General features: G+C 71.6%; 55 protein-coding genes and 2 pseudogenes (2 of these 57 only partly in view). 31 read left to right on the forward strand and 26 right to left on the reverse strand.

Features of this window, described 5'->3' with window-relative positions; genetic code table 11:
* The 4 genes in view from AB0K02_RS23620 to AB0K02_RS23635 are tightly spaced (at most 56 nt apart) and all read left to right on the forward strand, a layout consistent with a single transcriptional unit that may run on beyond the window.
* Positions 1-300, forward strand: partial view of an AAA family ATPase gene (locus AB0K02_RS23620; RefSeq protein WP_365994493.1) — the 3' end only. The gene continues 396 nt to the left of window position 1, outside the view; 300 of the gene's 696 nt are visible here — the last part of the coding sequence; its start codon lies beyond the left edge, outside the window; the stop codon is at positions 298-300.
* A 34-nt stretch (positions 301-334) separates the two neighbouring features.
* Entirely contained in the window at positions 335-1,255 is a 921-nt protein-coding gene (locus tag AB0K02_RS23625) for a DUF2797 domain-containing protein (RefSeq protein WP_365994494.1), read from the forward strand.
* Between the two features lie 56 nt (positions 1,256-1,311).
* Entirely contained in the window at positions 1,312-2,154 is an 843-nt protein-coding gene (locus AB0K02_RS23630; RefSeq protein WP_365994495.1) for a class I SAM-dependent methyltransferase, read from the forward strand.
* The gene (locus AB0K02_RS23635; protein ID WP_365994496.1) at positions 2,151-2,687 is read left to right on the forward strand and encodes an NUDIX domain-containing protein; all 537 of its coding nucleotides are present in this window, start codon (positions 2,151-2,153) and stop codon (positions 2,685-2,687) included. The genes AB0K02_RS23630 and AB0K02_RS23635 overlap by 4 nt, the downstream gene beginning before the upstream one ends.
* Positions 2,688-2,707: 20 nt before the next feature.
* Here the strand turns inward: AB0K02_RS23635 and AB0K02_RS23640 are convergent, their stop codons facing one another.
* Entirely contained in the window at positions 2,708-3,238 is a 531-nt protein-coding gene (locus AB0K02_RS23640) for an NUDIX domain-containing protein (protein ID WP_365994497.1), read from the reverse strand.
* A gap of 673 nt (positions 3,239-3,911) precedes the next feature.
* Complete coding sequence (locus AB0K02_RS23645; RefSeq protein WP_365994498.1) at positions 3,912-4,793, reverse strand: LysR substrate-binding domain-containing protein; 882 nt, start codon at positions 4,791-4,793, stop codon at positions 3,912-3,914.
* Between the two features lie 94 nt (positions 4,794-4,887).
* On the opposite strand from AB0K02_RS23645, the gene AB0K02_RS23650 reads away from it, so the two are divergent.
* From AB0K02_RS23650 to AB0K02_RS23660, 3 genes are read left to right on the forward strand one after another with little or no spacing between them, the layout of a single operon-like run.
* Positions 4,888-5,595: a succinate dehydrogenase gene (locus AB0K02_RS23650; protein WP_365994499.1), complete on the forward strand. Its 708-nt coding sequence runs from the start codon at positions 4,888-4,890 to the stop codon at positions 5,593-5,595.
* A 1-nt stretch (position 5,596) separates the two neighbouring features.
* Complete coding sequence (locus AB0K02_RS23655) at positions 5,597-7,555, forward strand: fumarate reductase/succinate dehydrogenase flavoprotein subunit (protein ID WP_365994500.1); 1,959 nt, start codon at positions 5,597-5,599, stop codon at positions 7,553-7,555.
* Positions 7,552-8,298 (forward strand): succinate dehydrogenase/fumarate reductase iron-sulfur subunit, encoded by a 747-nt coding sequence (locus tag AB0K02_RS23660; protein WP_365994501.1) that lies wholly within the window; start codon positions 7,552-7,554, stop codon positions 8,296-8,298. The genes AB0K02_RS23655 and AB0K02_RS23660 overlap by 4 nt, the downstream gene beginning before the upstream one ends.
* Here the strand turns inward: AB0K02_RS23660 and AB0K02_RS23665 are convergent.
* Together AB0K02_RS23665 and AB0K02_RS23670 are read right to left on the reverse strand one after the other, a co-directional pair.
* The gene (locus AB0K02_RS23665; protein ID WP_365994502.1) at positions 8,288-9,319 is read right to left on the reverse strand and encodes an MBL fold metallo-hydrolase; all 1,032 of its coding nucleotides are present in this window, start codon (positions 9,317-9,319) and stop codon (positions 8,288-8,290) included. The genes AB0K02_RS23660 and AB0K02_RS23665 overlap by 11 nt on opposite strands.
* Before the next feature lie 84 nt (positions 9,320-9,403).
* On the reverse strand, positions 9,404-10,246 hold the full coding sequence (locus AB0K02_RS23670) for a serine hydrolase (protein ID WP_365994560.1): 843 nt from the start codon (positions 10,244-10,246) through the stop codon (positions 9,404-9,406).
* A gap of 92 nt (positions 10,247-10,338) precedes the next feature.
* Here AB0K02_RS23670 and AB0K02_RS23675 point away from each other — a divergent pair, with 92 nt between their 5' ends.
* The 5 genes from AB0K02_RS23675 (at position 10,339) to AB0K02_RS23695 (ending at position 15,218) form a co-directional block, all read left to right on the forward strand.
* A complete protein-coding gene (locus AB0K02_RS23675; protein WP_365994503.1) occupies positions 10,339-11,292 on the forward strand; it encodes a LysR family transcriptional regulator in 954 nt (317 codons plus the stop codon).
* A 465-nt stretch (positions 11,293-11,757) separates the two neighbouring features.
* Entirely contained in the window at positions 11,758-11,952 is a 195-nt protein-coding gene (locus tag AB0K02_RS23680; RefSeq protein ID WP_365994504.1) for a hypothetical protein, read from the forward strand.
* A gap of 101 nt (positions 11,953-12,053) precedes the next feature.
* Positions 12,054-13,238, forward strand: a complete 1,185-nt coding sequence (locus AB0K02_RS23685) for an FG-GAP-like repeat-containing protein (RefSeq protein WP_365994505.1) — start codon at positions 12,054-12,056, stop codon at positions 13,236-13,238.
* 332 nt (positions 13,239-13,570) lie between these two features.
* On the forward strand, positions 13,571-14,116 hold the full coding sequence (locus AB0K02_RS23690; protein ID WP_365994507.1) for a GNAT family N-acetyltransferase: 546 nt from the start codon (positions 13,571-13,573) through the stop codon (positions 14,114-14,116).
* A 562-nt stretch (positions 14,117-14,678) separates the two neighbouring features.
* Entirely contained in the window at positions 14,679-15,218 is a 540-nt protein-coding gene (locus AB0K02_RS23695; RefSeq protein WP_365994508.1) for a DUF4760 domain-containing protein, read from the forward strand.
* 45 nt (positions 15,219-15,263) lie between these two features.
* On the opposite strand, the gene AB0K02_RS23700 is transcribed toward AB0K02_RS23695, so the two are convergent.
* Positions 15,264-15,812: a GNAT family N-acetyltransferase gene (locus AB0K02_RS23700; RefSeq protein ID WP_365994509.1), complete on the reverse strand. Its 549-nt coding sequence runs from the start codon at positions 15,810-15,812 to the stop codon at positions 15,264-15,266.
* Positions 15,813-16,095: 283 nt separating this feature from the next.
* On the opposite strand from AB0K02_RS23700, the gene AB0K02_RS23705 reads away from it, so the two are divergent.
* A complete protein-coding gene (locus AB0K02_RS23705; RefSeq protein ID WP_365994510.1) occupies positions 16,096-16,971 on the forward strand; it encodes a potassium channel family protein in 876 nt (291 codons plus the stop codon).
* Between the two features lie 580 nt (positions 16,972-17,551).
* Here AB0K02_RS23705 and AB0K02_RS23710 read toward each other — a convergent pair.
* On the reverse strand, positions 17,552-18,025 hold the full coding sequence (locus AB0K02_RS23710) for a DUF4142 domain-containing protein (RefSeq protein ID WP_365994511.1): 474 nt from the start codon (positions 18,023-18,025) through the stop codon (positions 17,552-17,554).
* Between the two features lie 323 nt (positions 18,026-18,348).
* Positions 18,349-18,855 carry a nitroreductase family deazaflavin-dependent oxidoreductase gene (locus AB0K02_RS23715; RefSeq protein WP_365994512.1) on the reverse strand — a complete coding sequence of 169 codons (507 nt, stop codon included), beginning with the start codon at positions 18,853-18,855 and terminating at the stop codon, positions 18,349-18,351.
* 230 nt (positions 18,856-19,085) lie between these two features.
* Here AB0K02_RS23715 and AB0K02_RS23720 point away from each other — a divergent pair, with 230 nt between their 5' ends.
* Complete coding sequence (locus AB0K02_RS23720; protein WP_365994561.1) at positions 19,086-20,087, forward strand: PP2C family protein-serine/threonine phosphatase; 1,002 nt, start codon at positions 19,086-19,088, stop codon at positions 20,085-20,087.
* A 78-nt stretch (positions 20,088-20,165) separates the two neighbouring features.
* Positions 20,166-20,684: a MarR family transcriptional regulator gene (locus AB0K02_RS23725; RefSeq protein ID WP_365994513.1), complete on the forward strand. Its 519-nt coding sequence runs from the start codon at positions 20,166-20,168 to the stop codon at positions 20,682-20,684.
* 111 nt (positions 20,685-20,795) lie between these two features.
* On the opposite strand, the gene AB0K02_RS23730 is transcribed toward AB0K02_RS23725, so the two are convergent.
* On the reverse strand, positions 20,796-21,056 hold the full coding sequence (locus tag AB0K02_RS23730) for a hypothetical protein (protein ID WP_365994562.1): 261 nt from the start codon (positions 21,054-21,056) through the stop codon (positions 20,796-20,798).
* Between the two features lie 174 nt (positions 21,057-21,230).
* On the opposite strand from AB0K02_RS23730, the gene AB0K02_RS23735 reads away from it, so the two are divergent.
* Positions 21,231-21,773 carry a hypothetical protein gene (locus tag AB0K02_RS23735; RefSeq protein ID WP_365994514.1) on the forward strand — a complete coding sequence of 181 codons (543 nt, stop codon included), beginning with the start codon at positions 21,231-21,233 and terminating at the stop codon, positions 21,771-21,773.
* A gap of 283 nt (positions 21,774-22,056) precedes the next feature.
* Here the strand turns inward: AB0K02_RS23735 and AB0K02_RS23740 are convergent, their stop codons facing one another.
* Entirely contained in the window at positions 22,057-22,605 is a 549-nt protein-coding gene (locus AB0K02_RS23740; protein ID WP_365994515.1) for a hypothetical protein, read from the reverse strand.
* Positions 22,606-23,027: 422 nt separating this feature from the next.
* Between AB0K02_RS23740 and AB0K02_RS23745 the strand changes: the two genes are divergently transcribed.
* A complete protein-coding gene (locus AB0K02_RS23745; protein WP_365994516.1) occupies positions 23,028-23,327 on the forward strand; it encodes a hypothetical protein in 300 nt (99 codons plus the stop codon).
* A gap of 755 nt (positions 23,328-24,082) precedes the next feature.
* Here AB0K02_RS23745 and AB0K02_RS23750 read toward each other — a convergent pair.
* From AB0K02_RS23750 to AB0K02_RS23765, 4 genes are all read right to left on the reverse strand, one after another.
* Positions 24,083-24,310, reverse strand: a complete 228-nt coding sequence (locus tag AB0K02_RS23750) for a hypothetical protein (RefSeq protein WP_365994517.1) — start codon at positions 24,308-24,310, stop codon at positions 24,083-24,085.
* Between the two features lie 53 nt (positions 24,311-24,363).
* Positions 24,364-25,305, reverse strand: a complete 942-nt coding sequence (locus tag AB0K02_RS23755; RefSeq protein ID WP_365994518.1) for a hypothetical protein — start codon at positions 25,303-25,305, stop codon at positions 24,364-24,366.
* 486 nt (positions 25,306-25,791) lie between these two features.
* The gene (locus AB0K02_RS23760) at positions 25,792-27,669 is read right to left on the reverse strand and encodes an AMP-dependent synthetase/ligase (RefSeq protein WP_365994519.1); all 1,878 of its coding nucleotides are present in this window, start codon (positions 27,667-27,669) and stop codon (positions 25,792-25,794) included.
* Between the two features lie 287 nt (positions 27,670-27,956).
* Positions 27,957-28,577: an XRE family transcriptional regulator gene (locus AB0K02_RS23765; protein ID WP_365994520.1), complete on the reverse strand. Its 621-nt coding sequence runs from the start codon at positions 28,575-28,577 to the stop codon at positions 27,957-27,959.
* A 109-nt stretch (positions 28,578-28,686) separates the two neighbouring features.
* Between AB0K02_RS23765 and AB0K02_RS23770 the strand changes: the two genes are divergently transcribed.
* Both AB0K02_RS23770 and AB0K02_RS23775 read left to right on the forward strand, forming a co-directional pair.
* Positions 28,687-30,114, forward strand: a complete 1,428-nt coding sequence (locus AB0K02_RS23770) for an MFS transporter (protein ID WP_365994521.1) — start codon at positions 28,687-28,689, stop codon at positions 30,112-30,114.
* A 703-nt stretch (positions 30,115-30,817) separates the two neighbouring features.
* Positions 30,818-31,228 carry a Rid family hydrolase gene (locus AB0K02_RS23775; protein ID WP_365994522.1) on the forward strand — a complete coding sequence of 137 codons (411 nt, stop codon included), beginning with the start codon at positions 30,818-30,820 and terminating at the stop codon, positions 31,226-31,228.
* Between the two features lie 111 nt (positions 31,229-31,339).
* Here AB0K02_RS23775 and AB0K02_RS23780 read toward each other — a convergent pair.
* From AB0K02_RS23780 to AB0K02_RS23790, 3 genes and pseudogenes are all read right to left on the reverse strand, one after another.
* Positions 31,340-31,441, reverse strand: a pseudogene (locus tag AB0K02_RS23780) (AAA family ATPase); the annotation flags it as partial.
* A complete protein-coding gene (locus tag AB0K02_RS23785) occupies positions 31,432-32,376 on the reverse strand; it encodes an alpha/beta hydrolase (protein ID WP_365994523.1) in 945 nt (314 codons plus the stop codon). The gene AB0K02_RS23785 and the pseudogene AB0K02_RS23780, both read right to left, overlap by 10 nt.
* Complete coding sequence (locus AB0K02_RS23790; protein WP_365994524.1) at positions 32,373-32,999, reverse strand: dihydrofolate reductase family protein; 627 nt, start codon at positions 32,997-32,999, stop codon at positions 32,373-32,375. Before AB0K02_RS23790 ends, AB0K02_RS23785 begins: the two co-directional genes overlap by 4 nt.
* Before the next feature lie 136 nt (positions 33,000-33,135).
* On the opposite strand from AB0K02_RS23790, the pseudogene AB0K02_RS23795 reads away from it, so the two are divergent.
* A pseudogene (locus AB0K02_RS23795) lies at positions 33,136-33,360 on the forward strand (transposase); the annotation flags it as partial.
* 34 nt (positions 33,361-33,394) lie between these two features.
* On the opposite strand, the gene AB0K02_RS23800 reads toward AB0K02_RS23795, so the two are convergent.
* Complete coding sequence (locus tag AB0K02_RS23800; RefSeq protein WP_365994525.1) at positions 33,395-35,740, reverse strand: excinuclease ABC subunit UvrA; 2,346 nt, start codon at positions 35,738-35,740, stop codon at positions 33,395-33,397.
* A gap of 28 nt (positions 35,741-35,768) precedes the next feature.
* Positions 35,769-36,806, reverse strand: coding sequence for an MsnO8 family LLM class oxidoreductase (locus AB0K02_RS23805; RefSeq protein ID WP_365994526.1), 1,038 nt, complete (start codon positions 36,804-36,806; stop codon positions 35,769-35,771).
* 78 nt (positions 36,807-36,884) lie between these two features.
* On the opposite strand from AB0K02_RS23805, the gene AB0K02_RS23810 reads away from it, so the two are divergent.
* On the forward strand, positions 36,885-37,379 hold the full coding sequence (locus AB0K02_RS23810; RefSeq protein ID WP_365994527.1) for a hypothetical protein: 495 nt from the start codon (positions 36,885-36,887) through the stop codon (positions 37,377-37,379).
* A 25-nt stretch (positions 37,380-37,404) separates the two neighbouring features.
* On the opposite strand, the gene AB0K02_RS23815 is transcribed toward AB0K02_RS23810, so the two are convergent.
* A complete protein-coding gene (locus AB0K02_RS23815; protein ID WP_365994528.1) occupies positions 37,405-37,620 on the reverse strand; it encodes a dodecin in 216 nt (71 codons plus the stop codon).
* 871 nt (positions 37,621-38,491) lie between these two features.
* The gene (locus tag AB0K02_RS23820; protein ID WP_365994530.1) at positions 38,492-39,508 is read right to left on the reverse strand and encodes a tetratricopeptide repeat protein; all 1,017 of its coding nucleotides are present in this window, start codon (positions 39,506-39,508) and stop codon (positions 38,492-38,494) included.
* Between the two features lie 292 nt (positions 39,509-39,800).
* Between AB0K02_RS23820 and AB0K02_RS23825 the strand changes: the two genes are divergently transcribed.
* The 3 genes from AB0K02_RS23825 to AB0K02_RS23835 all read left to right on the forward strand — a co-directional run bounded on the left by AB0K02_RS23825 (position 39,801) and on the right by AB0K02_RS23835 (position 42,906).
* Positions 39,801-41,048: an extracellular solute-binding protein gene (locus AB0K02_RS23825; protein ID WP_365994532.1), complete on the forward strand. Its 1,248-nt coding sequence runs from the start codon at positions 39,801-39,803 to the stop codon at positions 41,046-41,048.
* A gap of 173 nt (positions 41,049-41,221) precedes the next feature.
* Positions 41,222-42,040: a GNAT family N-acyltransferase gene (locus tag AB0K02_RS23830; RefSeq protein WP_365994533.1), complete on the forward strand. Its 819-nt coding sequence runs from the start codon at positions 41,222-41,224 to the stop codon at positions 42,038-42,040.
* On the forward strand, positions 42,037-42,906 hold the full coding sequence (locus AB0K02_RS23835) for a lysophospholipid acyltransferase family protein (RefSeq protein WP_365994534.1): 870 nt from the start codon (positions 42,037-42,039) through the stop codon (positions 42,904-42,906). The genes AB0K02_RS23830 and AB0K02_RS23835 overlap by 4 nt, the downstream gene beginning before the upstream one ends.
* Here the strand turns inward: AB0K02_RS23835 and egtD are convergent.
* The 4 genes from egtD to egtA are packed head-to-tail and all read right to left on the reverse strand — an operon-like array spanning position 42,801 to position 47,102.
* Complete coding sequence (egtD, locus tag AB0K02_RS23840; protein WP_365994535.1) at positions 42,801-43,763, reverse strand: L-histidine N(alpha)-methyltransferase; 963 nt, start codon at positions 43,761-43,763, stop codon at positions 42,801-42,803. The genes AB0K02_RS23835 and egtD overlap by 106 nt on opposite strands.
* Complete coding sequence (gene egtC, locus AB0K02_RS23845) at positions 43,760-44,515, reverse strand: ergothioneine biosynthesis protein EgtC (RefSeq protein ID WP_365994536.1); 756 nt, start codon at positions 44,513-44,515, stop codon at positions 43,760-43,762. Before egtC ends, egtD begins: the two co-directional genes overlap by 4 nt.
* A complete protein-coding gene (gene egtB, locus AB0K02_RS23850; protein WP_365994537.1) occupies positions 44,515-45,831 on the reverse strand; it encodes an ergothioneine biosynthesis protein EgtB in 1,317 nt (438 codons plus the stop codon). Before egtB ends, egtC begins: the two co-directional genes overlap by 1 nt.
* On the reverse strand, positions 45,828-47,102 hold the full coding sequence (gene egtA / locus AB0K02_RS23855; RefSeq protein WP_365994538.1) for an ergothioneine biosynthesis glutamate--cysteine ligase EgtA: 1,275 nt from the start codon (positions 47,100-47,102) through the stop codon (positions 45,828-45,830). The genes egtB and egtA overlap by 4 nt, the downstream gene beginning before the upstream one ends.
* A gap of 139 nt (positions 47,103-47,241) precedes the next feature.
* On the opposite strand from egtA, the gene AB0K02_RS23860 reads away from it, so the two are divergent.
* From AB0K02_RS23860 to AB0K02_RS23875, 4 genes are all read left to right on the forward strand, one after another.
* On the forward strand, positions 47,242-48,072 hold the full coding sequence (locus AB0K02_RS23860; protein WP_365994539.1) for a TIGR02452 family protein: 831 nt from the start codon (positions 47,242-47,244) through the stop codon (positions 48,070-48,072).
* 218 nt (positions 48,073-48,290) lie between these two features.
* Positions 48,291-49,313 carry a LacI family DNA-binding transcriptional regulator gene (locus AB0K02_RS23865; protein WP_365994540.1) on the forward strand — a complete coding sequence of 341 codons (1,023 nt, stop codon included), beginning with the start codon at positions 48,291-48,293 and terminating at the stop codon, positions 49,311-49,313.
* Between the two features lie 68 nt (positions 49,314-49,381).
* Positions 49,382-49,651, forward strand: a complete 270-nt coding sequence (locus AB0K02_RS23870) for a hypothetical protein (RefSeq protein WP_365994541.1) — start codon at positions 49,382-49,384, stop codon at positions 49,649-49,651.
* A gap of 132 nt (positions 49,652-49,783) precedes the next feature.
* Complete coding sequence (locus tag AB0K02_RS23875) at positions 49,784-50,968, forward strand: thiolase family protein (protein ID WP_365994542.1); 1,185 nt, start codon at positions 49,784-49,786, stop codon at positions 50,966-50,968.
* A 276-nt stretch (positions 50,969-51,244) separates the two neighbouring features.
* Here AB0K02_RS23875 and trxA read toward each other — a convergent pair whose 3' ends face one another.
* Complete coding sequence (trxA, locus tag AB0K02_RS23880) at positions 51,245-51,631, reverse strand: thioredoxin (RefSeq protein WP_365994544.1); 387 nt, start codon at positions 51,629-51,631, stop codon at positions 51,245-51,247.
* A gap of 119 nt (positions 51,632-51,750) precedes the next feature.
* On the opposite strand from trxA, the gene AB0K02_RS23885 reads away from it, so the two are divergent.
* Positions 51,751-53,184 (forward strand): NAD(P)/FAD-dependent oxidoreductase, encoded by a 1,434-nt coding sequence (locus AB0K02_RS23885; protein WP_365994545.1) that lies wholly within the window; start codon positions 51,751-51,753, stop codon positions 53,182-53,184.
* A 179-nt stretch (positions 53,185-53,363) separates the two neighbouring features.
* Positions 53,364-54,590 carry a glycoside hydrolase family 64 protein gene (locus AB0K02_RS23890; protein WP_365994546.1) on the forward strand — a complete coding sequence of 409 codons (1,227 nt, stop codon included), beginning with the start codon at positions 53,364-53,366 and terminating at the stop codon, positions 54,588-54,590.
* A 205-nt stretch (positions 54,591-54,795) separates the two neighbouring features.
* Here the strand turns inward: AB0K02_RS23890 and AB0K02_RS23895 are convergent, their stop codons facing one another.
* Positions 54,796-55,140 carry a tetratricopeptide repeat protein gene (locus AB0K02_RS23895; protein ID WP_177147263.1) on the reverse strand — a complete coding sequence of 115 codons (345 nt, stop codon included), beginning with the start codon at positions 55,138-55,140 and terminating at the stop codon, positions 54,796-54,798.
* A gap of 125 nt (positions 55,141-55,265) precedes the next feature.
* On the opposite strand from AB0K02_RS23895, the gene AB0K02_RS23900 reads away from it, so the two are divergent.
* Positions 55,266-55,567 carry the start of a pirin family protein gene (locus tag AB0K02_RS23900; RefSeq protein WP_365994547.1) on the forward strand. It continues 664 nt past the right edge of the window, so the window shows 302 of its 966 coding nt (coding positions 1-302); the start codon lies at positions 55,266-55,268; its stop codon lies beyond the right edge, outside the window.

Here is a 55,567-nt window from a genome sequence, read left to right on the forward strand (position 1 = left end):
TCCACCCGCCTCGCCGAACAGGTCTTCGCCCACCTCACCGAACCCGACCTGGTGATCTTCCTGCGTATCGGCTCCCGAGAAGCTCTCGCCCGCAAGGGCGAGTTCACCTCTTTGGAGACCGGCCACTCCGGCACCGGCGACGAGGACTTCATCCGCTACCAGGACACCGTCCTGGCCCAGCTGCGCGAACAGGAGCAGCGCGGTAACTGGCTGTCCCTGGACGTCACCGACATGGACCGCGACGCGGTCTTCAAGACCGCCGCCGGCGCCCTTGCCGACCGCCTGCAGCTCACCATCTGAACCGACCCGCATCCCACACGACGAGGATCGCACCATGCCACAGACCCTGCCGTCCGGCGGCGAGTACGTGTGCCACGGCATCACCTGGGCCACCGGAGCCCCCCGGCTGCTGCTCGCCCCGCTGCCCGGCGGGCCGCTGGCCTACGCCGAGTTCATGAACCAGAGGCTCGGCTTCCAGGTGAGCGGTACCGGCCGGTGGTGCACCGGCCGGTACCGGTTCGCCGACACCGTCCACGTCGAGCCCCTCGCCTGCCCCGACCGCGCCACGGCCGTACAAAGCGGCCAGTGCGCCCGCTGCTCCGGCCAGGACGACTTCCGCTTCGCCCACCAGGTCCACCAGGGCGGTCACGCCCCCCAGGCCCTCATCCGGTACATGGACCAGCCGCACTGGCTGTACCTGGCGACCTTCGCCGACGGCACCACCAAAGTCGGCACCGCGGCCGAGCCGCGCAAACGCTCCCGCCTCGACGAGCAGGGTGCCCTGTTCGCCACCTACCTGGCCAAGACCGCCGACGGCCGCGCGGTGCGGCACCTCGAGGACGCACTGACCCGCCGCCTGCAGGTGCCGCAGACGGTGCGCGCGGCCGCCAAGCTCCGCGCGCTGGCCGAGCTGCGCGACCTCTCCGCCGCCCGCACCGCCCACCACAAGGACGTCGCCCGCGCCGCCAGGGCGCTGGCGGAGATGAACGTGGCCGCGGTGCAGGAAGCATGGGCCGCGCCCGCAGCAGGCGATCGCCTGCGCACCGCCGCCGGCGAGCGGGTGCTCTACCCGCACGACGTGCGCGAGGGCGAGCACGGCTTCACCACTGTCTCCTGCGTCGGCTCGCAGGCCCTGGCCGTCCTGGACGACGACGACCCGGGCTACCTACTGGACCTCGGCGCCCTCAAAGGCCGCCGCATCACCCTGGGACATTTCACCTCCCCGGACACGGCCGTCCAGGCATCCCTGTTCTGAACAGACCGGCTCCCGCCCCCGCGGCGGGAGCCCTTCCGTCAAGCGAGGCACCCACCATGGCACCCCAGGACGCCGTCCTCGGCTGGGACGAAGACACCACCGCCGAGGCCTACGCCGCCTTCACCCACGACTTCCCCATGTACGGCGACACCAGCCGCGACCTCGCCCACCGCGCCCACCTGACCGACAGTCGCCTGGTGGTCGACCTGTGCGGCGGGACCGGAGCGACCGCCAAGGCGATCCTTGCCCTGGCTCCGCCCGGCGCCCACGTCATCTCCCTCGACAACGCCGCCGCCATGCAGCGCATCGGCCGCCGCACCCTGACCGACCCACGCCTGTCCTGGGTCACCGCCCCCGCCGAGCACGTGGACCATCACGCCCCGGCGGGGCAGGTCGACGCCGTGGTCTGCAACTCTGCGATCTGGAAGACCGACATCGCCGCCGTGTTCGCCGCGGCGCGCCGCGTCCTACGGCCCGGCGGCCGGTTCGTGTTCAACATCGGCGGAGGCTTCGCCGGCGTGACCCACCCCGACGAGCAGACCGGACGCACCGGACCCTCGCTGAACACCCTGATCCACCAAGTCGCCGCCCGGGACCACGGCTACACCCCGCCTGCGGCCGACAGCAAGAGCCCCAAGCTGCCGCTCGCGTCCGTCACCGAGCACCTGGCAGCCGCAGGGCTCGACTTGGTGGACACGGAGGTGACCGCCCAGCACAGCACCATGGCCGAGAAACGGGCCTGGCTGTCCATCCCTGTCTTCGCCCGCCCCGCCGGTGACTTCACCCACGCCCAGCGCATGGAGATTCTGAAGAAGGCCTACGCCCAGACCAGTCCTGACGCGGCGACGGTGACGAGCTGGCTCGTCACCGTGACACAGCGAGCAAGTAGGCAGCCGTGACGCAGCCGCTCCCCTCCGCGGAAACGCGGTGCGATCACACCAGCGTCGGAGTGCTCATCTCCAGCCCGGCCGGGCTCCTCGTCTTCGACCGGGCCACGTTCCCGCTCGGGATGGCGCCCGTCGCCGGTCACATCGACTCCCACGGCAGCCCGCAGCGGGCCGCCGTCGCCGAGGTCGCCGAGGAAGTCGGCCTGACCGTCACCCGCCTCCACCTGCTGCGCAAGGTATGGGCGCCCAATCGGTGCCGACGCCCGAACGACGGGACCGTCGGACACCAGTGGACGATCTTCGAGGCCCAGGCCTCCGGCGAGATCCGCCCATCCGCCCGCGAGGTGCGGACCCCGCGATGGATCCACCCCGACGAGCTCCAGCAGCAGGCGCAGCGCACCGCCGCATACGCCGCCGGGCAGGTCAGCGAGGCCGAGTTCACGGCCCGGCCAGGGCTCGCAGCCGTATGGGTCCGCTTCCTGCACGATCTGCAGCTGGTGACCATGCCGAGCGACATCCTCGACCAGATCGACAGGGTGATCTGACCGTGCTCCAGGACCGTCGGTCAGTGCGCACCGACGGAGTGCTCTGCGGCCAGCCGCCGCACATGCGCTCGGATGCGGTCGCGGTCGTCGGGGAAGACGGACTCCCACTCCTCGTCGAGAGCGAACCAGCGCGGCGGCTGCCCGCTCTCCCCGCCCAGCGGCACATCGCGGCTCACGATCGCGGCGTACGACAGCCCCAGGGTTGGCGACCAATCGGAGTGGTACGACCGCACGGACACTGCCGCCGGCGCAGGCAGCAGTTCAGCCCGCACGCCGGTCTCCTCGGCGAGCTCCCGGGCCGCCGCGGCGCGCGGCGTCTCCCCCGGCTCGACCTTGCCACCTGGCGGCACCCAGCCACGCCAGCGGTGCTTCACCAGCACGACGTGCCCGAAGGCGGGATCGGTCACCCAGACCTCTGCCGCCAGCGGCTCCATCGGTCGATGACGCGCCCCCTCAAGCCACGCCCGCGCGTCATCGAACTCCAAGGCAGCAAGCCCGACATCGGCGACCACCGCATCCAAGATCATCTTTCCCGTCTCACCGTGGATCACCCCGCCCACCCTATGCCGCCCACGCCCACCCAGCGGGAAGCCATCCCAAGTCGCAGAGACGGAAGCACCACCCGCCACGCAAGCAGAGCAGCGGCGCCACCCGCAGACGCAGGGGCGTGCCCGCATTCATTGGCGCGGGCACCGCGCCAGAAAGGGAAACCAGCCATGCACACTGCAGCAGCTGCACGTGGAGCCTGGATTGTCGTGGGTCCCATCCACCTTCTCAACCAGACCGCGCCCCACCGCCCGGACGATCCCATCCTCCTCGTCCGGGTCCCACACCAGGAGGTCACCGCCCCCAGCAACACCGTGGTCGTGCGATGGGACACGCTCGGAGACTGCCCCGTCACCGCCCTCACTTCCGCCGGAAACGAGCTCACGAACAGCCAAGCCGTCGCCGGCAGCGCCCTGTTCCCCGAGGCCATCGCCGGTACAGCACTGCGCGCGATGACCGGCCCCGCAGCAGCCTCAGCCCTCGTACCCCTGTGCTACCTGGCCGAACACTCCGGTGGCTACCACGTGTACGCGCAGATCCGCTTCTATGCCGAGGACGCCTGCTTCGTCCGGACCACGCCCGAGCCCGTAGGCAACGGCCCGGTGGAGTCGCGGGGGGGGGGGGGGGCGGCGCCGCGGGCCCGCGGGGGGCCCGGGCCCCCCCCCAGCCCCCGCCCGCTCAGGCGCGCGAGTCCAGCAGCACCCGCTGCAGCTCGCGGGCCGCACGCGGCGGCGCCACATCGCTGCGGTGGGCGAGCGCGATCGTGCGCCGCAGGCCGGGGCGGGCCAGCGGGGTGACCCGCAGGTCCCCTCCGGCGCCCTCCGCGACCATGCTGGGCACGACGGCGACGCCGAGCCCCGCCCGTACGAACCCCAGCACGGCGTCCATCTCACCGCCCTCCACCGTGAACGACGGCTCGAATCCCTCCGCGCGGCAGGCGGCCACCGTCAGCTCCCGCAGGTCGTAGCCGTGGCGGAACATCACCAGCGGCTCGCCCGCGAGATCAGCGATCCGCACCGGAGAGGGCGGCGCCGCGACCGCCGGCGAGGAGATGACCACCAGATCCTCCCAGAGCAGCTCGACCGTGGTCAGCGCCGGCGAGGGCGAGGGCAGGGGCAGCACGACCAGCGCCAGGTCGAGCGCACCGCGCGCCAGCTCCCGTACGAGGTCGTGCGAGCCGGACTCCTCGATCAGGATCTCGATGCCCGGGTGCAGATCGTGGAAGGTCCGCAGCACCTGCGGCAGCAGACCGGTGCACAGGCTCGGCGTGGCGCCGAGACGGACCCGGCCCCGGCGCAGCTGAGCCAGCTCCTGCACCTCGCGGCGGGCCGTCTCGGTGTCGGCGAGGATGCGGCGCGCCAGCGGGAGCAGCGCCTCACCGGCGTCCGTGAGGGCGATGTTCCCCCGGGCGCGGGCGAAGAGGTCGGCGCCGAGTTCCTGCTCCAGGGCCCGGATCTGCTGGGAGAGGGAGGGCTGGGAGACGTGGACGAGCTCGGCGGCGCGCGTGAAGTGACGGGTTTCCGCGACCGCGACGAAGTAGCGGAGCTGCTGGAGCTGCATGGTGCCACTCTAGAGCCTCCATAGGGAGAGCCTATGGACGTGAGCCGAATCATGTCTTGGACCTCTCGTGCTCTCCGGCCCTAGCGTCGAGGACATGGCTCTGGCAACGCGGACGGAACGGCAACCGTCCAGGACGCGCACCTTCTGGGCATCGACCATCGGCAAGAAGACGGTCATGGCCGTCAGCGGTCTGATCATGCTCGGGTATCTGGTCGCCCACATGTTCGGCAACCTGAAGATCTTCTTCGGGCCGGACGAGTTCAACGCGTACGGCCACTGGCTGCGCACCATGGGCGCACCGGTCCTGCACCACTCCTGGGCCCTGTGGCTCGTCCGCGTGGTGCTGCTCGCCGCCGTGATCGGGCACGCGGTCTCCGCGTACCAGCTCAGCCGGCGCGACATCAAGGCACGTCCCAGCCGCTACGTCCACAAGCGGCCGCGCGCGAGCTACGCCACCCGCACCATGCGCTGGGGCGGTGTCATCCTCGCCCTCTTCATCGTCTGGCACATCCTCGACCTGACGACCGGCACCGCCCACCCCGGCGGGTTCCAGGAGGGCCACCCCTACCAGAACGTCGTGGACACCTTCTCCACCTGGTACGGCAACGTGATCTACATCGTCGCCATGCTCGCCGTCGGACTCCACATCCGGCACGGCTTCTGGAGCGCCGCCCAGACCCTCGGCGTCGGCAACGCCACCCGCGACCGCGTCCTCAAGACCGCCGCGAACGTGCTGGCGCTCGCACTGACCGCCGGATTCCTCTCCGTACCCGTCGCCGTCATGACCGAAGTGGTGAGCTGACATGAACGACTTCGCCGACTACAGGGGCTACGAGACCGGCGCCCCGCTCACCGACGCCAAGGCGCCCGAGGGACCCGTCGCCGAACGCTGGGACAAGCGGCGCTTCGAGGCGAAGCTCGTCAACCCCGCCAACCGCCGCGGCCACACCGTCATCGTCGTCGGCACCGGACTCGCCGGCGGCGCCGCCGGCGCCACCCTCGCCGAACAGGGCTACCACGTCGAGCAGTTCTGCTACCAGGACTCCCCGCGGCGCGCCCACTCCATCGCCGCCCAGGGCGGCATCAACGCGGCCAAGAACTACCGCAACGACGGCGACTCCATCCACCGCCTGTTCTACGACACGGTCAAGGGCGGAGACTTCCGCGCCCGCGAGTCGAACGTCCACCGGCTCGCCCAGATCTCCGTCGAGATCATCGACCAGTGCGTGGCGCAGGGCGTCCCCTTCGCCCGCGAGTACGGCGGACTGCTCGACACCCGCTCCTTCGGCGGCGTCCAGGTCTCCCGCACTTTCTACGCCCGCGGGCAGACGGGCCAGCAGCTCCTCCTCGGCGCCTACCAGGCCCTCTCCCGCCAGATCGCCGCGGGCAACGTCACCCTGCACGCCCGCACCGAGATGCTCGACCTGATCGTGGTGGACGGCCGCGCCCGCGGCATCGTCGCCCGCGACCTGGTCACGGGCGAGATCTCCACGTACTTCGCCGACGCGGTCGTCCTCGCGACCGGCGGCTACGGCAACGTCTTCTACCTGTCGACGAACGCCATGAACTCCAACGCCACCGCGATCTGGCGAGCCCACCGGCGCGGCGCGTACTTCGCCAACCCCTGCTTCACCCAGATCCACCCCACCTGCATCCCGCGCACCGGCGACCACCAGTCCAAGCTGACCCTGATGAGCGAGTCGCTCCGCAACGACGGCCGGATCTGGGTCCCGAAGGCGAAGGGCGACACCCGCCCGGCGAACGAGATCCCCGAGGACGAGCGGGACTACTACCTGGAGCGGATCTACCCCTCCTTCGGCAACCTCGTGCCGCGTGACATCGCCTCGCGCGCCGCCAAGAACGTCTGCGACGAGGGGCGCGGCGTCGGCCCCGGCGGCCAGGGCGTCTACCTCGACTTCGCCGACGCCATCGCCCGCATGGGCCGGGCGAAGGTCGAGGAGAAGTACGGCAACCTCTTCGACATGTACGAGCGGATCACCGCGGAGAACCCGTACGAGGTGCCGATGCGGATCTACCCCGCCGTGCACTACACGATGGGCGGACTGTGGGTCGACTACGACCTCCAGACCACCGTCCCGGGCCTCTTCGCCATCGGCGAGGCCAACTTCTCCGACCACGGGGCCAACCGGCTCGGCGCCTCCGCCCTGATGCAGGGCCTGGCCGACGGCTACTTCGTGCTCCCCTCCACCATCAACGACTACCTGGCCCGCACCCCGCGCAAGGACCCGGTCACCGCCGAGCACCCGGTGGTGCAGGAGGTCGTGGCCGAGACCGAGGACCGGATCAGCCGGCTGCTCTCGGTCGACGGCGACCGCACCCCCGACTCCTTCCACCGCGAGATCGGTGAACTCATGTGGGAGTTCTGCGGCATGGCCCGCAACGAGACCGGGCTGCGCAAGGCACTGGAGCGGATCCCGCAGATCCGCGAGGAGTTCTGGCGCCGCATCAAGGTGCCGGGCAGCGGCGTGGAGTTCAACCAGTCGCTGGAGAAGGCCAACCGCGTCGTCGACTACCTGGAACTCGCCGAGCTGATGTGCCTCGACGCACTGCACCGCACCGAGTCCTGCGGCGGTCACTTCCGCGAGGAGTCCCAGACGCCGGACGGTGAGGCGGCCCGCAAGGACGAGGAGTTCTCCTACGCCGCGGCCTGGGAGTTCACCGACACGGGCCGAGCCCCCGTCCTCCACAAGGAAGACCTCGTCTTCGAGTACGTCCACCCCACCCAGCGGAGCTACGCATGAAGCTCAACCTGCGCGTCTGGCGCCAGAAGAACGCCGACGCCCCCGGTGCCATGGCCACCTACGAGGTGGACGGGATCTCCCCGGACATGTCCTTCCTGGAGATGCTCGACACCCTCAACGAGGACCTCATCCTGCGCGGCGAGGAGCCGGTCGCCTTCGACCACGACTGCCGCGAGGGCATCTGCGGCGCCTGCTCGCTCGTCATCAACGGCGACGCCCACGGCCCCGAGCGCACCACCACGTGCCAGCTCCACATGCGTTCCTTCCAGGACGGCGACACCATCGACGTCGAGCCGTGGCGGGCGGCCGCCTTCCCGGTCGTCAGGGACCTGGTCGTCGACCGCACCGCCTTCGACCGCATCATCCAGGCCGGCGGCTACATCAGCGCCCCCACCGGATCCGCACCCGAGGCCCACGCGACGCCGGTGCCCAAGCCCGACGCCGACCTCGCCTTCGAGCACGCCGAGTGCATCGGCTGCGGTGCCTGCGTGGCGGCCTGCCCCAACGGCTCGGCCATGCTCTTCACCTCGGCGAAGATCAACCACCTCAACGTGCTGCCGCAGGGCGCACCCGAGCGCGAGACCCGCGTGCTCGACATGGTCGCAGCCATGGACGAGGAGGGCTTCGGCGGCTGCACCCTGACCGGCGAGTGCGCGACCGCCTGCCCCAAGGGCATCCCGCTGCCCTCGATCGCCGCGATGAACAGGGAGTGGCTGCGGGCGAACCGCAAGGTCAAGAGGTAGCGGCCGGCCCCGGCCGCATGTCAGCCCCGAAGGCGGTCGCGTAGTCCGGGACGACCACCCGGGACGTGGGGCTGCACCGGCGGACCTCGGCGACGAAACCGTCGAGGTCCATCACCGGATCCCGCAACGGCGGCCCGCTCAGCGGCCTCTCGAAGTGGTCCCAGTGCACCGGGACGACCGTCGCGGGGCCGCCGAGCGCATCCAGCAGCCGCGGGACATAGCGGTGCGTCGCCCGGCTGGAGGGCACCGCCGCCATCAGGACGTCCGGGCGCATCCCGGCCACCGCGCGCTCGTCGATGTCGCTCGCCCCCATGAGGAACACCGAGGGACCGCCGGCCACGGACAGCTGGAACGCCAGTGTGTCGCCCTCCGGCAGGTCCGATACGGTGCGCGGAGCACGCGGTGGCGGCGCGTTCAGCGTGCCCGGGGCGAAGTACGACCATTTCGCGTTGCGGCTGTGCCGACTGGAGACGACCTCGACCGTGTAGTCGCCGAAGTCCAGCACCTCGCCGCCCTTGACGACGCTGATCTGGCCCGCATCCACCCCGAGGGACCGCAGCACGTGGTACGTCGTCTCCGTGCCGAAGACCCGTGCTCCCGTGGACTTCGCGATGTACGGGACGTCGTTGACGTGGTCCCAGTGGGTGTGGCTGACCAGGACGGTCTCCGGCCTGCCCGCGTGCCGGGCCACCAGCTCCTCGTCACAGATCAGCTCCGTGGCCGGGTCGAAGCCGCCCTTCGGACCGAACAGGCCGGTCTCGAAACGCGTGATGTACGGGTCGAACAGGACACCGCGCCCGCCGATGTCGAACCGCCAGCCCGAGGTCCCGAGCCAGCGCAGGCTCGCGCTGTCCGCCCGTACTCCCGGTACCGCGCCTCCGCTCCGTTCCGTCCCCTCCGCCGCCCCTGCCGCGGTGGGCAGCAGGGGCGCCGTCGCTCCGAGTGCGGCGCCGCGCAACAGCGTCCTGCGGACGAACGACCGCCGGCCGCCTTCCTCCCTGGTGTTCTCGAATTCGCTCATGACACGCAGAAGATCAGCCCCGGACCGTGCGCGTCCAAGACCGGAGCCCCCCACGACCCATACCGCCAGGTGTATGACACCTGATCAGCCGCCCTGTCCACCGGACACGGCCCGCAGGAAATCCACCGCCGTCCGCGCCGCCGTGCCGATCGCCACGTCCGTGCGCGTGCGGTTCACCACCGGATCCGGCGTACGGGCGAAGACCGCGACCGCGTACCGCCCGCCGTCCGGGTACTCGGCCACACCCACCTCGTTGTGCAGTCCCGGCAGCGTGCCCGTCTTCGCCGCGATCCGCACGCCGTCCCCGAACCCCGCAGCGAGCCGGTGCCGGAACACCTGACGTGCCATCAACTCCCTTGTCCAGGCGCAGGCCTGCGCGGGGCCGGCCTCGTCGCGCCAGATCATCCGCAGCAGCCGTGTCATCTCACGCGGTGTGCTCGCGTTCGTCCGCGCCGGGTCGAAGACACCGAGCGCGCCGACCTCGGCCGGGGGCAACGCGGGGAACAGGGCGGCGAACTCCCGCTCGTCCCGCGCCCCCACCTCCGCGAGCATCGACTCCAGCAGCTGCCGCGGGCCACCCACGATCCGGGTGCGAAGGAGCCCCAGCTCCTTCGCCAGCAGGTTCACGGTGTCCACGCCCACCCGCTCCAGCAGGAGATCCGCGGCCGTGTTGTCGCTGACCGACATCGCGAAATGCGCGAGGTCCCGCAGGGAGACCTCCACGTCGTCCAGACACCCAGCGGTGCCCCAGCCGCCGAGCCGGTGCGCGGCCGTGACCAGCACACGCTCCCGCGGATCGAGCTGACCGGCCGCCGCCTGCCGGGCGAACTCCAGCACCAGCAGCACCTTGAACACCGAGGCGACCACAACCGGTTCGTCGGCGCCGCATCCCACGTCCTTGCCCGCGTCGATGTCCAGCGCGTGCATCCTGCCCTCGGCCCCCGCCGCCGCGAACACCGAGCCCAGCCTCTCCTCGATCCGCACCCCGGACCCCCGCCCGCATCGCCTACTGTCGTCCCGTGGATCTCTTGCGCCACCTGCGTATCTTCCTCGCCGTCGCCGAGGAGATGAACTTCGGGCGGGCCGCCGACCGGCTGGGCATGGCCCAGCCCCCGCTCAGCCGCGCCGTCCGCAGACTGGAGGACGACCTCGGCGCCGAACTCTTCGACCGCTCACGGCGCCAGATCCGGCTCACCCCCGCCGGCACGGTCCTCCTCGACGAGGCGCGGGACCTGCTGGCGCGCGAGGAACGCACCCGGGCCCTGATCCGGCGCGCCCGGGACGGCGACCTCGGCACCCTGCGCGCCGGAGTGCCGCCCGACACCTCGGCGGCGGTCCTCGGCGCCCTCCTCGCGGAGTGCGCCGACCGGGCACCCGCGCTGCGGGTCGACCTCCAGGAGGTGACGACGGACGAGCAGGTGCGCCTGCTGGCGTCCGGCGGGCTGGACGTCGGCCTGGTCCACGCCCCCGTCGACGCGACCGACATCGTCCTCGGCCCCGAGACCGGCGTCGACCTCGGAGTCGTCCTGCCGAGGACATCGCCCCTCGCCCGGCTGCCCGAGGTCGCACTCGCCGAACTCGCGGGCCACGACCTGGTCCTCTTCCCGCGCTCCACCGCACCTGGCTGGTACGACCGGACACTCGGCATCTGCCGCGCGGCGGGCTTCGTGCCCGGCCGCGTACGCCACGCCCGTAACCCCGAGTTCCTGATCGGACTCGTCACGGCGGGCCACGGCGTCGCCTTCGACCAGGGGCCGGTGGCCCGCAAGGAGCCCAGGGTGGCGTGGCGGCCCCTGGCCGGGCGGCCGCTCACCCAGCGGATCCGCGCGGCCTGGCCGCGACGGTCACGGCACTCGGGCGCGCGGGAGTTCGCCGCGGTCGCGGCGGACGTGCTGGCGCGCGACCACACGACGGCGGTGCTGGTGGGCGAGGCGGGGGAGGCACCGCGCCCGTGGTCGGTGGTCTTCGGCTGAGCACGGTCCCGGACGGCCGAGGGGCTCGGCCGCCGCCCCTACCCTGACCTGCGCACGCCCTGGCCCTGCACGGGGCGACAGCCGCCAGGTGCGGCGCCCACGGTCAACCGCTTTCACACCACGCCGCGCAGTCCCGGCCCGGCCGGCCCCGCTCCCCGCATCCGACGCCGCCGGTCGTTCGCTCAGGTGTTGGGTCGGCGGCTGCGCCCGCGTGGGGCAGCGGCAGAGTCCTACGGGCAGCCTGCCTGACGCAGGGAAGCCGGACCGGTCGGTGTGGCCTCGTCATGCGTGTCCGCCGGGCGGAACCCGACGCCGAGCCGGCGGCCCCCGCAGTCGCGTGCGTACAGGTGCGGTCGTCCTTCGCGGGGATGCTGCTGCTCCCAGTAGCGCCGTAGCGCCAGGTCGAAAGTCGGGCAGCGGCCGGCCGAGCGCGGCGAGCGCGGCCCGGATCGTCAGCGCGAGCCTGTGCACGTCGGCGGATGTCACACCGCTGGGAACCAGATCCACACCGTCACCCGCGACGTCGCCGCCCCAGGCGTTGCCTACGGCGTGGAGGCATGCTCGTACCGCCGCGCCGGCACCGCCCTCGGGGTCGCGGCTGACACGACCAGGCCGCGCCCAGTCGCCGACGGGTGGACGACGAGGTCGCGGAGCTGGTGACCATCTCCCGGGGAGTGCCGCGCCGGCTGTCGGCAGGGCGGGATATCTTCCTGTCGCGGCACGTCGAGATCTGTCTCCGTGCCGCCCAAGGGAGGGAACCCATGCGCAACACTCTGCTTCGGCGCGCGGCCGCGTTGGCCGCAACGCTGGGGCTCACATCACTTGGCCTGCTCGGGGCCGGGGCGGCGCCCGCACAGGCCGCCATCAGCGACTGCCCCAAAGGCTACTTCTGTGCCTGGCAGGACAGCGGCACAGGATCGATGTTCAAGACGAACACGAACAAGGCCACGCTGGGCACGTGGGACGGCAAGTTCCGCACGGTCATCAACCGCACGTCCTCGATAGCCTGCCTCTACGAGCAGCCGAACTATGAGGTGCCGGGCTACCACTGGGTCGAGCCCGACCCCTATGCGACCAGCTTCGGGGACATGCTCTCCACGAGCTCGATCAAGTTCGTGCGCACGTTGCGTGAGTGTGAGACGGAGGCTTACCCGGGCTGGGTGACGACGACCTCGCCCAAGGCGATCGGGTTCGGCGACATGAACGCCGACCGGCGGGCGGACATCATCGTCTGCGACGAGGTGGGGCGGCTGTGGTTCCTGCCCGGGGACGGTACGGGGCGTCTGATCGGCTCGGGCGGCTGGAAGGCATTCGACGCTCTAGTCCGGCACGGTGACTTCAGCCGCGACGGCCGCGAGGACGTGATCGCCCGCGAGAAGGCCACCGGCAAGCTGTGGCTCTACCCCGGCACCGGCAGCGGCGGCCTCGGCGCGCGCACGCTGATCGGCAACGGCGGCTGGAACTCCATGGGACACCTCGCCGCGTTCGGGGACCTGTCCGGCGACGGCCGCTCCGATCTCCTCGCCGTCGAGAAAGCCACCGGAAAGCTCTGGCTCTACCCGGGAACCGCCTCCGGCACACTCGGAGCGCGCAAGCTCATCGGCACCGGCGGCTGGAACGGCATGAACGCCCTTGTCGGCGCCGGTGACATAACCGGCGACGGCCGGGCCGACCTCGTCGCCCGGGAGCGCGCGACCGGCAAGCTCTGGCTCTACCCCGCCACCACGACCCGCACGCTGGGCGCACGCAAGCTCATCGGCACCGGCGGCTGGAACTCCATGCAGCCGATCCTCGGCGTCGGCGACACCTCCGGCGACGGACGGCCCGACCTGGAGGCTTCGGACAGCTATCTGCTGTGGCAGTACCAGGGCCTCTCGACCGGCGGCCTGCGGAAGGCCGAATGGAACGCCGGCTGGTGGGGCCTGGAAGGCGCCACTGCCTTCTGACCCGTCCCACCGGCGGGCCTGATCTCGCTGCCCCGCGCCGGGGGACCAACCTGACGCTCGGGTTGGAGACGTGCCCGGGCAGCCCGCATCCGCGGGACTGCCCGGGCACAGCCGTCAGGGCACGGCGGTGCAGGTGACGACCGTGGTCTCACACGCCTCGGCGAACACCTTCACTGCCTCGTCGGCCGCCAGGCCCCCGGCGCAGTTTCGTGCCGATCCACTGGCCGACGTACCGGCAGTGCCGGTCGGCGGCATCCACTCGGCCGGGTTCTGGTATCCGCCTTCAGCGGTTCGACCGCGCGGTCACCGCCCCAGTCGAGAGCCTACGCGGCATGTTCACCGACTACCTGCTGGAGGAGTTCGACCGTATTGGCGAGCTGGCGTTCGGCAACCCGGCCGCGGGCCACCTGGTCACCAGCTTCATCCGCAGCGGCAGCGAAAATGTCGGGTTCATCGCGCTGGACGCCGGGCGTTACGCGGTTGAGGTCATCTACTTGAAGCCGGAGTCCCGCGGTCGAGGGATCGCCACGCTGGTGCTCCAGCACGTGGATCAGCAGTGCCCCCAGAAGCTCGCCCTGAAGACGCCACTGTCGCCCGGCGGCGAGGCCCTCGCCGGCAACCTGGGGCTGGAGAGGGCGGGCAACTTCCCTCACGAAGAGGCCAAGAACGAGGAAGCTCTGGGGATGATCCGAGCAGGCATCAAGGCAGCGTGCAGGCACGGGAAGTCGGCCGGGGATCCGAGGAAGCCGTGCAAGCGCTGCTACCAGAAGACTCTTCGTCGCTACGCCACAGTCGGTCTCGACAAGCACGTAGCGGAGATGCGGACAGTGCTGAGCAAGACTCCTGGGGCATCGGGTAAGCGTTGGGGCACGTCTTGATAGGGATCGGGCCGTCACCTCTCATCGGCAACCGGCGAACCAGTTGATCACCAAGTGCCTTCGGGAACCGTCGACAAAGGCTGTCCCTGGAGATCAACGAAGCCAACGCCCCCGGCCTCGATGTGGCCGCCGCCCTCGCGTACGCGCACTGCCGCAGCGGCTGGCACGACAACTGACCACTGGGGCACAGCCATTCCGGCTGCGCCCCTTTCGTCTCTCCGGACGTCCCTCGGCCGCCGGGCGGGGGGCCTGCCGGAGCGTCGCTGCGGCTGCCGGCGCCTGCGGCAGACCTGCGGGTGTCTGGGCGTGGCGGTCGGTCGCGCGCAGCGCAGTGCTCTCTGCCCGGGGGCGGGGCGCTGTACCGTCCGTGCCGCCTGGTGGGGCGGGCCGCTGCGCAATCCGCCGCAGCCGCTCCGGGGCGAGAGGTCCTGAGCGCGCGGCCGCCCGGGCCGGGAAGTTCGCGGCGCGGGCGCCCCGCTGCCACTTGATGGAGGGCTGTATTACCCGCCTGAAGGCCAGTAATTGGTATGTGACACCGCTGAGTTGCGTAGGGTGTGCGGTCGTGACGTCGTATGAGTGCTGGTCCCTGGTCGCCTCGTTCGGTGCCCTCCTGGTCAGTGTGGTCGCCTTCGGCGCGGTGCTGTGGCAGCTCGTGATGCTGTCGCGCGCCACGACACTGGACCATGACCGACGGCGCAAGCAGGCCACGGTGGAATACCTCGCCGCCACCATGGACAGGCGCAAGGAACTGCGAGACGAGGGCATTCCCGACGAGCGGGACCCCGCGGCCGTCTCCGCGTTGATCGGCCGAATGGACGCGGGTGACCGGACGGCGACACGGCTCGTCTACTCTTACCTGACGATCTACAACCATCTCGGCGTGGGCGCGCGGTCGGACGCGTTCGACCTGCGAGTCATCGACCAGGCATGGGGCGGCTCGGTCATCGCCATCTGGGAGGGCTACCGACCGTGGATCGAGCGCCAGAGGCGCGCCCGCTGTGAGCCGCGGCTCTACGAGGACCTCGAGCATCTGGCCGCCCTGATGACTCCGCGGCGCGTCACGGCTCCGCCTGAGGGCAGGAGCGTCCCCCTGCAGAGGTGATCTTCAGGGTCGTCGTCGCACCTTGCCGCCCCTGCCCCCGCCGCGTCAGGCCGGCGGCGTCCGGTCCGCGAAACCATGCTCCGCCGGGCGGGCCGCGCGCTGGGCGAGCCAGCCGGACACCCGCGGACCGCCGCTGACCGCGCTGCCTTCAAGCACCGTGCGGACGTGTTCGAAGCCCTGGCGGAGGTAATAGCGGTGCAGGGCCCGGTTCGTTGTCCAGGCGTCCAGCCTGACCCAGGCCGCCCGAGACCGGTACGCCCTGTCCCCGCCCCAGTTGAGCAGCCGCCCGCCGAGGTTCTGCCCGGCGTGTGTGCGGGCCACGGTGAGCTTGCTGATGTACAGCGCGGGGTCGGCCTCCTCCTCGGAGGTCCACAGCCCCTCCGGGGGGACCGGGGCCAAGGTGACGGTGGCGGCGGTCACCCCACCGTCGCGGACCACGAACGTCTGCCCCGCTTCGACGGCTGCCCGCAGACGGTCTGCCGGGTAGGGACGGCGCCACTGGTCGGTACCGAGCTCACCGAGCCATGCTGCCGCCTCGTCGCGGAAGGACAGCAGCATGGGCAGATCGTCCAGTTGCGCGCATGTGATGATCATGAAACCTCCCCAGGATTCCACGCGCGGCCGATGCCGCTCCCTTGCGCGGCCCCAGCATGTCACGGCGCTGTCGCTCGCAGCCCGGCCCGAATGCCCGGCCCGCGAGCACCGACAGCCAGCAGGCTGCCGTGGTGGGCGGCGGGCGGGGTGGACTGCCTGCCGGGCGCTGATCCCGGCAGACCCGCCGACCGGCCGTTGGGCCACCGATTTCGTCGCCACGCCTTTACGCTGACGCATGAGTTCCGTCTCTTCTGCCGCGAGACGGCTGAACCAAGGATGAGCAGTGGCGAAGTGGCTGGTGACGCTCGGCGGCCTGGCACTGGCGATGCTCGCCCTCAGGGACGTGTTCCACACCCTGTGGCACCCGACCCGCCACGGAGGACTGAGCAGACTCGTCATGACTGTCGCGTGGCGAATCTCCGCCCGTTTCGGCAGACGGCGCGCAGTCGGCCTGGCAGGCCCTCTCGGCATGGTCACCGTCGTGACCCTCTGGGCGGTCACCGTCATCGCCGGGTGGGCCTTGATGTACTGGCCGCACATGCCGGACGGCTTCTCGTTCGCCACGGGCCTGGCACCGGCGGAACACTCGGGGTTCCTGGATGCCGTGTACGTCTCCATCGTCACCATGGCCACCTTGGGGCTCGGCGACATCGCGCCGACCGACGGGTGGCTGCGCATCCTCGGCCCCGTCGAAGCCGTGGTCGGCTTCGCCCTGCTGACGGCCACGGTGAGCTGGGTCCTGGGCATCTATCCCGCCCTGGCCCGCCGCCGAGCCGTCGCCCTGCGCGTCTCGCAGCTACGGCGCGCCGGCCTGGGAACGCAGCAGTTGGCCACGCCCGTGGCCTCCGCTGCCTTTCGGAGCCTCGCCGCCGACCTGGCTCACGTCTGTGTGGACTACCGGCAGTACGCCGAGTCGTACTACTTCCACGACGGCGACGAGAACACCTCCCTGGCCGCGAACATCATGTATCTCGCCGCCGTGGCGGAGCAGCTGCCGGACGGTAGCGGTGGAGAGTGCCGGCTGGTCAAGGAGCTCTTGTCCGTTTCCCTGCACGACCTTGCGGTCACCCTCGATGAACGGTTCCTCCACGCCGGTGGAACGACTCAGCAAGTCCTCGCTCGGTACGCGCAGGACCACGGGCGCGCCGCGAAAGGATGACGAGAGTGGCAGTCGTAGCACTCCATTGCTGAACCTCTCACTTCCAAGACGCATCCCTCGTCCTCGGAAGACCCGCTGTCCGTCTTCGACGAGCCAAGCCAGTTCAACAGAGCTGCTGAGGCCAGGCCGCGGGATGTTCTCTTCACAGGTTTACCCGTGACAGTTGGCCGAACGGCGGCCAGTCCCTGAAAGGGACGGCATCCTGCACGCGACCTTTTTGCTGCCCTCCGGCAAGATGCTCCTCCGGCCGACGCAGGGAATCATCACTCACGCTCCGCACATAGCCGTGTGCAGTCCGCTCCAGCAGAGATGCTCAGGCGACAACGTCGGCTCCGCCGCGGCCGACTACGCCTGCCCTCGGCGTCGAGGCTTCGGCGCGCTGGAGCAGTTTGGCGAGGAGGGCTCCGGAGACGGACCGGGGTGCCGTGTCGAGCTGCGTCACCGTGCCAGTGCCGGGCTCCCGGGCAAGGGCCGGCCGTGTGCCGGGCCCTCCTCGCCGCTAAGGATTGCACAGTGCAAAGGTGTAGGCCAGGGGAAGCGCCTTCGCCGTCACCTTCCGCCCTGTCGCCGGGTTCGCCGCCTACGCCGGCGTGACGGCCGCCTCGACTTCCTGGAAGGTCTCGCTGTCGACGAGCCCTGTGTCCTCCAGGACCTCCATGTGGTCCAGTACGGTCTGGTTGGCCTGGCGGGCATGGCGGCGGATGAGGTCGTTCTGGGTCGCGGCCCTGACCTCCCCGATGGTGGCGAAGATCTTGCCGTGCGAGGCGCGCAGCAGATTGGCGAAGAGGCGGTCGAACTCGGCTCCGCGGGCGTTCTCCAATTGCCGGACGAAGCCCTGCTGCTCCTCGGTGGCCTGGTTCGGCAGCGAGACGCCGAGGATCCTGGCGTCCTCACGCACGAGTTGATCGAGCTTGCTGTGGCCGTCGATCAGGTGCAGCCCGGCTCGCTTCACCGCTTCACTGTCGGCATGGGTCTGCGCCAGTCGTCCCGCGGGGATCTCCCACAGGCCCGCTTGGCGGACCTTGACGAGGAACGTCCTGTCCACTTCGGTCACCGGCGGGGGGCCTGCGTGCGCAGGGGTCTGTGAGCGGGTGCTCGCCGAGTGGCCGCCGTGCTGTGAGGCCCCTGCCGGTGAGCTGGCGGACGCTTCGCCGCCATTGCCCCGTGTTGTAAGGGCCAGCAGAGTGGTGACGGCGGCGCAGACCGCGACGACGACCGCGACCATTCGTATCGACGTCCTGGTGGGTGCTGCCCGTCGGTTCGGACACATGGTGCCTCCTGGATCGGCATGGAGAACAATTCGTTCCTGTCGTCCGGGAGCAGTTCGGCGGCTGGCACGGCGCGCAGCAGGAGATACGGCTGTGCCCCCTGAGATGTTCAACCGGCTCGCTGCTCCATGCCGCCCTCCAGTCGCACGAACGGGATGGACCGCCCGGCCCTGCGGAAGGCATCCGGGGACCCATCGACGCTGAAGCCCATGTATGCGCAGAGGTGCTTTGCCAGTCGGGGGTGCGCCGAGGCGTACTCGACCATGATCCGGCCGCCCTCCTCCTCGGGGAGGAAGTCTGCGGTCACCGCGTGGTAGCGCCTGCCGTACTGAATCGTGACCTTGGGTGTGGCGTGCAGATTCCGGTACCACTCAGCCGTGGGACCGAATCCGGAAGCCACGGTCCACGCGGGCGACCGGGGGTCGTGGGCGACGACTTCAAGCACCACGGTGTGGGTAGCCCCGGTCTTGCGGCCCGTGTGGAGGAGGAGCAGCAGACGGGGGCCGAGGAGGGGGCCGAGGCCGATTCGGTAGAGATGGACGGGCAGTCGGGCCACGAGCCGCCTCCAGCCGGTCGGAGGACTGGAACGGTTCGGCTCGGTTCGCGAAGAGGTCATGACGGCCCTCCCTGTCGGGCGACGGTCTCGGCTGCGGTTCGGTAACGGGACCCGGTCGGGATCCTTCCCCTGCCGAAGTTTTGCATAGGCTAAAGGTCCCGGGCTGCACACGACGCGGTGCCAGGCGGCCGGGGAGTCCTGCGCGCCGCATGTCCCGTTGCGGGGTGACCCTGTTGGCCGGAGCGGTGCCGCGGCGCTTCTCGCTGCTGTCGTGCCTGCCGTACGCCGTCATGGCCTTCGTCGCCGTGATCGACGTTGTCGCGGGACCCGCTGTGGGGTTCCTGCCGCTGGTCTCCCTCGGCCCGGCCTTCGCCGGACTCGTCGGCGGGTGGCGCCGTACGGCACTGATCGGCGGGATCGCTCTGGTGCTCTGCCTGGGGCTCGGGTGGTACGACGGGCTCTTCCCCGGCCGCAGGGGTCTCACCGCGCTGGCATCGGTGGCCGGGGTGACGGCGGCCGGTCTGCTGGCCGCCGTCATGCGGCAGCGCCGCGAGGCCGAGCTGGCCGGTGTCCGTTCCATCGCGGAGGTCGCGCAGCGCGTGCTGCTGCGGCCGGTACCGCGCCGCGCCGGGCACCTGCGGGTGGCGGTGTCGTACACCTCGGCCGTTGCGGAAGCCCGTATCGGCGGAGACCTGTACGAAGTCGTCGCCTCACCGTCCGGTGTCCGGGTGATCGTGGGCGACGTCCAGGGCAAGGGCCTGGAGGCGGTGGAGACTGCGGCTCTCGTCCTGGGTGCCTTCAGGGAGGCCGCGCACGACGAACCGGACCTGCGGAGCGTCGGCGCGCGACTCGAACGGGCCGCGGACCGGGAACTGCAGGGCGAGAAGTTCGTGACGGCCGTCCTGGCCGAGGTGGGCGACGACCAGCGCGTCACGTTGCTCAACTACGGTCACCCGGCGCCCGTCGTGGTACGCCAGGAAGGCACGATGCGCCTGGCCGAACCGCCACGCAATGCCCTGCCCCTCGGGCTGGGCATACACGGTACGGGCGGACCGGAGCCCTACGAGGCGGACTTCACCGACGGCGACCAGTTGCTGCTCTACACCGACGGCGTCACGGAAGCCAGGGACCGTACGGATCGCTTCTACCCGCTTGTCGAGCGGGCCGTCCTGCTCAGGGACGCGGACCCCGAGACAGCACTCGAGGCGCTGCGAGCGGATCTGGTCGCGCACGTCGAGGGCCCGTTGCATGACGACGCGGCCATGCTGCTGCTGAGGTATCAGCGGAACTGACGCGGATGGCGCACCGCTGACCTCCGTTTGTCACCGGGGCGAGTCCGCAGCCCGGCGACGGCACGGTAGAACTGCTGTATGGCCGATACCGCGCAGCCCCCGCAGAGCACTGACGACGTGGATGCGGTGACGCGGGCGGTGCTGACCGCGTCGCGATTGCTCGTCGCCGTTTCCGCGCGGTCCCTGGCCGCTGTCGAGGACCGGGTGACGCTGCCTCAGTTCCGGCTGCTCGTTGTGTTGTCCACCCAGGGCGCGGCCAAGCTGGTGGTGCTCGCCGACCGGCTCGGTGTCAAACCGTCGACGGCCATGCGCATGATCGACCGGCTGATCGCCGCCGGACTCGCCGACCGGCAGACCAACCCTGACAACCGGCGCGAAACCGTACTCCAGCTGACGGGCGAGGGCCGCAGGCTTGTGGAGGACGTCACGTCCAGGCGCCGCCAGGAGATCGCGACGATCGTGGAGCGCCTCGCCCCCGAGCAGCGCTCCGCGCTGATCGAGGCGCTCACCGCGTTCACGGAGGCGGGCGGTGAACCGTCCGCCGAGGCTGATGAGGGTGTCCTCCATCCACTGGGCTGGGCGGATGTGCAGCGGTGAAGCAGTGCAGCGGGGCACGTAGCGTACGACCCAGGCGTGGGCCTGCGCTCAGCTCGACGGCTGGGCCGGGAACCGGCTCATTCTTGTCAACGATGAACTGACTGGGCCCGTTCACCGACGACGTGTGGGGCGACTCCCCGCTCCTGGTGCGGCTGTGGCTGCCGTCAGATCTGGAGCCCCTTCTTCGAGGGACTGCCGGGCTGCGCCGTCCAGATGACGACGCTGTTGCGGGACGGTCGAGCTGCTCAGGGTGTCCCAGTCGAGGGCGAGGGTGCCGGCGGTCGGATGGTGGAAGACCTTGTTGCCGGTGTCCTGGACTGCGACCTCACGCGCCTGCCACCAGCCCGGTGTCAGCGACTCAGCGAGGCTCAGGGGAACTCACGGGTGTCGCACATTGCAGCACGGGCCGAGCCGGAGACTGCGGAACCACTCGGAGACCTGATGATCTTGAACGGGCTAATCCGGCGAGCCTTGCAGCCGTCACGCGAACAATGACGGCTATATAGGCATACACGCAGCTTCATGAGTATTCGTTCGGGAGGATCTGTGTCTCATCTCCGCACCCGCATCGCTGCTGTCGTCGCAGCCGGGCTGCTTGCCGCAACCGGTATTGCCGCCAGTGGCGAGGCAGTCGCCCATGAGTCCTGCACCACCGCTGGGGCATCCGACGAAGGCATCTGCTACCTGCCGGCGACCGTCGACCTGAACTCAGGCGGCTGGAAGAACACCGGCCTTGCCGTCGAGCTTCAGCCCGGCACGTACCACCTCGACCTGGACGTCCATGGGCGACTGTGGGGCCGTGCTCCGATCAACTCCTGGATCCTCGCCCGGCTCGTGAACACCACTAATGGCACGGTCGTGCCGAACAGCGAGCGGCTCATCGACCACCTCCAGTCCTCCAACCCGGAGGACGGCGCTATCGGCCGCAGGGACACGACGCCCATCCAGGAGCGCGTCGAGGTGGTGACGCCGACCAGGATCGAACTGCAGGCCATGCGCCTCTACCAGAATGGCCCGACGACGGTCGCTGAGATCACCACCGCCCCCAACTCCCGCACCTCGCTCCGGTGGGAGCGGGTCGGGAATTGACGGTGGGTCGCCGCGCCCCTGACAACGGGCAATGGCCCCCGTCGCTTTACGGCGGCGGGGGCTTGGCACACCCGGGACCGAGCACTGGGCGGGGGCGACGCCCGGCCGGGACGGTCGGCTGCATGCCATCCGCTCCCGTCGGGATTGACGCCATCAGCGACACCCGTGTAGCGCCGGTGAGCGGGGCGGGGTCGGCTGCCGGATTGCTGCGGCCCCAGGTTCCGGTTGGCCGGGAACCTGGGGCCGCGGGCTCATCCCGAGGGTTTGAGGGGACCGCCGGGAATCAGACTCGCTGGTAGCGGAGCGACGTACGGCCGGAGCCGTCCGAGAAGATGTCGGCCCGGATGGTTTCGCCGATGCTGTTGACCCGCCTTACCTGCAGCCGGATCACGGTCGGCTCGGTCACCGTGATGCGTTCACTGATCGGTGCCGTCGACTGCTTGGCGACGACGCCGCTCAGAGGGGGAATGTTCATGTGGGTGACCAGGCGCTCGCTTCGCGGCACCACCGCGGCGTCGGTGGCATCCCAGAGCCGGGCCTGGATGGACGCGAGGAGACGGTCCTGCCCGTCGCCCGCGAGGCGCCCGCGGACGTCCGCGTCCAAGATGTATGTGCCCGGCCGAGGCAGCAGGACTCGCAGGGGTGTGTTGACCCAGGCTCCCGACCCGGTCGGCTGCAGGTTCACACGGCCCGGAATCATGTGGGCGATGCCCCCGGAGGGATTCTGGGCGGAGGCTGTGGTGGTCTCGCTCTGCACGGCGACCACGGCACCGGTCAAGCAGAGAAGGACGGCCGTGATGACGGCGGCGAAGCGAGTGCGGACGGATTGCATGCTTCCTCCTGGACTCAGGCCCGATTGGGCACGTCGCCAAGGTATGGATCGGCAGATGAGAGGCATAGTCTGCCGAATGGGTGAAGGGGGAGCTCATCGGACAATATGCTGCGATCGGGCGCACTGCTGTCGCGCTGCTTCGCATCCAGACGCGCTGAACACACCCCAATGCGCTCGACAGGCCTGGCGCGAAAACCCGGAGGACAGTAACGCCGGCACCAACCACACCTGGGCAGTGGAGGCGAGAACCATGCCATCGGTGAGTCGGTAGGGACCCTCAGTGGATCAGTACGGTGATCCTCGGCAGGCGGTCGGTGTCACGCCGACGTACCCGCTGACGTCCCGTTACGATCAGCAGCGCAAGCAAGGTGCCTCGCGGCATGGCAACGAGGCCTGTCCTGTCGTGGGAACGAGGTGTCGTCGTGGCCGTTCGGGACAAGACCGCAACCATTGGCCGCAACCGCTTGGAGCAGCTGCACCTGGCGGTGGCGAAGCAGGCCACCGTTGAGATCATCGAGCCTCGAGACACCCTCACCCTCAGCCGACGCCTGAACGGCATCAATCTCGACCTCGTCACCGAGGACCGCAACTTCACCGCCCTCAAGACCGGTCAGACGATCCCGTGGGGAACCATTCGTGCCTCGGGACCCTCAGGCACGCGGATCCGCTACCGCGTGCGCACGGGACACGACGTCACTGGAACTCCCGACTTCCCTTTCTAGGGACAGGCGTGCTCCGTCTGTCGGACACGATCTCCAGCGGGCCGCACCCGGCGACTCGACGGCGACTTCAGCATCGTGCTCGACAACTCCCTCCCACGATGCCGGCACGCGGTCACCCACACGCCCGTGAGTGCTTCGGCAACGACAGCCGCCCACCCCAAGGACCACCTCGAGTGGGACTGGGCAGCGGAGGAGTACACCCGCGGCTGCTACGGCAGCAGGCTCGGCGCCGGCGTGTGGACCCACTCCGGCCGAGCATGCGCAGTACCCATCGCACACCCCCACTGGGTCGGCGGCGGACGCCCCCGCCCGGCCGCCGGAGCCCCTCGATTCGGCGATCCCCTTCGCCCCGCGGGCGCCTTCGTCCCCGTAGCCCTGGAGGCTCTCGACAGCGGCGGGACACTGAGCATCGCGGGCATTTCACTGTATCCCGCCCTTGGACTACGAGCGGCATCTCTTCCATGAACGCAGCATGTGCGCAGCGTCACCGCCAACACCCGCCAGGACGGACGGACATCTTCGCCGCGGCGGTCGGCCACCCGCTCCGGGCCACGGGGACCCGTACAACTTCCAGGACGCCGACCGCCCTGGACGACCTGACGGCGGACCGGATCACCGGGGTAGCGGTGCTGCGCACGCCTGCCTGAATGCCGACCATGTACCCCCGCAGGCCGAACGGGCGCGGGTGGCGCGGGACTTGCCCGCATCACCCGCGCCCGTCGTGGGCCCGGCCCGATCAGTCCCGCTTGCCGTCCTCAGCCGTCTTCCGGCATGGGGGCGGGGCGGGCCTCCTTCGTCCGTTGCGGCGTCCAGTAGTCCCGTACCTCATCCGGGCTCTGTCGCACATCGCTGCTGGTGGTCCCGGAGTCCGGCTGCGGCTCCGGGGGCGGCGCGGCCGTGGCCGTACGCCATGCCGCCACCGCCACAACCACGGTGAGCAGGGCGGCGGCGGTGCCCCATCGGCTCAAGCTACTGCGACGCATTGGACTGCTCCTCGCCAGGATGCCGGGTTGCCGGGTTGCCGGCTGTCAGGTTGTCAGGTGACGCTGCCCTGGGCGTCGTACATCGCCTTGACGGCGTCGTCGAAGTACGAACTGCGGTTCCAGCCGCCCGTGGCGAGGGTGCTCATCGTTCCGTTGACGTACCCCAGCCCGTTGGCGTCGTTGAACTCCCGCATCCACGGCCCGCCGCTCGATCCGCCGCCGAAGTCACACTGGAGTTCAATACGGCCGTCGCCCACCGCTCGCGTGGTGCCCTGGCATGCCCACTGGATCTGGCCGCCGTCGCGGTTGCCGGGGTAGCCCATGACGGTCATGAACTGGGTGCGCGAGTAGTTCCAGCTCAGTCCGTGTCCGCCGGTGACATTGACGACCTTGTTGCCGTTGAGCGGCCAGGTGGTCACCATCGCCACGTCCCGGCCGAGGTCACTGCTGCTGATCCAGCTGGTGAAGGTGCGGAACTGCTTGGCGGCGTAGGTGCCGAAGGGGCGGGCGCCGGACCGGTAGCGCGGCACATAGGTCCAGTTCGTCATCCAGGTGCCGCCGCTGCCCCCGTGCACACAGTGCCCGGCGGTGATCAGCATCTGCTTGGAGGGACTGTTGAGAGCCCCGGCCGAACAGGTGTAGTTGAGGCCGTTGCTCGGGTTGGTGAAGAACACCTTGCCCACCGCGGCGGATTCGGTGACCAGCGGCCGGACTGTGTCCGACCGTCCCTCGGCGGGCGGTGTCGATCCCGGCTTCCCGCTGGGGCCGGCCTTGCTCTGGGCGGCGTGCGGCGACCCGGTTGTCCGGTCGAGGGAGATGGCTTTGCTCATCCGCTCCGGCGTCCAGTAGCGGGCCAGCGCGGCGGCGGTGGCCGCCGAGTCGACCGGCGCACCGCCGGCGAGCCGCGGAGTGGCGGTGGTGGTGGCGTTGCCGGCCGGGACGGCGGCGGATTCGGGCCCGGCGGCGGCGGGGCCCGCCCCCACCAATGCCAGCATGACGGCAGTGGCCAGCGGTAGAAGTGCCTGTCTGAGACTGCGCACGAGTGGTACCCCCCACATGGTCGATGCGGACGCACATTGCTGCAGTTCTCCAGTCAATGTGCGGAGTCGAAGCGACCGTAGGTCTGGCAAGTGCCCGCGCGACAGTACGAAATGAGTCCCTCCGCTATTCACTTGCCGTGCCGCGTATTCAGGTCGGTCCGGACGCACCGCGTTCTTGCCGAATGCCTGTGTACCGGGAGCTGGCGATGGCGCCTCGCGGTATCCGGCTGACCTGTGAGGATGTGAGTGATGTGGCTCCAGGGGCTGGATGTGTTTTTCTCTCCGAGGAAAAACGACTACGTCAGCTGTCATCAACCCGCCGGCCATATCCTCGACGCTCGCGGATTTCTTGGTCACGTCGACGCGAAAACCTGAATTCCGCCTCTTCAGGGAAGGCCGACCGAACGAATCTCCTTCATCCGACCCTGGACACCGGACGGTTCAGCCGTCCCATCTGGTCGGCGGTTCATGGGGCTTCTTCAGGGCGTACAGCGCATCGATGTCCGCCGCGTACGCCCCCGTGATCGCCCGCCGCTTCAGCTTCAGTGACGGCGTCATCAGGCCGTCGTCCACGCTGAACTCGTTCGGCAGGATGCGGAACGCGCGGATCGATTCCGCCCTGGAGACCCGGGTGTTGGCCCGGGAGACCGCTCGTTGGATCTGTGCCCGCAGGTCCTCGTCGTCGGTCATCGCCGACACATCCACCGCCTGCTTCCCCCTGAGGCTCTGCCAGTGCGCCAGCGCCTCCGGATCCACCGTGATGAGGGCCGCGATGTACGGCTGGTCGTCGCCCACGACCAGGCACTGTGAGATCAGCGGATCGTGGCGCAGCTGCTCCTCCAGGGGCAGTGGGGCAACGCTCTTGCCTCCGCTGGTGATGATGAGGTCCTTTTTGCGGCCCGTGATGACCAGATAGCCCTGGCCGTCGAGACGGCCCATGTCCCCGGTCGCGAACCACCCGTCGCGCAGTACCGCCTCGGTGGCCTTGGGGTCGTTGAGGTAGCCGGCGAAGACCGTTTCGCCGCGGACCCACACCTCGCCGTCGTCGGCGATGTGCACCGCGCAGCCGGGGATCGGGCGGCCCACGGTGCCGAATCTGACCGATCCCGGCGGCTGGGCCGTGATCGCGCCCGCGGTCTCGGTGAGGCCGTACCCGTCGTAGACGGTGACGCCCGCGCCGGCCAAGAACAGCCCCAGCTCCCTCCGCAGGGTCGAGCCACCGGACACCGCGTTGCGCACCCGGCCGCCCAGTACCGCGCGCAGCTTGCTGTACACCAGGCGGTCGTACACGGCGTGCACGACCTTCAGGGAGGGGCTGGGGCCGTGGCCCGAGCCGACAGCGTGCCGCTCCACCGCCTCGGCGTAGCGCACCGCGACGGCCGCGGCCCTGTCGAAGAGTCTGACGTGTCCCGCGTCCTCGGCCACACGACGGGCCTTGTGGAAGATCCTCTCGAAGATGTACGGCACGGCGAAGAGGAAGGTGGGCCGGAAGGACGCCAGGGCGGGGAGCAGCACCTCGGGCGTCAGATCGGGCTGGTGGCCGAGGCGCACGCCGCCGCGCAGACAGGCAACGACGACCATCAGCCCGTAAATGTGCGCGACGGGCAGGAAGTTGAGGATCGACGGCTGCACACCCGGCTCGGCGATGATCCCGCCCCAGCCTTCGAGCAGGATGTCGCATTCGGCGGCCAGGTTGGCGTGGGTGATGAGGCAGCCCTTGGGCGTTCCGGTGGTGCCCGAGGTGTAGCAGATCGCGGCGACCTGGTCAGGGAGAACAGCGGCACGGTGACGGTGGATCAGCTCGTCGTCCACGCCGGAGCCCTGGTCGATCAGGGCGGACACACAGCCCAGGTCCATTTGCCAGATGGCGGACAGTCCGGTCTCGGCGTCGGAGGCCGCGGCCACGGTCATCGCATGGTTCTCGTGCTCGACCACGACGGCCCGGACCTGGGCGTCGTTCAGGATCCAGCGCACCTGCTCGATGGACGACGTGGGGTAGACCGGAACGATCTCGGCGCCGACGGACCACAAGGCGTACGCCAGAACCGTCCACTCGTAGCGAGTACGGGACATCAGCGCGACCCGGTCGCCGAACCGGATGCCGTTGGCCAGGAACCCCCTGGCCACAGCCATGACTTCGTCGCGGAACTGCTTCGCGCTGATCGGCTCCCAGTCCGTCGGCCCTGTCCCCGTCCGGCGGGAGAGCTGCACCAAGGAGGGATCACGCTCGGCAGTCTCGTACGCGGAGTCGGCGAGGCCCCCCGCCCGCGGCGGCTCGGCACGCGATTCGGCACGGAAGGGAGAGCCGGGTTCCTGCATCGGGCCTCTCCCTTCCCCGTGTCGGGGGCGCCTCACTATGCAACTCAGGGAGCGAAAGGTACCCGTTGGAGGCGGTGTTGCCTAGTTTCCGGGGGTAGCAGGCGAGTCCTTGACGCGCCACAACCACCTGATGTCCGCGTCCGAACGACCGATGAGCAGGGCCGGTGCCGAGAGGTGGCCGAGATTCGCCCTCCGAAGCCGCGGGCGCCGGGCGCTGCCGCAATCACGTCACGGGGTGCTCGTCCTGCAGTCCCGATACAGACCGGTAGCCCCCTGGATGTCGCGGGTCATGACGTTGTGGACCGTGGGGGTGTGGTGGTCGCGGGGGCGCTGTCGGTTGCAGATGGTTTCGTGCGGACGACTGCTTGGTCGCCTCGTGGTCCGAACAGGTGCAGGATCTCCACGGTGCTGGTGTTCGCCGGACCGAACCAGTGCGGTTCTCTGGTGTCGAACTCGGCCACTTCGCCGGGGTGGAGAGTGCTTTCGTGTTCTCCGAGGACGAGGCGTAGCTCGCCGGCGAGGACGTAGAGCCACTCATAACCGTCGTGGGTGACCAGCTTCGGCTCACGGGGAGCCAGCACGTGCTTGAACACCTGCACCCGGCCGGGGTACTGCGTCAGGGGCACGACGATGCTGCCGTTGCCCTTGCGCAGGGGCGTGAGATGCACCCGTGGGTCACCGGTGGCCGGTGCAGCCACCAGTTGGTCGAGTGCGACTCGGTGGGCACGAGCGAGCGGGATGAGCAGGTCCAGGGTCGGGCGCCGTTTGCCTGATTCGAGACGGGACAGCGTGCTCACCGAGATGCCGGTCGTTGCCGCCAGCGCCTCCAGCGTGAGTCCGCGGTCGCGGCGCAGCGTGTGCAGCCGTGGCCCGATGCCGTCGAGTATCTGCTCCAGCTCTGTGCCCACGCGGTTCAGTGTGCGGTCGTTTTGCGGTCTTCGCAAAAGTGCTGGGCCATGGCCGTCGTGCGGCCTGAGCCTGGCCGGGCAAGGTACTCCCGGACGTGAGAGGTGCACAGTGACCGCAACGACTCACACGGTTCAGCCCGTTCTGAGCGCGCGCAGGCGCTGGACGGTGCTGGCCGTCTGCTGTCTGAGCATGTTCCTGGTGGGTCTGGACACCACCATCGTCAATGTGGGTCTGCCGGCCATCGGGCGGGGCCTGGGGGCCGGGACGCGCAGTCTCGAGTGGATCGTGGACGCGTACATCCTCGTCCTGGCCGGCCTGCTGATCTCCTCCGGTGCGCTGGCGGACCGGTTCGGACGCCGACGGGTGTTCCGGCTCGGGCTGGCCACCTTCGGCGCGGCCTCGCTGGTCTGCGCGCTTGCTCCCTCGGTGGGCGTTCTCGTCGTCGCCCGTGCCGTGCAGGGAATCGGCGCCTCGATGCTCAGTCCCGTCGCTCTGGCGATCGTGGTCAACGCGATGCCCGACCCGAGGGAACGGGCGCAGGCGATCGGAGTCTGGGCGTCGGTCTTCGGGCTCAGCATGGCCGCGGGCCCCGTCACGGGCGGCGCTCTCATCGAGGCCTTCGGCTGGCGGTCGGTGTTCTGGATCAATGTGCCGGTCATCGCGGGCGCCCTCGTGCTCAGCGCGGTGTTCGTGCCGGAGTCCCGGGCGCGACGGGTGCGGCGGCTCGACATCCCCGGTCAGGCCCTGCTGGCCGTGGTCGTCGCGGTCTCGGTGGGCATCCTCATCGAAGGTCCGCGGATCGGCTGGACCACGCCCGCGGCCCTGACCGCGTACGTACTCGTTGCCGTGGCGACGGCCGGATTCGTGACGGTCGAGTCCCGCCGGAACGAGCCGCTGATGGACCTGCGGCTCTTCTGGCGCCCGGCCTTCAGCAGCGCGGTCCTGGGCGCCGTCGCGGTCTTCGTCGCCCTGAACGTGACGCTCCTGCTCAACACCTACTACCTGCAACACACCCGGGGGTTCACGCCGTTGGCGGCCGGGTTGGCGACCTTGCCCATGGCGGCCGGAGCGACCGTCTGCGCGCCCCTGTCCGGCCATCTGGTGGGTCGCATCGGACCGCGGCCGCCGCTCGTCCTGGCCGGCATCTTCACGACGCTCGGCGCACTCTGCCTGGTCGGACTCGACCAGCACACGAGCATGTCCCTGCTCCTGCCGGCCTACTCGCTCATCGGTATCGGGTTCGGCTTCGCCAACGCCCCGATCACCAACACCGCGGTCAGCGGCCTGCCTCCCGCCCGCGCCGGCGTGGCCGGAGCGATCACGTCCACCGCGCGCCAGTTCGGCTCCGCGGTCGGCATCGCGCTCGCCGGCGGCCTGGTCGCGGATACGAGCCCGGCTGAGCTCGCACACGCGTCCCGCCCGGGCTGGATCCTGGTCGCCTCCTGCGGACTCTTCCTGTTCCTCGTGGCCCACGCCTCGCGACCGAAGAAGGACCCCGTACGCCACGCATCCCCGCAGGCGCGGTCCACGGCATGACACCGCGCCGCAACGCACACGCTGTCCGTCGAAGGCCGCGCCGCCGTCTCGTCGAGGGGTGTCGGACTCGGCCCATCGCTCACGGTGCGGCGCAGGTGACGACTGACGACGCCCCGGCTGCGTACACCCGCAGGCCCCGGTGTTTCGGATACGGGCCCGTGTCCCGACCGGCGCGGAGCCGTGGCCGGCCTCGAGACGGACGTGTGAGCCGCCTCGAGGAAGACGGACCATCCCCGCAGGTGGGCGGCGGCTTGGGACCATCCCCGCCGGGCGGGGAGCAGCGTGCTCTGGGAGTGGTCCAGGAGGTTGGTGAGGGACCATCCGCGGGTGCGGGGATGGCCCCCACACCACGTGGTGCGTGCTCGGAAGCAACGCCGCTAAGGCGGCCGGCCGTAGGCAGGCAGCCTCGCGACATCGGGCCTCGAGCCGGTCAGCATCTACACCTTTACAGTGGGGCACTGCGCGCAGGGGAGCTGCATGTTCAGAAGTCCCGTGCTTCCGAGCGTTCGATCGGTGACTTCGCTGATCACTGGCAACAGCGTTTCTCCAGGGGTTGCGGAGTCATGTGGTGACCAGCCGGTCCACGGGTGCCGACCAAAAACGACGGCATTGCCGAGGGTGCCGAGAAAAGGGAAGGCGGGTGCCGACGAGTCGTTGACAGGATGTCCGCGCTCAACTCCCGATGGGAAAGGACCCGACGATCGTGGCTCGTGCCATCACTCTGATCCGCTCCGCCTCCCTGTCAGACATCGCCGAGTACGCCTACGCAGCCACGGCGCCCGCCGACTCGCGCCTGATCTTCCTCGCAGGGGCGTGTCCCCTCAACGACGACGGCTCGACGGCAGCGATCGGGGACTACGCGGGTCAGGCATGGAAAGCAGTCGAGAACATGCGGGCTGCTCTCACTGCCTCCGGCGCGTCACTCCAGGACGTCATCAGTACCAGGGTTCTCGTCGCATCGGCGCGGCGCGAGGATCTGGTGGCTGCCTGGGAGGTAGTCCGGGACTCGTTCGCTGACCATGACGTCCCCAGCACCTTGATGGGCGTCACCGTGCTCGGCTATGAGGACCAGCTCGTCGAGATCGAGGCCGTAGCCGCCGTGCTCGACTCTTGAGGCCCACTGACACACCGCGGCGACGTTCCTGACGGAAGCAGCACGAGTGCGCGACCGCCAGCCGCCCGTCAGGGCGGCTGGCGGTCGCGGCAGGTCGCGGCCGACGGCCTTGGCGGGCTCCTCTACTCGTGCTCGAGTGCTGGCGAGGCGGTAGGAGTTGGTGCCGGTCTCGATGATGGTGCCGTTGACGGTGAGGCGGTCGACTATGGCCGCCGCTGCGGCCGCGAATGCTGCCGCCACGAGCGGACTGCTGCGTCCTTCGCCTGATGCGTGGAGGCCCGACCCCCGGCGGCATCCGCCGTCCTCTGTCCGAGCGTGAGCATCGCCTCGGTGACCTCGCCGACCGCCGCATCGGGGATCGCCGTGGCGGCCTCCTCGAGGACGAGCAGCCGTGCCCCGGGGATCTCGCGTGCGATCGCCTCGCCGTTGCCGACGGGGAAGAACCGGTCGCGGCGGCCGTGCACGACGAGCGTGGGGACCTCGATCTCGGACAGGCGCTCGCGCCAGCGGGGTGTGCAGTCGAGCCTGGAGAACACCATGCCCATCTGGTTGGCCATCTGGACCGGGGGTGCGGTCCCGGGCGTGCGGTCCCAGACGCGCGCAGCGATCGCGCGCGCGGCGACGGGGTCGTCGCCGCGGATCTCCGCGCCGGCGGCGGCGAACTCCGCAACCGCCTCGCGGTCGGTCCAATCGGGCATCGGACGCGCGAACAGCCGGCTCGTCGTCGCCCGGTCATGGTCGGGGAGGTCGTCGTCGGGCGGGCCAGGGGCCACCGCGCGTGTGCCCACCAGGGTGAGCGCCGAGAACGCGCCCGGGTGGTCGAGCACGGCCACCTGGGCGACCATTCCGCCGACGCCGATGCCCGCGAGGTGCGCAGGCCCCCCGCCGAGCGCGTCAGCGAGGGCCGCCGCGTCGGCGGCGAGGTCGCGCAGGGTGTAGGCGGGCGCCTCCGGATCCGTCGTCGTCGACTCCCCGCTGTCGCGCAGGTCGTAGCGCACCACACGGCGTCCGCCGGCGGCGAGGCGCTCGCACAGCGCGTCGGGCCAGGAGAGCATCGTCGTCCCGCCCGCGAGCAGGACGAGTGGCGCGTCGTCGTCACCGAACGACTCGATGCCCAGGGCGATCCCATTGGCGTTGACAGTAGTCATCGGATCACCGGGGAGACGTCGTAGGTCAGGTGCGTCGCGGTCGAGGTCGGGATCACGCTCCGCTGCACCAGCGTGCGCGGCGCTGCGCCGGTGAACAGTGGTGTCCCGGCGCCCAGCACGACGGGCGCGAGGTGCAGCGTCAGCGCGTCGACCAGCCCGGCCTCCAACGCCGAGCCGATCGTGGCGCCGCCGCCCATGAGGATGACGTCGAGGTCCTTGCCGCTGTCCGACGACGCCGCCTCGGCTCGCTCGCGCGCGGCGGTGACGGCGTCGGGCAGACCGGTGGTGACGAACGTCCAGTCGAGGTTGGTTGTCCGCACCGACTCCGGTGGCGAGCTCGTCACGACGACGAACGCGGGCTTGCCGACCTCGCCGGCGCCGTAGCCGGACGTGTCGTCCCAGCCTTGCGGCCCGTCGACCACGTCGAAGAGGCGGCGGCCGAGGACGACGGCGCCCGAGCGGGCGGTCGCCTCACGCAGGACCCGGCGGTCGTCGGGGTCGTCGGAGAACGCCCACGTGTGCAGGGCCTCGCCGCCGGTGCCCAGACCGTTGTCCGGGCTGGGGTCGGGCCCGGTGACGAAGCCGTCGAGAGAGACCGAGATGTCAGCGATGATGCGAGTCATGCCAGGGCAGACCCGATCCGCCGCCCGAACTCATCGCTCATGCATGAAGCGTGTGGCGGATGCGCACTCGATGGCACGACGCGCGAGGCGGCACGCCGGACGTACAGCGGACGATCGCCCCCGAGTACCTCCACCGGTGATCAGCGGTGGCCGTATCCGGGTTGAGCCCCGGCGCCGGGTGAGGGCCTTGGTGATCGGGCTGCTCTCGGACCTCCCGCGCGAGAACTGCTGGGCGATCACCGAGTGGGCCGGGACGGACGGCATGCGGCACCTGCTCGGCCGGGCCGAGTGGGATGCCGAGCGCGTGCGGGATGACCTGCGTGAGTACGTGCTGGAGCATCTGCGCGACGAGGACGCGGTGAGGCTGGCGTCGACAGTTCCGGGGTGCCCCGTCGTCAGCCCAGGGCCCCGGCCAGGTACGGTGCCGTACGGCTCCCCGGCGCGGACGCCACCTCCGTCGGCGTGCCGGACGCCACGATCCGGCCGCCCTCGTCACCGCCGCCGGGACCGAGGTCGATCACCCAGTCCGCCCCGGCCACCACGTCCATGTCGTGCTCGACCACCACCACCGAGTGCCCCGCGTCCACCAGCCCGTTCAGCTGGCGCATCAGCACCTCCACATCGGCGGGATGCAGCCCCGTCGTCGGCTCGTCGAGCACGTAGAGCGTGTGACCGCGGCGCATCCGCTGCAACTCGCTCGCCAGCTTGATGCGCTGCGCCTCGCCGCCGGACAACTCCGTGGCCGGCTGGCCGAGCCGCAGATAGCCGAGGCCCACGTCCGTCAGCGCGCGCAGGCTCCGGGCCGCTGCCGGCACGTCCGCGAAGAAGGCGGACGCCGCCTCCACCGTCAGGTCCAGCACCTCGGCGATGTTCAGGCCCCGGTAGCCGACCTCCAGGGTCCGCGGGTTGTAGCGGGCGCCTGCGCAGTCCGGACAGGGGGCGTACGTGCTGGGCAGGAACAGCAGCTCGACCGAGACGAACCCCTCGCCCTGGCAGGTCTCGCACCGCCCGCCCGACACGTTGAACGAGAAGCGGCCGGCCCGGTAGCCGCGCTCGCGCGCCGCGTCCGTGCCGGCGAACAGCTTGCGCACCACGTCGAACAGCCCCGTGTACGTGGCCAGGTTGGACCGGGGCGTGCGGCCGATCGGCTTCTGGTCCACCGTCACCAGCCGTTCCAACCCCGGCAGTTCCTCCGTGATCGAACCGACCAGCGTCGACTTGCCGGAGCCCGACACCCCCGTGACCGCCGTCAGCACTCCGAGCGGGAGCCGGGTCGTCAGACCGCGCAGGTTGTGGCGGGTCAGCGGGCCGAGCGCCAGGTGCCCCGACGGTTCCCTCGGCGTCCGTGCCGGCGCGGGGCCCGCGCCGAACAGGAAGCGGGCGGTCGCCGACTCGGCCACGTCGGCGAGCTCCCCGGGCGGGCCGCTGTGCAGCACCCGCCCGCCGTGTTCGCCCGCGCGGGGCCCGACGTCGACCAGCCAGTCGGCGCGGCGCACCACGTCGAGATGGTGTTCGACGACGAAGACGGTGTTGCCGCCCGCCTTCAACCGGTCGAGGACGACCAGCAGCGCCTCCGTGTCCGCCGGGTGCAGACCGGCCGACGGCTCGTCCAGCACGTAGACGACGCCGAACAGCCCCGATCGCAGCTGCGTCGCCAGGCGCAGCCGCTGCAGCTCCCCGCTGGAGAGCGTCGGGGTCGCCCGGTCCAGGCTCAGGTAGCCGAGGCCCAGCTCGGTCACCGTGCCGACCCGGGCCAGGAGATCCCCGGTGAGCACGCGGGCCGTCTCGTCGCCGTCCTCCTGCCCGTCCCGCAGGACGGCCGCCAGACCGGTCAGCGGCAGCGCGGCCAGTTCGGCGATCGTACGGTCCGCGAAGGTCACCGCGAGCGCCTCCGGACGCAGACGGCTGCCCCGGCACACCGGGCACGGCTCACTGGTCAGGAACCGCTCCGCCCTGGCGCGCAGGGTCTGGCTCCTGGACTCCGCGAAGGTGTGCATCACATAGCGGCGGGCGCTCATGTACGTGCCCTGGTACGGCCGTTGGATGCGTCCCGCCTCCCGTACCGGATGCACGGTGACGACCGGCTGCTCGTCCGTGAACAGGATCCACCCCCGGTCCCGGGCGGAGAGCTCGCGCCACGGCCGGTCCACGTCGTAGCCGAGTGTGTCCAGCACGTCCCGCAGGTTCTTGCCCTGCCAGGCGCCCGGCCAGGCCGCGATCGCGCCCTCGCGGATCGACAGCGACGGATCGGGGACCAGCAGCTCCTCCGTGGTGCCGTGGACCCGCCCGAGGCCGTGGCACTCGGGGCAGGCGCCGGCGGCCGTGTTCGGCGAGAAGGCGTCCGAGTCGAGCCGCGGCGCCCCCTCGGGATAGCGGCCGGCCCGCGAGAAGAGCATGCGCAGCGAGTTGGACAGGGTGGTGACCGTGCCGACCGAGGAGCGCGAGGTGGGGGCCGAGCGCCGCTGCTCCAGGGAGACGGCGGGCGGCAACCCGGTGATCTCGCCGACCTTCGGGGTGCCGACCTGGTGGATCAGCCTCCGGGCGTACGGGGCGACGGACTCGAAGTAGCGCCGCTGCGCCTCCGCGTAGATCGTGCCGAACGCCAGCGAGGACTTGCCGGATCCCGAGACGCCGGTGAAGACGACGAGCGCGTCGCGCGGAATGTCGACGTCGACACCGCGCAGATTGTGCTCCCGCGCGCCGCGGACACGGACGAACGGGTCGTGGGGGCTGCTGTGCATGAGGCACGAGTCTAGGCGTCCGTGCTGGTCAGGCCGCCGTCGGCCGGACCGGGCCGGCCCCGGGCAGATCCGCGACGCGCGCGAGGCGCCGGAAGGAACCGAGCAGCGCGTCGCGGTCGTACGTGCTCGTCGTCACCAGCACCTCGTCCGCGCCGGTGTCCGTGATCACCGCCTCCAGGTCGTCGGCGACCTGTTCCTCCGTGCCGGCGATGTGGCCCTCGAGCCCCGCCAGGTAGAAGCCACGCTCCTTGTCGGTCATGGTCAGCGCCTCGATCCGCTCCGGCGGCAGCAGGGGCGGGAAGACGCCTTGTGTACGCGAGTACGCCATCGACCACGCCTCCGGCACGAGGAGCCGGCGGGCGTCCTCCTCGGTGGCGGCGACCGCGACCGTGCCGGCGACGACCACGTACGGCCGCTCGGACCACTCGGACGGCTGGAAACCGGCGCGGTATTCCTCGACCGCGTCCAGCAGCCTCCTTCTTCCCCGCAGGTCACCGATGACCAGCGGAAGCCCCGCCCGGGCGGCGATCGCCGCGCCCTCTGAGGTGGCGAGCACGTACGGAGGGACCCGCAGGCCCTTTGCGGGCAGGGCGTGGACCTGCGGATGCGCCCGCTGCCCGCCCGTGAACCAGCCCAGGAGCTCGTCGAGCTGCGCCGCGAAGTCGTCGGCGTCCTTCTTGTCCCGGCCGAGCGCCCTGCGGATGCCGTCGGTGAAGCCGACCGAGCGCCCGAGGCCCATGTCGATCCGGCCCGGGAACAGCGACTCCAGCACCCCGAACTGCTCCGCCACCACGAGAGGTTGGTGGTTGGGCAGCATCACGCCGCCCGTGCCGACCCGGATGGTGGAGGTGGCCGCGGCGACCGCCGCGGCGAGCACAGTGGGCGCCGAACCGGCGACTCCGGGCACGCTGTGGTGTTCGGACACCCAGAAACGGTGATAGCCCAGTGCCTCCAGCTCCTGGGCGAGGCGGACCGTGTCGCGCAGCGCGGCCGGCCCGTCGTGTCCCTCGCGGGTACGGGAACGGTCCAGCACGGACAGACGGGTGGCGGCGATCACTTGGCTCACGTCCCATTCAACGCCGCTGGGCCGGGCAGATTCCCGCACGGCGCGGATTCGCCGTCCGGGGCCGTCTAGTCTCGTGCCGTGACGCGAAACTGCGGGCCGCTGGCCGTATTCGACCTCGACGGGACGCTCTCGGACGCCGGGCACCGCCAGTACCTGCTGGAACGCACGCCGCGCGACTGGGACGCCTTCTTCGCCGCGGCTCCGCAGGACCCGCCGCTGCCGGAGGGAATCCTGCTGTGCAAGGAAGCGGCCGAGGAGTGCGAGGTCCTGTACCTGACGGGCCGGCCCGAGCGGTGCCGCGCGGACTCCCTCGACTGGATCGCCGCCCAGGGGCTGCCCCAAGGGCGCCTGTTCATGCGGCGCAACGACGACCGGCGGCCCGCCCGCAGGACCAAACTGGAGCTCCTGCGGCGGCTCGGCCGTGACCGGGAGATCCGCATGTTCGTCGACGACGACGAGCTGGTGTGCCAGGACGCCGAGCGCGCCGGATTCCGGGTGGTGCGGGCGCGGTGGGGCGCGAGGAGCACGAGTGAGGCGATGAAGGACGCGCAGGAGCGCGAGGGCCGTACCTGAGTCCCTGCTCCGCCCCCACCCCGTCTCAGACGCCGTCCTCCAGGCGGAAGCCGACCTTCAGTCCGACCTGGTAGTGCTCGATCCGGCCCTCGACGATATGGCCCCTGACCTGCGTCACCTCGAACCAGTCGAGGCCCCGCAGCGTCTGGGACGCGCGTTCGATGCCGTTCCGAATGGCCTGGTCGACGCCGTCCGTGGAGGTACCCACGATCTCGGTGACGCGGTAGGTGTGGTTCGACATGTGCGTCGCACTCCTCTCGATGCGTTCCCTCCACGGTGCCCCACGGGAGGGTGTCCCGCGAGGCGTCGCATCCGAGCGAGGGCTTCGTGCGATCACCCGGCCGCTGTGCCCTCCCCTGAACGGGAGCCGGCGCGGGTGTGGGACGACGCACGAGGGGCGCCAAGCGCAACGGGTGCTGGCCGCGTGACCGCGCCGGCCGATGCCGTGTTGCCCGTGCCGTGCCGTGCCGTGCCGTGCCGTGCCGTGTTGCCGTGCCGTGTGCGCGTCCGCGCTCGCACCCGACCGCATACCCGTCGCCCGCGCCGCGCGTCCGCGCTCGCTGCGCGACGCCTTCGTGGCCGCGGACCACGGCCGACGGTCCCGGCGTGCCGCGCCGGAGCCCTTGCCGGCGATGCCTCGGCCACGGATCGCGGGGTGCTCGGAGGGCCGGCGGCCATGACGCGCGCGTGCGTCGGACGCCCTGCGGCTGAAGAGACCCGCAGGAAGTGCCGAGGGGAGTGCCGGGAGGCGGCCGCCGGGTCGCTGCCTGCGGCGAGCTCGGGCTGCGTGCCCGCGCGTCGGCCGGCGCGGTAGCAGTCGCTGCCGCGCCCGCGCCCGGCGGCCCGTGCCCCGGTTGGGCCGCTCGGCGCGTGCGGCGACGCGCTCGTCGGGGCCCGGCCCCGGACTCGCCGACGACCTGGATGTGCCGCCGCAGCGGGGGAGCACTGTCCGTACGTGCGCCCGCCGCCCACCCCGCGTCACGCCGCCAGGAGCTCCGCGCGGAACGCGGCAGCCGTCCGGCGCGCCTGCGCCCGGCGGCCCCCGACGACCTGGATGTGCCGCCGCAGCGGGGGAGCACTGTCCGTACGTGCGCCCGCCGCCCCGCCCCGAGTCACGCCCCCAGGAGCTCCGCGCGGAACGCGGCAGCCGTCCGGCGCGCCTCCCGCAGGCCGATGCGATCGAACTCGCGTTCCAGCTCGGTGAGTTCGGACAGGGCCTCGTCCTGCGGACGGCCGCAGCGGAAGCGTGACCGGACGAGGCCCAGGCGGGCCAGCGCCGCGCCCCGCGCCTCGTCCATCTCCTGGAACTCGCGCAGCGCCGTCCCGTAGACCGCGTGTGCCTCCTCGTAACGCCCTGCCCGGAACAGGACGTTGCCGCGCATCTTGTGGTTGTACGCCAGCGCTCCCGCCAGCTCCATCTCGCGGCAGACGGCCTCGGCCCGTGTCAGCAGCCCGAGGGCCCGGTCCGTCGCGCCCCGCAGTGACAGCACGTCAGCCATGCCGCGAAGCGACCAGGCGCGCCCGCGGGCGTCGTCGGCCTCGGACGCGATCCGTACGCACTCCGTGAACAGTTCCAGCGCCGTGGCGTGGTCGCCGGTGTTCCGGTGCATCTGGGCGATGCCGGACATCGCCCACACCATGTGCCGCGACTCGCCGTGCGCCCGCGCCTGCCGCAGCAGCTGCTCGTGCAGGTCGGCCACGGCCGCGTAGTCGCCCTGTATGCGGCCGGTCTCGGCGAGACCGGCGAGCGCGTAGCCGTGGGCGATGCGGTCGCGCGCCGCGTCCGCGTACGAGGCGGCGGCGGACAGCAGACGGCGCGCGAGCCGCAGGGAGCCGCACTGGCGTGCCAGCGTGCCGCCGCTCCACAGCGCCCACGCCATCCCCGCCGGGTCACCGGCCTCGCGCGCACAGCGGTAACTGTCCCGCCACGCGGCTCTCGCGTCGGCGGAGCGCCCCAGCCGCCGGTTGGCCTCGGCGAGCGCCAGTGCCGCCCGGGCTCGTTCGAGGGCCGATCCCGCCGCGTGCCGGGCGCGCAGCGCGGTGGTGAGGACCTCGTCGTACGAGGAGTTCACGCCGAGCGCCGAGCCCAGATCGCCCTGGTACTCCGGAGCGAATGCCTTGCCGTACATGTCGAGAGCGCCTCCTGACCGTGGGGGGTTCGATCAAGAAGCTATGAGCGCCGACGCGTAGCCCGGATCAGTCTGCCGATGTGTTCGCGAGGTCGGTCCCAGGTGCTACGGGGCGGTGCCGGGTCGTCATCACGACGGGCGGGCCGCGCGGTGACACCCGGCCCGTGCGGCCCCGCCCGAGGGGTTGACCGGCCCTTTGGTCCATACCAAAATCCAGCCACACCCGTGCGAGCGCGCGCGCTTCCCCCCATGTCGGGTCCGTCGTCCGTGCCCTCACGCAGAAGGTGACCCCGTGAAGAACCGCGCGCTCGTCCTGCCCACCGCTCTCGTGTGCGCCGTCACGCTCGGCGGCTGCGGGCTCGTGCCGGGAGGCCCCGGCACCCGGACCGTACACATCTGGCTCATGAAGGACAGCGTCTCCCAGGACTTCCTGGACCGCTTCACCGAAGCCTTCGAGAAGCAGCACCCCGGCATCGAGCTCGACGTCTCCTTCCAGGAGTGGACCGGCATCGGGAAGAAGGTCACCGCGGCCCTGAAGAGCGACGACGCCCCCGAGATCATCGAGGTCGGCAACACCCAGGTCGCCCAGTACGCCGAGAGCGGCGCCCTGCGCGACCTCACCCTCGAGTCCGTCCGCGACCTCGGCAGCGAGGACTGGCTGCCCGGCCTCGCGGAACCGGGCAGCATCAACGGCTCCCAGTACGGCATCCCCTGGTACGCGGCCAGTCGCGTCGTCGTCTACCGCAAGGACCTCTTCGCCGAGGCCGGCATCGAGGAGCCGCCGAAGACCCGTGCGCAGTGGCTGGAGGTCTCCGAACGGCTCAACACCGCGGACACCGACGGCATCTACCTGTCCGGCCAGGACTGGTACACACTGGCCGGCTTCGTCTGGGACGAGGGAGGCGAGCTCGCCGTGGAGCGGGCCGGCCAATGGGAGGGCGCGCTGCACACCCCGGCCGCCCTGCGCGGCATGGACTTCTACCAGCGGCTCCAGTCGCACGGCTCCGGCCCCAAGGACGGCGACGAGGAGACCCCGCCCCAGGCCCAGGTCTTCGCCAGGGGCAAGGTCGCCCAGATGATCGCGGTGCCCAGCGCGGCCACCGTCATCGAGCAGGCCAATCCCGCGCTCAGGGGCACACTCGGTTTCTTCCCGGTACCCGGCAGGACCGCGGCCGAGCCGGGCGCGGTCTTCATCGGCGGCTCCGACCTCATCGTGCCCGAGAACTCCGCGGAGCGGGCCGCCGCCGTCGAGGTCGTCTCCGCCCTGGCGAGCGACACATGGCAGCTCGACCTCGCACGGACCATGAACTACGTGCCGAACAAGACCACGCTCGCCGCCGAGCTGGAGGGCGAGGAGAGCACCTCCGCCATGGCCGCCGGCGCGGCACGCGGCAGAGCCACCCCGAACTCCCCGCAGTGGGCGGACGTCGAGGCGGACAACCCGATCAAGCCGTACATGACGGCCGCCCTGACGGGCGGGGACCCGCGGCGCGCCGCGCGGACCGCCTCCGACCGCATCACCGCCGCGCTGCTTCCCTGACCACGGGGACACCGGCGGGCCAACGGATCCGGACGCCGATTGCCCGGCATTCAGCGTCCCCACATCCACTCTCCGCCGGGCGGTCATGTCGAATCCAGCCGGCCACGGAAGAAGTAAGGAGCCGGGCCGCCGCACCCGCGGTCCGTCCCCTTCGTCCGGCACAGGAGACCGCCATGCCAGCATCGCCCGTCGTCGCCGCCCCGGCGCCCGCCCTGATCCCGGCCCCCGCCCCGGCGCCGGCCCAGGCCCCCGGGGCCGACGAACCCCGCTACATCGTCTCGCTCGCCCGGGACCAGGAGGACGTGCGCGCCGCCCAGCGACTGCGCCACCAGGTGTTCGCCGGAGAGATGGGCGCCCGCCTCGACGGCCCGGAGCCGGGCCTCGACACCGACGCCTTCGACGCGTACTGCGACCACCTCCTGGTCCGCGAGGCGGTGACCGGCGACGTCGTCGGCACCTACCGGCTGCTGCCCCCCGAGCGCGCCCGCATCGCCGGCCGCCTCTACTCGGAGGGCGAGTTCGACCTCGCCCGCCTGGAGCCCATCCGGGACGACCTCGTCGAGGTGGGCCGCTCCTGCGTGCACCCCCTGCACCGCAACGGCGCCGTCATCGCCCTGATCTGGGCCGGTCTCGCCCGCTACATGACCCGCACCGGCCACAACTGGCTGGCCGGCTGCTGCTCCCTCCCGCTCGCCGACGGCGGCGCGCTCGCCGCCGCGACCTGGGACACCGTGCGCGCCAAGAACCTCGCCCCCGAGGAGTACTGGGTCACCCCGCACAAGCTCTGGAACGCGGACGGCGTCGCCCGCCCCACGGGGCGCGTCGAGCTCCCGCCGCTGCTGCGCGGCTACCTGCGGCTCGGCGCCTGGGTCTGCGGCGCCCCCGCGCACGACCCCGACTTCAACGTCGCCGACCTGTACGTCCTGCTGTCGCTGCGCCGCACCAACCCCCGCTACCTGCGCCACTTCCTCTCGCTCGCCCCGGTGCGATGAGCGTCTGGCTGCCCACGGCGCCGTGCACGCCCCAGGCGTGCGCCACGCACACGGGACGGACGGCCGCCGCGCCGCTCGCCGTGCTCCGTCTGCTCGCCGGTGTGTCGGCCGTCCTCGCCGGGGTGGTGCTCTCCCCGTTCGCGGCGCTGCTCGGCCTGCTGTTCGGCGCGCGGGTACGACACGCGCTGACCCGGTCCTGGGCACGCGCGGTCCTGCGGGCCTTCGGTGTACGCCTGCGCGTCACCGGCGTCCCGCACGGCGAACGCGCCTCGCTCGTCGTCGCCAACCACATCTCCTGGCTGGACATCCCGCTGATCGCCGCCGTGACGCCGGGCCGGATGCTCGCCAAGACCGAGGTGCGCCGCTGGCCGGTCCTCGGCCCGCTGGCGGCCCGGGGCGGCACGCTGTTCCTCGAACGCGACCGGCTGCGCGCGCTGCCCGCCGCCGTCGACGCGATGGCCGACGCTCTCCGCGGCGGCGCCCGGGTGATCGTCTTCCCCGAGGGCTCCACCTGGTGCGGCCGAGGCCAGGGCCGGTTCCGGCCGGCCGCCTTCCAGGCGGCCCTGGACGCGGGCGCCGCCGTCCAGCCCGTGCACATCGGCTACGGGCCCACCGGCGCGGCCGCGTTCGTGGGCGACGACCCGCTCCCGGCGTCCCTGTGGCGGGTCGTGACGGCCGGTGCCCTGACGGCGGAGATACGGCTGCTGCCGCCGATACTCCCCGGCAGCCGAACCGACCGCCGCTCACTCGCCCTGTCGGCTCAGCTCGCCGTGGAGAGGCTCAACGCGAACCGGCCCCCCTCGTCGGTCCACCAGTGCGTCAACTCCATACCCGCGCCCGCCAGTTCGCTGCGCACCCCGGCCTGACGGAACTTCGCCGACACCTCGGTGCGCAGCTCCTCACCCGCCTCGAACGGCACCACCAGATCCAGCGCGCGGATCTTCACACCGAGCGCGGAACGGGCCCGCAGCCGCATCTCGATCCACTCGTTGTCGCGGTCCCACACCGCCACGTGGTCGAAATCGGCCGGGTCCAGGTCCGCGCCCAGCTCCCGGGCGATGACGGCGAGCACGTTCTTGTTGAACTGCGCCGTCACCCCGGCCGCGTCGTCGTACGCGCGCACCAGCACGTCCTCGTCCTTGACCAGGTCGGTGCCCAGCAGCAGCGAGTCGCCCGGCGACAGCAGATCGCGCACCGACTTCAGGAACACCGCGCGCTCGGCCGGGAGCAGATTGCCGATCGTTCCGCCGAGGAACGCGACCAGCCTCGGCCCCGGCGTGCCGGGCAGCGCCAGGCCGCGGGTGAAGTCGGCGACCAGCGCGTGCACATCGAGCCCGGGCCGCTCCGCGAGCAACGCCTTCGCGGCTCCCGTCAGGGCGCTCTCGCTCACGTCCACGGGCACGTAGGTGTGCAGATCCGTCAGCGCGTCCAGCAGGAAACGCGTCTTCTCCGACGACCCCGACCCCAGCTCGACGAGCGTGCGGGCCCCGGTCGCCGCCGCGATCTCCCCGGCGCGCGCCGCCAGGATCTCCCGCTCGGCGCGCGTCGGATAGTACTCCGGCAGCCGTGTGATCTCCTCGAACAGCTCGCTGCCGCGGGCGTCGTAGAACCACTTGGGCGGCAGCACCTTCGGCGTACGGGTCAGGCCGTGCAGCACGTCGGCGCGCAGGTCGGCCTCCGTCGCGTCCTCGGGCAGGGTGCGGGTCAGCAGGAACGGGCTCACTGGGTCGGCTCCTTGAGCTCGGTCAGCAGGAGATCGGTGCGCGTCGCGGTCAGCAGGGTCCGGTCCGGCACCTCCTGCCAGCGGGGATCGTCGTCGTACGGCTCCGAGGCGACGACCAGGCGGCCGTCGGAACCGGCGAGGTACCAGAGGGTGTCGCCCCACGCGGTCGCGGCGATCGCGCGGCCGTCGGTGAGGAGGAGGTTGAGCCGGGAGTCACCGGCCGCCGCAGCCGTGTCGCGCACGGTGTCGGCGAGGGCCTGACCGAGGCTGTCGCCCGCCCGCAGACGGTGCAGCACCAGCGCCCAGATCAGGGCCGAGTCGTTGCGCGCCTCCAGCGACAGCAGCTCCGCCGTCGGCAGTTGCGCGGCCAGGCCCGCCAGGGAGCCCGGCCAGCCCTTCACCGCGCCGTTGTGGCTGAACAGCCAGCGGCCACAGGCGAACGGCGCGGCCGCCGCCTCGTTGTCCGCCCCGGGCTCGGTGGCGTCGCGCACCGCCGCGAGCAGCGCCTCGCTGCGCACCACGCGGGCGAGATCGGTGAAGGACAGGTCGGCCCAGATCGGCCCGGCGCGACGGTAGCGGGCGGGCAGCGGATCGCCCTGCGCGTACCAGCCGACACCGAAACCGTCCGCGTTCACCGTGCCGTAGCGCTGCCGGCGGGGCGCCCACGACTGGCGCATCAGGGCGTGCTCCGGGGCGGTGAGCAGCGCGCCCAGCGGCTCCGGCGGCCCGAGGTAGGCGAGGTGCCGGCACATCAGGCGGCACCTCCCGTGCGCACCTCGGCGTCCCGTGCGGTGCGGAATCCGGAGAAGATCTGCCGGCGCACCGGCAGGTCCCAGTTGCGGAAGGTGCCCCGGCAGGCCACCGGGTCCACGGCGAACGAGCCGCCCCGCAGCACCTTGTGCGCGCTGCCGAAGAACACCTCGGAGTACTCGCGGTACGGGAACGCGGCGAAACCGGGATACGGCAGGAAGTCGCTCGCGGTCCACTCCCACACGTCACCGATCAGCTGACGCACCCCGAGCGGCGATGCGCCCTCGGGGTAGCCCCCGGCCCGGGCGGGCCGCAGGTGGCGCTGCCCCAGATTGGCGTGCGCCGCCTCCGGGTCGGCGTCACCCCACGGGTAGCGCCGGGAGCGTCCCGACTCCGGATCGTGCCGGGCCGCCTTCTCCCACTCGGCCTCGGTCGGCAGCCTGCGGCCCGCCCAGCGGGCGTACGCGTCCGCCTCGTACCAGCTCACGTGCAGCACCGGCTCGTCCGTCGGCACCTCCTCGGTGACACCGAAGCGCCGCCGCAGCCACACCCCGCCCTCGCGCCGCCAGAACAGCGGTGCCGCGATGTCATGGGCCCGGATCTGGTCCCAGCCCGCCTCGGCCCACCAGCGCCGCTCCGTGTAGCCGCCGTCGTCGATGAACTCCTGGTACGCGCCGCACGTCACCGGCACCGTGTCGATCCAGAAGGCGGGCACGTCCCGCCGGTGCGCGGGCCGCTCGTTGTCCAGCGCCCACGGCTCGGTCGAGGTTCCCATGGTGAAAGGCCCGCCGGGCACCAGAATCTCGGTCGGCAAAGGCTCCACGGCGTGGGCGGGCGGCTCCGGCGCGGTGAGCGCCGCGGGGCCCTTGCGGAGCTGATGGGTGATCAGCATCGTCTCGTCGTGCTGCTGTTCGTGCTGCGCGATCATGCCGAACGCGAAGGCGGCGTCGACCAGCGGAGCCCCCTCCAGCGGGGTGCGCTCCAGGATGTCCAGCACCCGGCCGCGCACGTCGGCGGCGTACACCCGCGCCTCGGCCGGGGCCAGCAGCGGCAGCGACGGGCGGGACGCCCGGGGGTGCTCGAAGGCGTCGTAGATGGAGTCGATGTCCGGCCGCAGCGCCTCACGGCCGCCGACCGTGCGCACCAGCCACTGCTCCTCCTGGTTGCCGATGTGCGCCAGGTCCCACACCAGCGGGGACATCAACGGCGAGTGCTGGGCGGTCAGTTCGCCGTCGTCGACGCACTCGGTCAGGGCGGCGGTACGGGAACGGGCACGGGTCAGCGCGTCGAGTGCGTCGCGCCGCAGTTCGTCGGTCATGAGACAGGCTCCCAGGCCACGGAGGAATCGAGCTGGTCGTCGGCGGGGCACCGGCCCGGCAGGACGTGGCGCTCGTGGAACGCGGCGACGCTCCCGCGAACGGCATCGGACACACCGATGCGGTCCAGGGCCTCCAGCGCGGCGGCGAAGCAGGTGAGGGCCGCGGCGTGCAACTCGGGGTCGGCGAGGCCGTGCCGGGCGGCGGCCACCCACAGCGGATTGCGCGGCGCGGGCAGTGAACCGGCGTACTCCGCGAGCGGTTTGACCGCGCGGTACACCGTCTCCGCCGCCTCCGGATCGTCGAACAGCGCGGTGGTGACGGCGAGCGGCACCATCCAGCCGTCCTCGCCCGGCTGGGCGTCGATCATGCGCAGCTCGAGGTGTCCGCGCGGCCGGACCGGCGGGAAGAGGGTGGTCAGGTGGTAGTCGAGGTCCGCTCTCGTCGGCGGCCGGGGCGCTCGGGAGCGCAGCCACTGCCGGAACGTGAGCCCGTGGGGGGAGTCCCAGTCGCCCTCCTCCCGGCGCAGGCACATCACCGGCGCGTCCAGGGCGTGCGCGGCCCAGGCCGAACGCGGCTCCCGCGACGGGTCCGGGGCCACCGGGCGCACGGGGTCGAGGGCGTCCCACACGGCCTGCCGGGCCGAGCGCCAGCCGGTGCGGCGTCCGGCGCGCACGGAGGAGTTGGCGAAGGCGGCCAGGAGAACCGCGCCCAGCAGATGGGCGAGCAGCCAGCGTCTGGCGTGTCCGAGCGGGCCGGGTTCCTCCTCGCCCGCGTCCAGGCAGACCTGCACGGACGCCGAACTGCACATCATCGTGCGCCCGGCCGGACCGGAACGGTCCAGATGCCGTTCCATCGCGTCGTAGCGCGGATCGTGGAGGAGGCGGCGGGGCGGGTGCCAGGGGTCGAGACCGTAGCCGGTCGTGGCCAGACCCGCGGTGCGCAGCACGGCCCGTACGGCGCGCAGGTCGGCGGCGGTGGAGTCGACGCACTCCATCAGGGTCGCGGCGGGACGGGAGCTGAGCTCCAGCTGGCCGCCCGGCTCGAACGTCAGAGCCGAGTCCAGCGTCAGGGTGCGTACCTCGTCGAACGCCGCCGCCAGGCGTCCGGACGGTACGGGTGTACGGGGCCGTTCCAGATCATGGACCAGCCACTCGACCTCCACGCCCACGCTGCGGGGCGGGCCGGTCTTGAAGCAGATACATCGGAGCAGGTCCTCGGCTTCGTCCTCCGATATCGGGGGCCCGAAGTCGCCGGTATCCGGTGGATGCACGAATCCACTCCTCCCGTCGCAGGCCCTGGGCAGGGCCTGATGTTCAACCTAAGGCCACAGCCGCCGGTTCGCACAAGAGTGCTCTTGAGGAGCGGAAATACGGTTGCCGGTGTCCTCGCTGGTCACGCAGCATGCAGCCATGAGCGCACGACTGCGGGGGATCGCGAAGGAGAACGAGGAGATCGTCGCGACGGGGGGATACCGCCTGCCGGACGGCCGTGAGGTACGGCTGGGGGAGGCCGTCGCCGCCGCCGTCGAGGGGACGCGGCTGTACGGTCCCGAGCCCGTCGAGGTCACGCCCGACACCGATCGCGCGACCGTCGTGGAGGTCACCGGCGAGAGCAGCACCGAGGCGGCCCGGCGGATGGCCGCCGCCGCGCCCGGAGGGGTCGCCGTGCTCAATTTCGCCTCCGCGCGCAACCCGGGCGGTGGTTACGTGAACGGCGCACAGGCGCAGGAAGAGGCCCTGTGCCGCGCCTCCGCGCTGTACACCACGCTGCTGCGCGCTCCCGCGTACTACGAGCACCATCGCGCGGACCGCAGCCCGTTCTACTCGGACCGCGTCATCCACTCCCCGGGCGTCCCCGTCTTCCGCGACGACCGGGGACGGCTCCTCGAAGCCCCGTGCCGGGTCGGATTCCTCACCTCGCCCGCCCCGAACGCCGGCGTGATCACCCGCCGCGCGCCGGAGGAGGCGCACCGCATCCCCGCCGCTCTCGCCGCCCGTGCGGAACGCGTCCTGGAGGTCGCCGCCGTCAACGGCTACCGCCGCCTCGTGCTCGGCGCCTGGGGCTGCGGGGTCTTCCGCAACGACCCGGCCGAGGTCGCCGGTGCGTTCCGCGCCCTGCTGGGACCCGGCGGCCGGTTCGCGGGCCACTTCGACGAGGTGGTGTTCGCCGTCCTGGACCGCACGGCGGGCGCGAGGACGCTGGGGGCGTTCCGCCGGGTCCTCGGGGGCGAGGCCGCGTAGCGCCGCCTTCGGCGTGCCGGCGTGAGATCCGGCCATCCGGGTGTCGGGGCCAGGGGCGCGGCCGTGCCGCGGCCCACGCCGTGACGGGCGGCGGGAACGGGTCCCCAGAGCAGTTCGTCCGCGCAACTGCTTTCGGCCTCGGCGGAGTTGGAGCCAGGGGCGTTTCCGGCCATGTACCGGACCCGGTGCACGGCCGGTCTGGAAGGATGACGCGGGCGATGAGCCAGACACCCGAACTGCCCGTGCAACGCTCCGTCCCGACCAGTGCCGACGTCGCCCGGCTGGCCGGAGTGTCCCGGGCCACCGTCTCGTACGTCCTGAACGACACCGTGTCGGTCCGCATCAGCGAGGCCACCCGGCTGAGGGTCCGCGCCGCCGCCGAGGAACTGGGGTATGTGCCCCACGCCGCGGCCCGCAGCCTGCGCGCCGGACGCACCCGCACCGTGCTGCTGCCCACGGCCCACCTGCCGTTCGGACCGCTCTCCCGGCCCTTCTCCGACGAGTTCCAGCGGGCCCTGCGCCGCCTGGACTACACCGTCGTCCAGTACGGCAGCCTCGGCCTCGAAGGGGACGAAGCCGCCCGCGCCTGGGCCGAGTTGCGGCCGGTCGCCGTCGTGTGCCTCGGCGACGCGGAGCCCACGGCACACGGTGTGGAGGTGCTCAAACGGTCCGGTGCCCGGGCCGTCGTCACCCTCGGGCCGCACACCGTGGAGGGCGCGCACGCACTCGTCATGGACCAGCGCGCGGTCGGCGGCTGCGCGGTGGGGCATCTGATCCGGCGCGGCCGGCGGGCCGTCGGTGTGGTCGTGCCCGAGGAGGCGGCACTGCGTCCGGTCGCCGGGGCGAGGCTGGCCGGCGCGCGCGCCGCCGCCGACGGCACGGGCGCCCGCGTCGTCCCGCTGACCATGGCGTACGAGGAGGAATCGGCCGCGGCGCTCGCCGGGCGCTGGCGCGCACTCGGCCTGGACGGCGTCTACGCGTACGACGACGAGTACGCGATGCTGCTGATGCGCGCCCTGCAGGACGAGGGCGTCGACGTCCCCGGCGAGACCGCCGTGATCGGCGCCGGAGACCTGCTGCTCGGCAGGCTGCTGCGGCCCCGGCTGAGCACCGTGCGCATCGACCTTGTCAGCGGGCGCCGGCTCGCCGAGCTCGTGGACCGCGTGGTCCGCGAGCCGGGTACGCGGCCCGAGCGGCACGAGCTGATGGCGGTCGGGCCCGTGCAGCGCGAGTCGGGCTGACGCCGCGGAGAGGCGCCCGGTGGGGTGACGACATGCGAGCACGGCGGGGGGTGTCTAGCGTCGCCTGCATGAGCACTCAACCGCAGCGCTTCGGGATCCTGATCCTGCCCGAGCACGTCGAGGGCGACGACCCGGTCACCGCGGCCGACAGCGCGATCCGCTCGGCGGTCGTCGACGCCACCGGCGAGCTGGGCGCCTCCGGCTACCCGCGTTATGTCGGCGACGGGGTCGAGGCCGACATCGATCCGCTGACCCGCACGGTGGAGGCGCTGCTGGTCGACGGGGCCGAGCTCGACTACGGGCTGACCGTACGGGTGGTGGACGCCGCGGACGCATGAGCGGCCGCCGCCTGAGCGGCCGCCGGGCCGGGCGGCCGTTGACAGGGGGCGGGGACCGGCACAGACTCGGGCGACTCGATTGTGGACCATGGTTCATCAGGGGAACCTCGGTCCTGGCCCGGGAGAGAATCGATGAGCATCCGCGACGTCTACATCGTCGACGCCGTCCGCACTCCGATCGGAAAGTTCGGGGGCGCCCTCTCCTCCGTGCGGCCCGACGACCTCGCCGCCCATGTCGTCAAGGCGCTCGTGGACCGTACTCCGGAGCTGGACCCGGCCCGTGTCGACGACGTCGTCTTCGGCGACGCCAACGGCGCGGGCGAGGACAACCGCGATGTCGCCCGGATGGCGGTACTGCTGGCGGGCCTGCCCGTATCCGTGCCCGGGGTGACCGTCAACCGTCTGTGCGGCTCGGGACTGGAAGCCGTCATCCAGGCAGCCCGCGCCGTCGCGCTCGGCGACGCCTCGATCGCGATCGCGGGAGGTGTCGAGTCCATGTCCCGCGCCCCCTGGGTGCTGCAGAAGCCGGAGCGCGCCTTCCCCGCCGGTCACCAGCAGCTCCACTCGACAACCCTGGGCTGGCGCATGACCAACCCGCGCATGCCCGCCGAGTGGACCGTGCAGCTCGGCGAGGGCGCCGAACTCGTCGCCGACAAGCACGGCATCGGCCGCGAGGAGCAGGACGCGTTCGCTCTCGCCAGCCACCGCAAGGCCGCCGAGGCGTGGGCGAAGGGGCTCTACGACGGCGAGGTCGTCGGGTACGAGGGCGTGGACCTGGCGCGCGACGAATGCATCCGCGACACCACCTCCATGGAGGCGCTCGCCAAGCTGAAGCCCTCCTTCCGCCCCGACGGCACGGTGACCGCGGGCAACGCCTCACCGCTCAACGACGGTGCGGCCGCGTTGCTCCTCGTCGACGAGGAGGGACTGCGGGCGACGGGCCGCGAGCCGCTGGCCCGTGTCCGCGCCTCCGCCGTGACGGGCATCGAGCCGCAGCTGTTCGGCCTCGGGCCGGTGGAGGCGGTGCAGCGGGCGCTGGCGAAGGCGGACCGGTCGTTCGGCGACCTGACGGTCCTCGAGCTCAACGAGGCCTTCGCCGCCCAGTCGCTCGGCTGTCTCGCCGAGTGGCCGGAGCTGGACCCGGCCGTGGTCAACCCGCGCGGCGGCGCCATCGCCATCGGTCATCCGCTCGGCGCGTCCGGGGCGCGGCTGGCCGGTGCGGTCGCCCACCAGCTCGCGGCGGCCGGCTCCGGCACGGGCGTCGCGGCACTGTGCATCGGCGTGGGGCAGGGGCTCGCCCTGGTCCTGGAACGCTGACGACGGGCGTCGTGCGGGCGGCGGGTACGCCTACGGGCCTGGTCCTGCCGGAGACCGGGCCGACGGCGGGAACGCCGACGGAGCGCGCGGGACGCGGACGTCCCGCGGCGCCTGCGGTTGCCTGACCCGCACGAGAGGCGGTCGGCGGCGGGAACGCCCGCGGGGCCTGACACGCACGACATGCGGACGGCCGGGGTTCCGCGAGGGACGAGCCCTCGCCGGAACCCCGGCCGTGACCGTGTGTGCCGAGCGCCGCGTCCGCCGGAGTGCGCCGGGTCAGCCGGCTTCCGGCGCGCCGCCGTTCTTCTGCGCCTCCTCGATCGACTCGCGCACCTTGTCCATGTCCAGCGCGCGCGCCTGCCCGATCACGTCCTCCAGCGCGGCCTCCGGCAGCGCACCGGGCTGTGCGAACACGGCCACGTTGTCGCGGACGATCATCAGCGTCGGGATGGAACGGATCTCGAAGGCCGCGGCCAGCTCCTGCTGCGCCTCCGTGTCGACCTTGGCGAAGACAAGATCGGGGTGCCGCTCGGAGGCGCCCTCGAAGACGGGGGCGAACTGACGGCAGGGACCGCACCAGGAAGCCCAGAAATCGATCAGGATGAAGTCGTTGTCGGTCACGACCTGATCGAAGTTTTCCTTGGTGAGCTCGAGTGTGCTCATCGCCTGTCTACCTCTTCCTGGTGTCCGGTGGACTCGCCCCCCACAACGGCGCCCGGGGCCGTGCTATTCCTGCCCCTGCCCATGTGGCCAGGACGCACACCCGGAAGCAGACTGACCCTATGACCCAAGCTGTGGAGTACGACGTCGTAGTGCTCGGTGCGGGCCCCGTGGGGGAAAATGTGGCCGACCGGACCAGAGCGGCGGGCCTGAGCACCGCGGTCGTGGAGAGCGAGCTGCTCGGGGGTGACTGCTCGTACTGGGCCTGCATCCCCAGCAAGGCGCTGCTGCGGCCGGTGATCGCCCGCGCGGACGCCCGGCGGCTCCCGGGACTGAGCGACGCGGTCCGGGGCCCCCTCGGCACCCCGGCCGTACTGGCCCGCCGCGACGAGCAGGTCTCCCACTGGAAGGACGACGGCCAGGCCGGCTGGCTCGCCTCGATCGGCGCCCGCGTCTACCGCGGTCGCGGCAGGCTGCAGGGCCGCGGAAAGGTCGTCGTGGACGGACCCGAGGGCGAGCACCACGTGCTGACCGCCCGGCACGCCGTCGCCGTCTGCACGGGCAGCCGCGCCGTCCTGCCCGACCTGCCCGGCCTCCGGGGCGCGCACGCGTGGACGAGCCGCGAGGCCACCAGCGCGCGTGAGGCGCCCGGGCGGCTCGCGATCGTGGGCGGGGGAGTCGTCGGCGTCGAGATGGCCACGGCCTGGCAGGCCCTGGGATCCCAGGTGGCGCTGTTCGCACGCGGCGACGGTCTGCTGCCCCGGATGGAGCCGTTCGTCGGCGAACACGTCGCGGCGGCGCTCAAGGAGGCGGGCGCGGACGTGCGGCTCGGCACCTCCGTCGCGGCCGTCGACCGCCCCGGCGGCGGCACCGGGCCCGTGACACTGGTTCTGGAGGACGGCAGCAGGGCGGAGGCGGACGAGATCCTGTTCGCCACCGGACGCGCCCCGCGCACCGACGGCATCGGACTGGACACGGTCGGCCTGGAGGACGGCTCCTGGCTGACCGTCGACGACAGCTGCCTGGTCGAGGGAACCGACTGGCTCTACGCGGTCGGGGACGTCAACCGCCGCGCCCTGCTGACCCATCAGGGCAAGTACCAGGCCCGGATCGCCGGGGCGGCCATCGCGGCCAGGGCCCGGCACGCACCCCTGTCGGCGAGCGACCGCTGGGGAGCGCACAGCGCGTCCGCCGACCACTTCGCCGTGCCCCAGGTCGTCTTCAGCGACCCGGAGGCGGCGGCCGTCGGCCTCTCGCTCGCGGAGGCGGAGAAGGCGGGCCACCGCGTACGCGCCGTCGACTACGACATCGGCTCGGTGTCGGGAGCGGCGCTGTACGCCGAGGGCTACCGCGGCCAGGCGCGCATGGTCGTCGACCTGGACCGCGAGGTGCTGCTCGGCGTCACCTTCGTCGGCCCGGGCGTCGGCGAGCTGCTGCACTCGGCGACCGTCGCGGTCGCGGGCGAGGTGCCGATCGACCGTCTGTGGCACGCCGTTCCGGCGTTCCCGACGATCAGTGAGATCTGGCTGCGGCTGCTGGAGACATACCGGGGCTGATGGGGCGTCACGGTGCCCGGTCCGGCGGGTCCGGACCGGGCACCGTCGTGTCCTGGCCCGGAAATCCGCCCGTCGAATCCCGTCCGGCACCTTGACGGGCGGCTCCCCGCCCCCGAGTCTGAGAGCGCTCTCACGGAGATGGCCGACCCCCACCGACATCGACGCCGAGGAGGTGGAACATGCGTGTTCCACGAAAATCTCTCGCACTCGCGGCCGCGGCCCTGCTGTGTGCCGCGGGCTTCACCGCCGCCGGGCCGACCGCCCCGGCCGACGCCACGAGTCGGGCCGACACCCGGGCCGGCGCCGCGGTTCCCGAGACCGTGCCGCTGACCATCACCAACAACTCGGGCCGAAGTGAACCGGTCCACGTCTACAACCTCGGCACCCAGCTCAGCAGTGGCCGCCAGGGCTGGGCCGACGCCTCCGGCACGTTCCACGCCTGGCCGGCCGGCGGCAATCCGCCCACGCCCGCCCCCGACGCCTCGATCGCCGGTCCGGCCAACGGCCGTTCGCTCACCATCCGCGTCCCCAAGTTCTCCGGCCGGATCTACTTCTCGTTCGGGCAGAAGCTGGTCTTCAAACTCACCACCGGCGGCCTCGTGCAGCCCGCCGTGCAGAACCCGTCCGACCCCAACCGGAACATTCTCTTCAACTGGTCCGAGTACACGCTCAACGACGCCGGTCTCTGGCTCAACAGCACCCAGGTCGACATGTTCTCCGCTCCGTACGCGGTCGGCGTGAAGGCGGCCGACGGCACGGTGAGGAACACCGGCCGGCTCAAGCCCGGCGGCTACCGGGGGTTCTACAACGCACTGCGCGGCCAGCCCGGCGGCTGGGCGAACCTCATCCAGACCCGCTCCGACGGCACCGTCCTGCGCGCCCTCGCCCCCGGCCACGGCATGGCGGCCGGCGCCCTGCCCCCGGGCGTCATGGACGACTACGTCAACCGCGTCTGGAACAAGTACGCCGGCCAGGCGCTCACGGTCACCCCGTTCGCCGACCGGCCGGGCACGACGTACTACGGACGCGTCTCGGGCGGCGTCATGAACTTCACCGACGCCTCCGGCACCCAGGTCACCTCGTTCCAGAAGCCCGACGCGGACAGCATCTTCGGCTGCTACAAGAAACTGGACGCGCCCAACGACCAGGTGCGCGGCCCCATTTCGCGCACCCTGTGTGCCGGGTTCAACCGCTCCACACTGCTGGTCAACCCCCACCAGCCCGACAGCGGCAACGCGAACTTCTACAAGGACACGGTCACCAACCACTACGCCCGCAAGATCCATGCGCAGATGGCGGACGGCAAGGCGTACGCCTTCGCCTTCGACGACGTCGGCGCGCACGAGTCGCTGGTGCACGACGGCAACCCGCAGCACGCGTACATCACCCTCGACCCGTTCGACTGACGAGCCGCCGGCGCCCGCCGGCCGGCCGGGCGGCCGCTCCCGGAACCGTGGTCCCCGGGGCGGCCGCCTTGATCACGTACAGGAGCCGGGCCGGGCCGGTGGGTACTCACCGGCTTCCCGCCCCTCTGGGCGATCCCCGGCCGGCTGGGCGGGCGGCCGCTTCGAGGACGACACCGGGACGGGGCCCGGCCCCGAGCCGGCGCGGTCAGACCGGCTGCTCACCCGCCATCGCCGCCGCCATCCGCAGATGCGGCGCCGCCTCGTCCGGCCTGCCCTGCCGTTCCAGCGTGCGGCCGAGCATCAGCCGCGCGTAGTGCTCGACCGGGTCGCGCTCCAGGACGGCACGCAGCTCGGTCTCGGCCCTGCCCAGCTGCGCCGAGTGGTAGTAGGCGCGGGCCAGCAGCAGCCGGGGCGCCACCTGCTCGGGCACTTCCTCGACCAGACCGCGCAGGATGCGGACCGCCGTCATGTACTCCTTGGCGTCGAAGAACAGCTGCGCCCGGTTCCACCGCTCCGCGGCCGTCCCGAACTCGTAGTAGCTCTCGCTCACGTGCTTTCCTTCCCGGGTCACGCGCTTGCCGACGCCGTCAACAGCACAGCCGGTCCATCCATTCCACTTCGGGAAGTCGTGCCCACGACCGGACCGGGACACCGAACAGGAACTAGGTTGTGCCCATGAGCAATCTCGACCGTCAGGCCGTCCCGTCCGTGTGCGGCGGCCGGGGCTTCGTCGTTGCCGAGCCCGTCCGCGAGCTCCTGAGCCCCCGCCGCGTCCAGCTCGGCGAGTCCACCGAGGTCCGCCGGCTGCTGCCCAACCTCGGCCGCCGCATGGTGGGAGCCTGGGCCTTCGTCGACCACTACGGCCCCGACGACATCGCCGACGAACCCGGCATGCAGGTCCCGCCGCATCCGCACATGGGTCTGCAGACCGTCAGCTGGCTGCACGAGGGCGAGGTGCTGCACCGCGACAGCACGGG

The organism is Streptomyces sp. NPDC049597, from assembly GCF_040675505.1.
Taxonomy (GTDB): Bacteria; Actinomycetota; Actinomycetes; order Streptomycetales; family Streptomycetaceae; genus Streptomyces.

What these genes read in the sequence shown, in the direction of transcription:
- AB0K02_RS23725 (WP_365994513.1), top strand. Translation starts at nt 20,166, where the DNA reads ATGGCCGATACCGCGCAGCCCCCGCAGAGCACTGACGACGTGGATGCG.
- AB0K02_RS23715 (WP_365994512.1), bottom strand. Translation starts at nt 18,855, where the DNA reads ATGACCTCTTCGCGAACCGAGCCGAACCGTTCCAGTCCTCCGACCGGC.
- AB0K02_RS23890 (WP_365994546.1), top strand. Translation starts at nt 53,364, where the DNA reads ATGCGTGTTCCACGAAAATCTCTCGCACTCGCGGCCGCGGCCCTGCTG.
- AB0K02_RS23760 (WP_365994519.1), bottom strand. Translation starts at nt 27,669, where the DNA reads ATGCAGGAACCCGGCTCTCCCTTCCGTGCCGAATCGCGTGCCGAGCCG.
- AB0K02_RS23645 (WP_365994498.1), bottom strand. Translation starts at nt 4,793, where the DNA reads ATGCAGCTCCAGCAGCTCCGCTACTTCGTCGCGGTCGCGGAAACCCGT.
- AB0K02_RS23800 (WP_365994525.1), bottom strand. Translation starts at nt 35,740, where the DNA reads ATGCACAGCAGCCCCCACGACCCGTTCGTCCGTGTCCGCGGCGCGCGG.
- AB0K02_RS23785 (WP_365994523.1), bottom strand. Translation starts at nt 32,376, where the DNA reads ATGACTACTGTCAACGCCAATGGGATCGCCCTGGGCATCGAGTCGTTC.
- AB0K02_RS23790 (WP_365994524.1), bottom strand. Translation starts at nt 32,999, where the DNA reads ATGACTCGCATCATCGCTGACATCTCGGTCTCTCTCGACGGCTTCGTC.
- AB0K02_RS23625 (WP_365994494.1), top strand. Translation starts at nt 335, where the DNA reads ATGCCACAGACCCTGCCGTCCGGCGGCGAGTACGTGTGCCACGGCATC.
- AB0K02_RS23665 (WP_365994502.1), bottom strand. Translation starts at nt 9,319, where the DNA reads ATGAGCGAATTCGAGAACACCAGGGAGGAAGGCGGCCGGCGGTCGTTC.
- AB0K02_RS23660 (WP_365994501.1), top strand. Translation starts at nt 7,552, where the DNA reads ATGAAGCTCAACCTGCGCGTCTGGCGCCAGAAGAACGCCGACGCCCCC.
- AB0K02_RS23685 (WP_365994505.1), top strand. Translation starts at nt 12,054, where the DNA reads ATGCGCAACACTCTGCTTCGGCGCGCGGCCGCGTTGGCCGCAACGCTG.
- AB0K02_RS23650 (WP_365994499.1), top strand. Translation starts at nt 4,888, where the DNA reads ATGGCTCTGGCAACGCGGACGGAACGGCAACCGTCCAGGACGCGCACC.
- AB0K02_RS23630 (WP_365994495.1), top strand. Translation starts at nt 1,312, where the DNA reads ATGGCACCCCAGGACGCCGTCCTCGGCTGGGACGAAGACACCACCGCC.
- AB0K02_RS23655 (WP_365994500.1), top strand. Translation starts at nt 5,597, where the DNA reads ATGAACGACTTCGCCGACTACAGGGGCTACGAGACCGGCGCCCCGCTC.
- AB0K02_RS23820 (WP_365994530.1), bottom strand. Translation starts at nt 39,508, where the DNA reads ATGTACGGCAAGGCATTCGCTCCGGAGTACCAGGGCGATCTGGGCTCG.
- AB0K02_RS23740 (WP_365994515.1), bottom strand. Translation starts at nt 22,605, where the DNA reads ATGCAATCCGTCCGCACTCGCTTCGCCGCCGTCATCACGGCCGTCCTT.
- AB0K02_RS23865 (WP_365994540.1), top strand. Translation starts at nt 48,291, where the DNA reads ATGAGCCAGACACCCGAACTGCCCGTGCAACGCTCCGTCCCGACCAGT.
- AB0K02_RS23755 (WP_365994518.1), bottom strand. Translation starts at nt 25,305, where the DNA reads ATGCTGGCATTGGTGGGGGCGGGCCCCGCCGCCGCCGGGCCCGAATCC.
- AB0K02_RS23885 (WP_365994545.1), top strand. Translation starts at nt 51,751, where the DNA reads ATGACCCAAGCTGTGGAGTACGACGTCGTAGTGCTCGGTGCGGGCCCC.
- AB0K02_RS23750 (WP_365994517.1), bottom strand. Translation starts at nt 24,310, where the DNA reads ATGCGTCGCAGTAGCTTGAGCCGATGGGGCACCGCCGCCGCCCTGCTC.
- AB0K02_RS23835 (WP_365994534.1), top strand. Translation starts at nt 42,037, where the DNA reads ATGAGCGTCTGGCTGCCCACGGCGCCGTGCACGCCCCAGGCGTGCGCC.
- trxA (WP_365994544.1), bottom strand. Translation starts at nt 51,631, where the DNA reads ATGAGCACACTCGAGCTCACCAAGGAAAACTTCGATCAGGTCGTGACC.
- AB0K02_RS23815 (WP_365994528.1), bottom strand. Translation starts at nt 37,620, where the DNA reads ATGTCGAACCACACCTACCGCGTCACCGAGATCGTGGGTACCTCCACG.
- AB0K02_RS23700 (WP_365994509.1), bottom strand. Translation starts at nt 15,812, where the DNA reads ATGATCATCACATGCGCGCAACTGGACGATCTGCCCATGCTGCTGTCC.
- egtC (WP_365994536.1), bottom strand. Translation starts at nt 44,515, where the DNA reads ATGTGCCGGCACCTCGCCTACCTCGGGCCGCCGGAGCCGCTGGGCGCG.
- AB0K02_RS23875 (WP_365994542.1), top strand. Translation starts at nt 49,784, where the DNA reads ATGAGCATCCGCGACGTCTACATCGTCGACGCCGTCCGCACTCCGATC.
- AB0K02_RS23830 (WP_365994533.1), top strand. Translation starts at nt 41,222, where the DNA reads ATGCCAGCATCGCCCGTCGTCGCCGCCCCGGCGCCCGCCCTGATCCCG.
- AB0K02_RS23720 (WP_365994561.1), top strand. Translation starts at nt 19,086, where the DNA reads ATGGCCTTCGTCGCCGTGATCGACGTTGTCGCGGGACCCGCTGTGGGG.
- egtB (WP_365994537.1), bottom strand. Translation starts at nt 45,831, where the DNA reads ATGACCGACGAACTGCGGCGCGACGCACTCGACGCGCTGACCCGTGCC.
- AB0K02_RS23860 (WP_365994539.1), top strand. Translation starts at nt 47,242, where the DNA reads ATGAGCGCACGACTGCGGGGGATCGCGAAGGAGAACGAGGAGATCGTC.
- AB0K02_RS23670 (WP_365994560.1), bottom strand. Translation starts at nt 10,246, where the DNA reads ATGCACGCGCTGGACATCGACGCGGGCAAGGACGTGGGATGCGGCGCC.
- AB0K02_RS23690 (WP_365994507.1), top strand. Translation starts at nt 13,571, where the DNA reads ATGTTCACCGACTACCTGCTGGAGGAGTTCGACCGTATTGGCGAGCTG.
- AB0K02_RS23870 (WP_365994541.1), top strand. Translation starts at nt 49,382, where the DNA reads ATGAGCACTCAACCGCAGCGCTTCGGGATCCTGATCCTGCCCGAGCAC.